This is a genomic window from Paenibacillus sp. J22TS3, from assembly GCF_018403205.1.
GTDB lineage: Bacteria > Bacillota > Bacilli > Paenibacillales > Paenibacillaceae > Fontibacillus > Fontibacillus tuaregi.
Map to the genome: position 1 here is coordinate 57,672 of NZ_BOSF01000010.1, position 56,822 is coordinate 114,493.

Consider the following 56,822-nt stretch of genomic DNA (forward strand, 5'->3'; position numbering starts at 1 on the left):
GGATTCATGATCCGGGAATAAATATTGCCGAACTCTTTGAGTCCGAACAGATTGGCTGCGTGCTCAGTATCGCGGAATCCGTAGGAAGTGGTCTGATAAATCGGTACCGCACGGGACTGTGTGGTCGGATCGATCTCCTGCCCGCCGTGAATGGCCAAAGTTTCAAAAGCGAGTTTGCGTTCTTCTGTCATGAATATAAATCCTCCTTTTCAAATACAACTGCGGCTTTATATGAATGCATTTTCCATATTCTCTCACACATCAGCTAATTTGAAAAGACTATTCCGATAAATTTGATGAGTTTTATTATAATTCAACTGCAGCCTGCTGATTCTGCCGACAGAACATAGGACATAACCATGTTACTGAACAATTTTGCAATCTTAACAAGCCGGATTCCTTCATCCCGAATCCGGCTCATAATCCCTCTTCCTTACGGGAATCCCATATTCCACTTTAAACGCCAATCTTCTGGCCAGCTCGCTTGACAGCTTTAAGTCCCTCCAGCCATCCTGCTCTCTGAGCGGACCGTTCCGTCCGTAATCACGGCCAAAGCCAGTTCTTGTCTGTTGGCGGCTGCTCTGCTTAGGAACAGACTCTGAAATTGACTCTGAAATTGACATCCCCTCCTCTAGCATACTGAATCAGCGGATCACGCCGGACCAGCCAGACTGCACAGCAGGATGAACGATACGCGGGTTCCTCTCGTCAATCAGCCCATCAGGTGAGCGGAGTTTCAATCGGCTTCAGTCTAGATCAAATTAGACCACCCTGAACCTGTTAGCTGCCCACTTCCTGCTTATGCTTGGCATACCGGTTCTCTGGAATCGGCACCTCCAGGTTGCCGCGCAGCGTATCCGCTTCATACTCCAGCCTGTATAGCCCGCGCTCCTGAAGGATCGGAACAACCAGATCCACAAAATCACTAAGACCGCTTGGCAGCTCGGAGTGGATGATGAACCCGTCTGCCCCCCCTTGTTCATACCAGGCCTGAATTTTGTCCGCGATCTGTTCCGGGGTTCCGATGAAGCCCGATCTTGGCGTCGCAGACTGCAGTGCGACCTCGCGGAGGGTCAAATTCTGTTCCTTCGCTTTCTGCTTAATCTTCTCCGTGCCGCTGCGGAAGCTGTTCGAGCCAAAGTCCCCGAGATCCGGGAAGGGCTCATCCAGCGGGTACTGGGAGAAGTCGTGATGCTCGAAGAAACGGCCCAGATAGTTAAGGGCATTCTCAATCGTCACCAGTCCCGCCAGCTCCTGATACTTGCGCTCTGCCTCCTCTTCCGTTCTGCCTACAATAGGACCGATGCCTGGAAGGATTACGATATCGTCCGGGGAACGGCCGAAAGCAGCAGCCCGTTCCTTCACATCTTTGTAGAAAGCCTGCGCCTCCTCCAAAGTGTCATGGCCGGTAAACACTGCATCCGCTTCCTTCGCGGCCAAGTTCTTCCCATCTTCAGAGGACCCCGCCTGGAAGATCACCGGCTGCCCCTGTCTGGAGCGGGCAATATTCAGAGGCCCCTTTACAGAGAAAAATTCCCCTTGGTGGTTCAGCGTATGGAGCTTCTGTGGATCGAAGAAGACGCCAGATGCTTTGTCCCGGACAAAAGCATCGTCCTCCCAGGAATCCCATAAGCCCTTAGCTACTTGCAGATACTCCTCGGCAATTTTATACCGAGTTGGGTGCGTGGGATGCTCCGCCCTCCCGTAATTCAGTGCAGAGCCCTCAAGCGGGGAAGTAACCACATTCCAGCCCGCACGGCCCCCGCTGATATGATCCAGGGAAGCGAACTGCCTGGACACCGTAAAGGGTTCGCTATATGAGGTGGATAGAGTGCCGACCAGACCGATCCGGGAGGTGGCCGCAGCCAGCGCGGACAGGATAGTTATAGGCTCAAACCGGTTTAGAAAATGCGGAATGGACTTCTCATTAATGTAGAGGCCATCGGCAATGAAGACCAGGTCAAACTTGCCCTCTTCCGCCTTCAGGGTCTGCCGCTTGTAGAATTCAAAGTTCACACTGGCGTCTGGGATCGCATCCGGGTGCCGCCAAGAGGATACCGAGCCTCCAACACCGTGAACGAGGGCTCCAAATTTAATTTTTTTACTGGGCGCCATAACTGCTCCTCCTCTCTGATCTTAAGAACTTACAACCTCACTCGCGGCCAGAAGAGCTTTCAGCTTCTCAATATCGGCCTCGAGCAGGGCTTCATACTTCCCATCGCCGCCCACTTCAACCACAGGGACGTGTCTTACACCGTACTTAACTTCCAGTACGTCGCGAAGAATATCGTTACCGGCCACTTCGATGTTGTCATAAGCATAATGGTTGGCCTCAAGGAATGCTTTTATCTCCCCGCAGTAATGGCAGCCTGTTTTGCTCCACAGGACGATTTTCCGGTTCACGGACATGATATTTTACCTCCACAGATTAAATTTTCGAAACAATAAAACTATAATTCCGATAGATTAAATCGTATTTATGGCGATAAATATACCACCCGGTTTTTCCCGGCGTCAATCGGTTACCTAATCAACAGTTTCTATTCATTAATAGAGAACTTTGATATTGGATTCCCTTCTAAGAAGTGCATCCCGGCCCGCTCTTAAGATCGCCTCACACAGTCCCACATTCTCTCCTTGAAGAGAGATAATATGCGTGTGCAGCGAATTGCCCGAGATCTCCGGCACCTCAACAGGTATCAGCCTTCCTTCCTGAACTTCCTTCCTGGCACACAGCTCCGGCAGAAAGCAAATTCCGGCCCGGTTCATCACAAGCTTCTTGGCCGTCTCCAGGTTGTCCACCTGATACTCGATACGGGGCGGATGGCGCAGACTTTCAAATGAACGCTGGATCTTCACCCAGTCCAGAGAGCCGCACTCAAAAAAGATAAACGGTTCAGCACCCAACTGCTCTGCGGAAACACTTGCAAATCTCGTAAAGGGATGGCCTTCATATACAAAGAGCCGGATCGGGTCATCGAGCAGCTTCACAGAATGGATGTGTGGATGCACAACATGCCTGACAAGGCCCAGATCCGTTTCCCTGCGAAGAACTCTCTGTAGAATAAGATCACTTGTCGTGGTCGTCAGCTTGATCTGCAGCCCAGGGAAATCCTCTTTAATCCGCGGCAGAACCTCCGGGATAATGTAGTTGGAAACGGAAATCGTACAATCCATCCTCAGCTCGCCAGGCAGCTCTTCCCTGTGATGGAGCTGAAGTTTAGATCTCTGATAAATACGAAGTATCTCCTGGGCGTCCATCAGAAACCGCTGCCCCTTCTCCGTGAGGTTAATCCGCTTGCCATTTCTGTCAAAAAGCAGGCAGTCCAAATCCCGCTCCAGCGACTGGATTCGGGCTGTCACTGAGGGTTGTGACAGAAACAGCGCATCGGCGGCTTTATTGAAACTCCCGAAGTGGACTACATAGACAAAAGCTTCGATGTTGTCGATATTCATTGGCCATTTTTCCTCCCTTGATATTTATTCCGATTTATCTCATTAATTAACTTGGATTAATATTTGGGATGAGTATACGGCAAGGTATAGGCAGTCGTCAATTACAAATTTAACAAAAATAGCCAAAAGACGTATGATTTTCGTCTTTTGGCTATGAGCCAATTTACTTATTAGCGCTAATCAAGCTTGCTCACCTAGCTAACCTCTGCAGCGTATAGCTCTTACGAATGAAGTAAGCATCCTTCAAGGTCGGTTCACTGCTGTGCAGTGAATCGAACAGCCGGCTTTCCCCTGTAAGCCGAATCCATATCCCCCCATCCGGCAGCAGCCGGGAATGGATCAGCCGTTCCACAGGAATACGCTCGAGCTCCGTCCGGCTCACCTCTCCTTCCCAGACCTCCCATGGCAGGCTTGTCTTCCATGTCTGAGTATTCCCCTGATATCTGATTTTTCCCCCATCCAGCCAAATAATATAATCCGCAATGCCCTCCCACTCGTTCAACTCATGGGCAGAGGCTGCAATTAGATTGTCTCCAGCAAGCTTGGCCAAATAGGACAGCAGCCAGCGGCGTTCATCCACATCCAGACCGTTCAATGGTTCATCGAGGAACAGAAATCTCGGCCTGGCCAGCAGGGACTGCGCAATGGCAAGTCTTCGTTGTACGCCTTGAGACAGCTTCTTGATTCGGATATCCTGGCAATCCACCAGCCGGAAATCGCGCAGGATTTCATCTACTGCGCCCGTATGGGCCGTTCCTTTAAGCTCTGCCAGATAAAGCAGCACGGCCCGCGGAGTCATGTTCTCATGAAGTGTAATCTCAAACGGAACATAGCCAATTTGGCTTCGAATCAGCGGAAGACTCCGGGCGGGATCCCGGCCGAGATAATGAATGGCTCCACTTCCTGCCAGCTTCACAGTAGCGAGAAGCTCCATCAGAGTTGTCTTCCCTGCTCCATTCGCTCCCACTATTAACGTTATGCCTCCATACAGCTCTGTACGGCTAATTTCCAAAACGAACCGGCCCACGGTATGCTCCAGATTGTCGATACGGATCATGGTCAATCTCCACTCTGCAGATGCCCAAGACGCCTGCTCTTAGCATAGGACAGGCCGATCAGCAGGAGGCCAAGCCCCATCATCAACAGATTTGCCGGTTGAACCCACACAGGATCGGGAGTGCGTGCATTCAGCCCTTGGACATAGCCGGTCCAAAGAAGGTATACAGCGAACGAGGCGGCCATGGCGCTCTTTTGCCCTTTGTAGAACAGGAAGAACATAGCCGTCCCTCCGGTAAGAAGTGAAATCCCCAGCCACTCCAGTAGAAATGGACCTGCCGGGAATGTGCCATGTCCTGACAGGGCTGCTCTCCCCGCGATAATCAGCGTGCTGAGCAGCGCCCATCCTAGCACAAGCCCCGTGACGATCATCATCCGGCTGTAGATCAGCAGCGCCGGCGGATAAGGGGTTATCGTCTCAATCGCCCGCATTCCCCGGTCACGGCTTCTGAAACTGTATAGCATGGACACGAGCAGCAGAAGCGGGGTAAACAAGGGAAATACATCCAGCTTTAAGCCACTAAAGGCCCCGCCGAGAGGATGCTCCGGATCTACAACCAGGATCAGCATCAGGAATACAGCCGCCCCGGAAATCATCAGCCATTTCCGGTTTAACCTGAACTGGCCGATCAGCAGACGGTGGAGGGAAGGCGGCTCTACCGCGGGGTTGAAGTCAAGCCTTGCCTGCCGGGAACGCTCTTTGAGCTGGTCGAATTCGCCCTGCAGGGAGCCGATTAACCACGCTGTCTCCGAGGCGGAGGGTGGTGGCTGAACGGCCTCAAGCAGTGGCCCACGCAGCTTATTCTCCAGTATTTCAAGCTCTTTATCGGATGGATGACTCATGAATGCGCGCCTCACTTTCCTTCAGTTTAGATGAATTGGACGGGGTAGATGCTCTAAGCGTCTTAGGGCCGCCAGGATCTTCCTTGGAGCGGTTCAGCACATTCTCCAGCTTTTTTAGTCCCTTGTATAAATACGATTTGATCGTGCTAAGAGGAATCTCAAGCAGATCGGCTATCTCCTGCAGCTTCATATCCTGATAGAAACGAAGCCGGATTACCGTCTGCTGCGGATCAGGCAGCTGTTCCAGCGAAGCTGCCAACTCCCTTCCGGTCTCCTTCATCTCCGCAATCCGCTCGGCGCTTGGCGAGATGTCCTCCAGCTCGGGAAGCTCTCCTATACCCGCTTGCTCCAATTTATAAGCGGCGGTCCGCCAATAATCCCTGCACAGATTCATAGCAACCCGGTACAGCCAGGCCTTCACATAATCAAGCTGGCCGGTCTGAAGCTGGCGGATCAACCGGATAAAGATTTCCTGCACAATATCCTGGGCCTTCTCCCGGTCACGCAGCCAATGCGTTGTATAGCTCAGCAGGGGACCGTGATATCTGGTGACCAGCATTTCAAAGGCTTCCTGATCCCCTTCAGCCATGCGCCTGCATAATTCCTCATCCGGGATCATCCGCTTCACTCCCTCCACTCTGTCTTTAGCTAAGGTGATCTAGATTGCTCCGCTACTTAGAGCCCCCTACTCCTCTTCCCTGGAAATCCACCGGTGTCTGCGCGAAGCCAGCCAGGCTGAACCAGCTAGAAGAATCAGCGAGGCTGTAACGTAAACTGTACGGTTCCAAGAAAATGAAGCCTGTTCAGGCAAATACGCCGTGTACAAGGTGTAGTCTTTTAACAAATCTCCCGAGCTTATCGAATCCAGCATCCAATAACCGAATCCCGCCGCCATTCCCCCGTACAGGGTACGGGTCACTATGATGCCTGCAATGGTTAAAGCAGAAATAAGCATATACGACGGCAGGGCTTGTATAAATAATGCTGCCGCATGGGTGCCGACAAGCGACGAGGTGTCCTTCCAAGTGTACATTAAGGTTGTAACCGTACCATACTTCAGACCATATACCGTGGTCCATCCGACCTCTGCCAGCCCGAGAGCAACTAGGCACAGCAGCCATTTGCGCATCGTCAGCCTTGCCAGGGAGATCGGGTATGAGGCAATTACCTCCATACCATTGCCGCCAATTTCGTTGTGAAACAGGAGAACCGTTGTCATAACTGCAAATACAAACATTGCCATCTCATTATAATAGTACACTGGGCGGGGAGCATCAGGACTCCCCGTAACCATGGTGAACAGGAGAAGCAGGTACAGCAGTGTTATCATCCAAGCCAGCGGCTGCCGCACAAGCCTAAGCTCAATCTGGAGCCTGGCTATTTGCGTCTTACTCACCTTCCATCACCCGCTTCCATTCTTTCTCCCAATCCGCATAGGAGATGGGTTTGCTGAAATCGGAATGTTTGGCTTCAATACTTAAGGGAATTTCCAGACCTTGATTATAGAAGTGAATCAGCACTTTCTTAACTTTGGTAGACTGATCATTATCAATTGCCTTGGCCACCTGTTTTCGCATTTTGAGGAAGGCGGGATTCCGGCTAGTCCCCTCGAGATTCACCAATGGCGAAATTTGATAAAGATTGACCTTCTCCCGAATTTGCCGATCCGTCCATTTCTGCTGGTCACGGTAATACAAGTACCAGAACATCGACCTGATTTGAGGACGGACATCCTCGTGCTCCTCCTCGGCGAAATCATATCTTCCTTTGTCGGTCCCAAATATTGCATAATTCAGCCATTTTTCTGCAGCAAAACCATACTGTTGATAAGAATACATGGATCCGAGTAGATAGTCATAATTGCTCTCCGAATTAAAATCACTGTTAAATTTATACATATCGTTACCGAGGATAATGAGACTGTTGTGGCTCAACTTTAAGTCGGGAAGCCAACAGGAGAAATACCGGTAGATTGTATCGGCTGAGTTCAATATGGCTTGAGCCGATTGATGCTCGTAAGGGGCTGATACCACCTGAAGCGCCTTATCCTTGTTGGACATCTCCGCCAACTCACCGCTAAACAGGCTGACACCCCGGCTTTTGCGCATCTCAAATATCTGGACTCCTCCATCCTGCTTGACTGCATTTAGCCCCGTATACAAAGGCTGGGTGAATCCTTCTGCTGTTAGCTGGAAGTTTGTAAGGGGAAGCTCCAGCGATAAACCTGTTAGTGACACCAATGATAAGCTCGGGTTTGATTCATATATTGTTTGACTTCCCGGCAGCGGGTACCAAGCCATATATTGTGGAAGGAGTACGTTAGAACCTTGAACGAACGCCTCATAGAGATTGCTGGTGCCCGGATTAAACTCCAATACCTTCCCCTTGTACACGATATTTATATGGATTTCCTTGCCGGCGTGCTGCACTGGATGTATCCGGAGAGAATCCCCCTGTCTAGTAAAAGAAACCGTCTTTCCATCAACCTTAACTCCTTCAACTGTGAATGTCCGGTTGAGGGTTAAAGGTATTTCTTTGGCAGGATTCAGCACGCTGCCGTTTATAGTCAGATTTGCTGCAGCAGTCAAGGAGTCATCCTTGTGGCGGGTCAACCTTATCCGGGTATCCTGAATAGGGTAGATGTCCCCGGCACCCCTGTGTCCGTTCAATGAACTTGAATGAGTTTTGAAAACATCCTCCATCCGTTCTTGATGTGTGTCGTATTGTTTAGTCCAGTACCCCCCATAAGGAACTGCTGCGGTTAAACCCGCCACGATGCAGATACCTATAGCCCAGCCGGATTGGTTCCGTCGGAAGCCCGGCCTTCCTCTGTTGAGCAGAAAGATTGAAATGCCAAGCATACCAAGCGCAAGCGGGAATAACAAGGTCAATGACATCATCCATTCCCTGGTTCCAAGAGATGAACCCCATAGATCATTTACGGCCTCGCTGTATTGAAAGAACGGATTAAGGCTGAATATTTTTAAATAGATGAGATGGGTCTCCCGGATTACAAACTGCTCTATGAAAAATGTGCCAAATATCCAGACTATAAATCCGCCCATAAACACCACCCGATTCGGAATGCAGACGGCTAACAGCATGGCTAGCGCCAAACTGATCATATGGGAGATTTCATAACCACAGACAAAATACAGCGCACGGTCAGCAATCACTCCGTCACTGGCCCCAAGCTTTAACGAGAACAAGATGAATATGAATAGAGCGGCTGCCGTAAATAGGGTCATGTACACTATACCTGCTATAAATTTGGCTCCCATTCTTGCAGCCATCGTTAGTGGCAAGCTCTGGCTCCATTCGTAGCCTGTCCGCATAAGATCTCTTCTTACCAGTACGATCCCAAGCGTAACAGCGATTCCTGCGGTCATCATATTGCCGTATGAGAAAGCTTCGTAGATCGTGAGATACGGAGGATTGTTTGATGGCCTGAAGAGATACCATGCCATATATATCATGAATAGAATGGGTAAGACCTTAAGCAGCAGACTGTGATTTAGCAGCTTAAACTCCAAACAAAGCTGCCTACGCAGAAATGCAAGCGTTCTTGATGCCGCTTGGCGGCTCTGTAAATCAGAGGATGATCTACTCATGTTCTAGTTCACCCTCCTTGCTCTCCAACCGGAGAAGGGATAAGTACCCTTCTTCAAGGGACGGGCTTACCGTAACCGCTGATGAGACCGGCTGCTTCTCCCCGATAATCCGGCACAGGACTCCTTCCTCCTCACGGTGGGTGGTCACAATGCTTGCGGGGTCCAGTCTGGCGAATTCCATCTCGCTCAAGCGGGCTTCCCATACCCGGTTCTCACCGCACCGCTGAAGATCGGCCAGATCTCCAGCCAGCTTTACCGCTCCGCGGTCAAGCACGGCGATCTGGCGGCAGTTGCTCTCAATGTCCGCCACAATGTGCGTAGACAGCAGCACAATTCTTCCCATGCTGAACCTCGTCAGCAGATTGCGGAAGCGCACCCGCTCCTGTGGATCGAGCCCTACGGTTGGTTCATCCACAATAAGAACCCGAGGGGAACCAAGCAGGGCCTGGGCGATCCCCAAACGTCTTCGCATCCCGCCCGAGTACGTTTTTACCCGCTTGGCAGCCTTGTCTTGTAAGTTGACTTCTTCAATAACCCGGTCAATCTCGGCACGACGGATCTTCGCATCAGTCAGGCCTTTCATCACACCAACATAATCCAGGAACTCAAGTCCTGTCAGCTGCGGATACACCTGGAACTGCTGAGGCAGGTAGCCGATGATCCTGCGGAGCTCATCTGGCTGATTGAGCGGGATTCCGGCTATAACGGCTTCCCCGGATGTTGGCGGGACCAGTGTGGCTAGAATACGCATCAGTGTCGTCTTGCCTGCCCCGTTAGGGCCAAGCAGGCCGACCATTCCTTCGTTAAGATTTAAATCAATGTCCCGGAGGACCCAAGTATCCTTACGGTATCTTTTGGACAAGTTCTCAATATGAATCATATAGACCTCTCTTTGGAACAAAATAGTTGGAGCCGCGCGACTTGTTCCTATAACGGACCACCCTGCCAAATAGTTGAGCATATCCTAATCTTGTTCTATAAATCTTGCTGGGAATTCTCTCTCATACTATGATATAATTAGGTCTTAAGTCCAAATCCAAAAGAGGTGTCTGCTGTGGGATTCAAAGGAAGGATTGCCGCAGTTATAATTTCATTCGGCTTGTATACGTTAATTGTTCTTTACAATACGTGGAAGTATGGGCGCCTCGATGCAGTGGAAATGGCAGGTTATGCAGTTACTCTCTCCGCCGCGTATTGGGGCGGGCTGCAGTTTGACCGGATCAAATCTGAATCGGAGAAAGATCCCCTTACCCGTCTGTTTAATCGGAGGTATGTGCTGGAGTCGTATCCTAAGCTTACCCTGCGTGCAAGCAGGCAGCTTGGCAAGCTGTTTGTGTTAATGATTGACTGCGATAATTTTAAAATAATAAATGATAAGCTAACCCATGAAAAGGGTGACCTCGTCCTTCAGAAAATCGCGGAGCTTCTTAAGGCTCATACCCGCTCTACCGATATCGTCTCCCGGTGGGGCGGCGATGAATTCCTCGTGATCGGTGAATACAACGGTTCAGAAGCGCTGACCGCCATGCTGAAGAGGATAGCCCGTGAACTGGAGGGCCTCTCTCTCGAAATGGGAATTCCAATTTCCGCAACTATCGGTTCAGCTGTGTATCCGGATGATCATCACCAAATCAATGAACTGATCAAGATTGCCGATAGGGAAATGTATTCCTACAAGCCCCGTACCAAAGAAGAAGAAGCTTTGCTTGGAGCGCGCAGTCTCAGCGAGCAAATCTAATAGAGTTACATGATATGATAAGAAAAAGACGCTCCGTGTAAGAGCGTCTTCTTTGTTATATAAAATGAACTTATGAAGGTTACCCTTTAGGAGCGCTGCGATGCCGAGTGTTCTTTAAGGCCACGGTTGTCTCCGAAATGCTTGAACTAGATATCCAATTTATATAGGCTATAAACATTTAACACTGTAAACGAGCTTGCCTTCTGCATCGGTGGAGGTGAACACCGCCTGACCGTCCTCTTCGGTCAGTAGGGTAGAGTCCGGAAACACCGGAACGGCAACGAACTGCCAATCACTGATGTAAAATCGGATATAGTTCCCCTCCTGTTCCATCTCCGTCCGGACCAGCTGATAGCTTTGGGGCGGAGCCACCGGATCAAGCCCGAGCCGGTCGCTAATTCTAACCTCAATCGGGCGTCCGTTCCATTCAAGCAGTCTGGAGGATAAATTCGGATTCATCTCATCTACACCCCCTTAAGTTTACAGCTTCCCGCATCCACTTGGGGAATCACCTGCAGCTGATAACCGCTGAGCCAATCCCAGCACGGAGCGGTCAACCAGGGGTCAATCGACGATAGGAATTCGTCTTCCGAAGTACAGCAGGTCAGTCCCTTGCCCTCCGCTATAACGATACATAAACCATCCTGCTCCTTAGCCTCGGTGAACCAGCTGATCCTCTCATCCAGTCCGGCAAGCTCAGTATCCACTTCACATTTCAAATCTGAAGCTGTGTCCTTCGGGGCAATAAAACATAAATCCCAATTCAACTGGCTGATCCTCACAGCTGATTCCCCCTCTCCTATACATCCTTAAGCAGGCTTTGCCCTGCTGCTTGTAATATCGCTGAACATTCCGGAATAATGAACAACTTCACCTGCATCATTCTTCACGGCACTAATAGTTAACCACTCCAGGTAAACCTCACCGTTCTTCTTACGGTTCCAGATTTCACCCTGCCAATGGCCTTTCGTGCGGATGCTTTCCCACATATTATTATAGAATTCTTTGGACTGCTTGCCGGATTTAAGCAAACTTGGATTCTTACCAATAACCTCTGCGGCGGTATAACCGGTTAATTTGGTGAAGGAGGCATTAACGGAAGTAATGGTGCCTTTCTCATCAGTGACCATAATTCCCTCAACCGTATTCTCAATAATGGAAGCCGATAGTCCCAGCTTCTCTTGATAGAACATCCAAATAACCAGAATTAAGCTTGCGAGTGCGAACTCGGACAGAGCCATAAAGCCAATGGCATAATGCCCCGTAGCTTTGAATAACAGTGTCAGCAGCAGCGGTGGGAAGAACCCGCCTAGGCCACCCATGGCCGATATGATACCGTTGGCAATCCCGGCCTGCTTGGTGAAATACAGCGGTACAAGCTTAAAGATCGCTCCGTTACCAGTACCCGCACAGAATGCAACCGTCAGACAGCCCACTGAATACCAGCCAATGTTTGGTGCAAAAGACAGCAATACTGACGAAGCGGTAAGTCCTGCAAACACCATAATCAGAACCTTGAATGGGTTCATGATATCACCAAGCTTACCTCCGATTGGACGCATGACCGTAGCCAGCGCGATGAAGCCAGCTGTTCGCAGACCCGCATCCACTTTCGAGAGATGGAAATAACTTACCAAGAAGTTAGGCAGATACACGGTGAAGGCCACGAACGAACCGAAGGTGATGAAATAAAACAGACATAACAGCCACAGCTTCTGGCTCTTGGATACTTCTTTAACCTGCTTGGTCAGAGAGCTTTTTACCGCAGGCTGCGGTTCCTTGCGATCCCCAAGCGAAAAGTTCAGGACAGCCATGGCGATCAACAGAATACCGTACGCCAGCACGGTCTTCGACCAGCCAATCTGGTTGGCCAGGAGCGGAGCTCCGAATGTCGAGAATGCGGTACCGATATTTCCTACGCCGTAAATCCCGTTAACAAAACCATGCTTCTCTTTGCCATAGTATTTAGGCAGTGAGGTTACCCCTACCGAGAACACGGCTCCCGATGTTCCAAGGAAGAAGCCGCCGATAATCAGATCCCAGAAGGAGTCGGCCTGGCTGGTCCAATACAGCGGGATGAGCAGCAGCACGAAGCTGTAAGCGAACATGCGGCGCGCTCCAATAACATTGGTCCAGTAGCCAAATGGGATTCTCATGATCGAACCCATCAGAACCGGCACTGCGGTGACCCAGGTCAGCTGGGTCGCGGTAAGATGAATGTCCTCTTTAATGAACGGCATTAAAGAGGAGAGGATAACCCAGGTCATAAACCCGGTAATCAGGCTGACTGTTTGCAGCGGCAGTTGAAATTTTTTAATGTTCATTCGACATCACGCTCCCGTCTATATATCCATAAAGCTATTGGAAATAGAATGATATTGGCTGCAGCGAACCAAAGTACCCGTTCATATTTCTCGTAAAAAAAGGCATTCACGACCTGCTGGGTGCAGATAATATTCAGCAGCAGCACGAAGCAGAGCAGAATCACTCCCCGGTAGCTACGTTTCATATCGTTTCACTCCCGTCGCAAAGATAGCTCCCTGTTCCTTGGACAGCATCACTTCCGGCAGCGGACGCTGTGGCGGCCCAGCCGTAGGCTTTCCTGTCTTCACATCAAAGAATCCGTGGTGGCAGGGACATACGAGTCTGCCCTCCTCCTTGCTCCAGAACACCGGGCACTTCAGATGCGTGCAGGCATTCTGATAGGCCTTGAACTCATTTTCCCCCAGCCGCACCAACAGTGCGGCGTCATGCTCGCCTGGATATGCGAACTCGGTGGCTTCCCCAACCTTGAGATCAGAGATATTCACAACCTTCCGCTTCGGGTGTGACTTGGCGCCAAGCCCGCTCAGCTCCTTCACCGCGATGGCCCCCCAAGGCAGGGTGGATACCGCGAACAAACCTGCGGCGCCCACCATCGTCTTCATAAATCCGCGGCGGTCGAGCTTCCGTTCACCGGCCTTGCGGATGTTGTGGGTATAGTTGTTTTCTGGGAATGGAATTTTATTATTGCTGTGCTTAGACGCCTTCGTGTCCTTGCTATCTGTGCTTCTCTGGTTCTTGTTGTCCCCACTCATGGAAATCCCTCCTTCTTCAGCGGTACATGTATCCTAGAATAATTTCACTGTCCCCTGCAAAATGCCCGGAAGGTTGATCTTCACATGAGTCTCCCCTTCGAGCGGGTTCTCCGGCACCCGGGAGGACATCCATTTGCCCAGCCGGTGCTTCTCCTGCTTCGCGGCGTACTCCTCCTGTGTGATCCACTGCAGGGTATTCGTCGGACAGACCGAAGCGCACATAGGTGGAATCCCGTCTTTCGTGCGGTCATAACACAGATCACACTTGTACATCAGGTTCTGTTCTTCATCAAACTTCGGAATACCGTACGGGCAGGCAATCGTGCAGTTCTGGCACCCGATACATTTCTCAACAAGTGCCGACAGCACGGCCCCTTCTTCGGTGACTTGAATCGCCTGGGCCGGACAGCTGCGGGCACATGCCGGATTCACACAGTGCAGGCACATCAGCGGAATCGTCTGCCGGTTCACCAGCGGATTGACATCGTATACGTAGTTCCGGTTGCGCTCGTCATGTCCGCCGCACTGGGTGCAGGCAGCCAGGCAACTCCGGCAGCCGATACAATTGTCCATTTCGATATACAGCAGCTGCTTCATCATTGGTGTACGGCCTCCTTCTCTGCCTGATTGTTCTGATTGCCTGCGTCCCGAACCTCCCGCTTGCTGCCTGCAGCCCCAAGCTTATCAATCTCTGCCGCGCAGGCCTTGAACTCAGGCATACGTGACATTGGATCAAGCGCCGGGATCGTCAGCAGATTGACGGAATCCTCATGTCCGAAATGGTACGGCACAAATACGGTATCCGGACGAATGGCTTCCGTAATCTTTACCTTATATATACACTCCCCGCGCCGGGTTCTTAGCCGGACACGCTCTTCATGCTCAATTTCGTATTTGGCTGCAGTCTGTGGATGAACCTCCACATAAGGCTCCGGACACATATCCTTCAGGAATGGAATCCGGCGGGTCTGGTTGCCTGACAGGTAGTGATACACAACCCGGCCTGTGGTCAATCTGAGCGGATATTCCTCATCCGGCTCCTCCGCCGGTGGGCGGTATGGCAGCGCACACAGCTTTGCTTTTCCGTCCGGATGATAGAATTTCTTATCCAGGAACATATGCGGGGTACCAGGATCACTCTCATCCTTGCACGGCCAGAATACGCCATTTTGCTTCTCAATCTTCTCCCAAGTCGCCCCGTAATAGTCAGCATACCCGCCTTTGGAGGCCAGACGGAATTCGTCCGCCACATCTCTTGCCGTCTTCAGATGGCTGAAGTATTGGCCCCGGCCCATCCGCTCCGCAAGCTCTACCTCAATCTGCCAGTCAGGCTTGCTCTCGCCAAGCGGCTCCTGGGCCTTGTTGATCTTGATGATACGGCCCTCCAGATTGGTTACGGTCCCCTCGTCTTCCGACCAGGTTACCGATGGAAGCACCACATCGGCGAATTCGGCCGATTCGGACAAATACATATCCGAGCAGACCATGAAATCCAGGCCTTTCATTGCTTCCCTGACGAAATTCAGGTTCGGCGCCGATACCGCCGGGTTCGAGCACAGTAGGTACAGTCCGCGGATCGTCTTCTGCTGCATCAGCTCGAACATCTCATAAGCCGACACCCCAGGCTGAGGCATCTCGTCCGGAGTGATGCCCCACACGCTGCACACTTCCTCCACGTGCTTCGGATTGGTGATCTTCCGGTAGCCCGGCAGCAGGTCCGACTTCTGTCCGTGCTCCCGGCCGCCCTGGCCGTTGCCCTGGCCTGTAAAGGTAGCCACGCCGGATTTCGGCCGGCCGATCTTGCCGGTGACGAGCGGCATATTCGTGTAGGCGGACACGTTGTCAGCCCCCTTGTGCTGCTGCTCGATTCCCCGGGCGAAGAGCACAACCGCTTCCGGTGCCTTGCCGTAGATTTCAGCGGCCCGGATCAGCTTCTCCGGTGCCACCCCAGTGATCTGGCTTGTATATTCAGGCGTGAATTGCTTCACAACTTCTCTCATTTCTTCAAAGCCGCCGGTGTGTTCGCGGATAAATTCCTCGTCCGCATAACCTCCTTCAATCAGCAGATTAACCATGCAGTTCGCCAAGGCAAGGTCTGTGCCCGGACGCAGGTCCAGATGCACATCCGCTCTTCTGGCGATCGGCGTCTCCCGCGGATCTGCGACGATCAGATAGCCCCCGCGGCTCTGCACTTCCCAAACCCGGAACATTGAGGTAGGGTGGCATTCCGCCGTATTGCTGCCAGCGATAAAGAGACAGTCTGTCTGATGAAGATCCGTCCACGGCAGTGTTGAGCCCCGGTCTACACCGAAGGAGCGCAAGAAGCCCGCCGCGGCACTCGACATACAGAATCGTCCATTGTAATCGATGTATCTCGTCTGCAGCGCCACCCGGGCAAATTTCCCGGTCAGGTAACATTTCTCGTTCGTCATGGATACTCCGCTGAAGACGGATAGGCTGTCTTTGCCATACTCAGTCTGCAACTCCTTGAACCGGCGGGCGATCAGGTCATAAGCTTCATCCCAGCTTGCTTCCCGGAAGCCTTCCTTTGTTCCCTTCAGAGCGGCGTTGTCCCTGATCAGCGGCTTCAACAGCCGGTCCGGATGGTTGGTCTGCTGATAGGCGGTTACGCCTTTCGGGCACATTTTGCCAAGCGTCACCGGCCATTCATAGCGGGGCTCCACCCCGATAATCTTATTGGTGGATGTATCCACACGCAGGTTCATCCCGCACTGCATTCCGCAGTAGGAGCAGTGAGTCGGGATCAGTTTTTCACCTGGATGCACCTTGTTCTCTATGACTTTGAAAAACTTATCCTCTGGCATTCTGATTAGCCTCCTTCACCGGGATATGATGGGTCTGGATGCCTGTAAACCGGGACATCCGGTATTTGCGCCGGCACGGCAGACACAGCTCGGCAAGATGGAACCCTTCTTCTGTCTTAAAGTTAATGTCGTTCTGTCCCAGTACCTGAATCACGTCGTTCGACTGCTCGGCCGAGACAAATCCGGTGCCGCAGACCGCACATTTCTTGGTCTCCTTCTCGGCATAATGCTCACGGTAATTTCTCGCAAATACGCTGAGCGGCCGGAACGGAATGTGCGCGAGCTTGCCAAACGGCACATAGATCATCGTAATAATTACAGACCATTGATGAATCATGGTGATTACCGGATGGCCATAGCCGTGAAAGAACATATTCGAGCAGGTCAGCGCCAGACCGGTAATGCAGACGAACAGCAGCAGATAGAGCGGCAGGAAGTCATAGACGAAGGACTGCTCGGCTCTTGCCTGCATGTTCTTCACCCGGCGGTACAAGGCCATGCATACCCCGCCGATGACCATGAAGGCGGAAATGTTCAGCGCGTTGTAGAACAGGTAGCCAAGAATGCCATCAGCCTTGATGTGCATAACATCGATTCCGAAGAATACAACCCAGTAGTATCCGTTCTCCGCCATCGTGAAGTACATCCACCCGAATACAAGCGGGAAAGTGACCAGGCAGGAGATGATGCATCCCCAGCCGAGCAGCACGTGCTGGGTCCACCGGTACCAGCCGCGGTTCCAGATAAATTTGTAAGCAACCAGATGATTGACGGTAGTCTTCGGTGTGCTTTTCCGGAATAAAAGCTTAATCCCCTTCTTGATAATAATTTTGGTAGGAGGCCGTTCCCCCCAGGCGATAAAGCGGTAGAAGAAGCCGCCGATAAATACCAGCGTCCCTACCATATAGCCGTACAAGGCCAGATCCACATGAGTGAAAAATCTTGAGCCGATATAGATCAGCACCAGCAGACCCAACACCGTTAAAAATACAGATTTTGCAAATTTGGAAGCAAATGCCCGATCCATCTTCCATATCCCCTTTCGCGATCCATAGCCGAGAGCACTAAGCTCTCTTAAAGGCCGTCTCCATCACGTACCATGGTTCTTTCCTATTCATCATAGCTCGAATCCTGTCGTCCGGTTATCAGGGGAACACCTGATATTTGAGGGGGAAATTCCCTGTCATTTCAGCCAGGGTGATCCCCCATGCCCGTAACCTCACCCTGCTCCGGGCCTTGTAAAATAAGGAAGTCTCCGCGGAAATACACCTTCCTGGCCTGTTATGCTTGAGGAATTTCAAAGAATCGCCGCAACGGAGCCATATCAAGCGGAGCCCTCCGCAGGGGAAGAGTCTGATAAATAGGGGTATTCCCTGACTTACAGACGGGTATGGAGGGAGTACAATAATAGCAGACTTACAAATAGCAGGATTACATCTTCAACATCACCTGTTTAACAGGTTTGGATCTTAATCATGTTCCTTATATAATCCTAAGGAGGCACCAGCCCATGGCCACAATGAAGGATCATATCGAGCAGGGCCTGGACACCCTGCGCATACGGACAGCCAGTGATTTCTCGGGTCTGCTTCTGATGGAGAACCCAGAAGCGGGACTTCGCTGGAACTTTGTCTCCGGCAACCGGAACAACCGCTGCAAACAAATCGTCCTGCGCCCCGGACAAGGTTTACCCGGACTCGTCATGCGGCTTGGACGGCGTGTCATTCTTGATCAGTCCGTCCCGGACATAAACAAGCTCCGCTTCGACAATCCGATTATGCTGGCAGAGCATCTGCAGGCCGTGGCAGTCATTCCGATCCTCCACGAGCGGGATATTCTGGGACTGCTTATGATCGGCAGCCGGACTCCCCATCTGTATACACCTCAGATAATCGAGCTTGTTGAACAGGAGGCCCAGTCCTTAACCCCGCTTCTATATGAATGGAAAACCGGAACCGCCAAAGTGAGATGAACCCTTTTAGCTTATTGCTGGGGTTCATTTTTTTTTGCTATGATACAGATACAAGGGGGTTGGCTCATACTGATGATTCGAATTATGGTGGTAGACGACCATATTGTAGTCCGTTCTGGACTTATGGCGCTTTTGAACGGTAAGAACGGCATGGAAGTGATCGGAGATGCGGCAGACGGACGCGAGGCTATTCAGAAAGCGGCGGAGCTTGAGCCCGATGTGGTGCTGATGGACCTCAGCATGCCGCAGGGAATGGACGGTCTTAGCGCTACGGCTGAGCTTAAGAAGCAGATGCCGGGGGTTTCCGTGCTTATCCTAACCATGCATGATGACGAAGAGTACCTGTTCCGCGCCATTCAATCGGGCGCATCGGGTTATATTTTGAAGAGTGCTCCCCATGATGAGCTGGTAACGGCTATTCTCTCGGTTGCCGGGGGCAGTGCCTACTTATATCCAACCGCTACCAAACGCCTGATGAATGAATATCTGGATGCCATGAAGAACGGCGAATCCCAAGGGACCTTTGATACCTTGTCTGAGCGTGAGCGGGAAATTCTGTCCTGGGTCGCCAAGGGGTATTCCAACAAAGAGATTGCCGAGCACCTGATTATCAGCGTCAAGACGGTGGAGACCCATAAGAGCAATCTGATGGAGAAGCTGGGCCTCAAAACAAGGCCGGATCTGGTGAAGTACGCCATGAAGAAGGGAATGCTGAATTTTGAATAAAGACCGCACCTATCGTGATACCGGGGATATGCTGGGCAAAAGTGTCTCCAAGCTGCTTGAGGAGCTTGGAGACCATCACATGGAGCAAAACTTTGAAGCTGAGCTGAGGGAATCGCTGAAGATGCTTTCCGATCTGAAATTCGCACTGGATGAGTCCTCCATCGTTGCCATGACGGACAGCTTGGGTAAGATTACTTATGTAAATGACAAGTTCTGCGACATCTCCAAGTACTCCCGAAGCGAACTGATCGGCCAGGATCACCGCATCATCAACGGGGGTTATCATGACAAGACTTTCATGCGGGATCTCTGGCGAACCATCAACCGGGGACAGGTCTGGCGCGGAGAAATCAAGAACCGGGCCAAGGACGGGAGCTATTACTGGGTCGATACCACGATTGTGCCGTTTCTCGGGGATGATGGACGTCCCTACCAGTTCCTCGCAATCCGCAACGAAATTACCAAGCAGAAGGATACGGAGGAGGCGCTGCAGTTTATGGTTACCCAGGTCATGGAGATTCAGGAGAATGAACGCAAAAGATTCTCCCGCGAGCTTCACGACGGAATCGGGCAGAGCCTCTTCTCCCTGGTCATTCAGCTTGATCAGCTCATTGCCCAGGATCAGTCCCCCGCAGAGCTGGAATCGCTCCGCAAAACCGTGACCGGAATTATGGAAGAGGTACGCGGCCTGGCCTGGGAAATGCGGCCTTCGGTGCTTGATGACCTGGGCGTGGTTCCCGCCCTGCGGACTTATATTGAGAACTACTCGAAGCACTATGGAATGGACATCCGCTTCGAGTGTACATTACAGCAGCGCCTCGATGTGAACAAGGAGACAACGATCTACCGCGTCATTCAAGAGGCGCTAACGAATATTGCCAAATACGCTGATGTCTCCGAAGCAGCTGTAACGGTGATGGATGAGGGCAGCGAGGTGCTGGTCACGATCCGTGACGAAGGAACCGGCCTGGCCAACCGCCATGCCGGCAGCGGCGTAGGCCTGCTCAGCATGGAGGAACGGGCGCGCAGTGCAGGAGGTACTTTAACTATAGAATCCAAGCCCGATCAAGGCACAGTAATCCAGCTGCAGATTCCTAAGCAGTCCAGCAAGGCGGACACACCTTAGAATGGACTGTTCCAACAACCCCGTGAATCCTGCGGAACCAGAACTCATTCTTCTATTCCCGGAGGCCCAAGACCTCCGGTTTTTTTCATTTCCCTTCCATACTCTACTCTCACTTTCTCTCTGTTGATCTCCCTCTCCACCATGCTCCCCCTTTCTCCCATGATCTCCCTCTCCACCCTGCTCTCCCTTTCTCCCTTGATCTCCCTCTCCACTCTGCTCTCCCTTGCTCCCTTGATCTCCCCTCTCCACCCTGCCCCCCCTATTCCTCTCACCTGCTCTCCACAATCATGACAATTGTCATGTAAAGGTCCTGACATTCATGAATATGGAAGGACGAGAATCCCCGGTATGATAAGACTATCCAAGAAATACCCGGGAGGTAAAAAACTAATGCAAACTGTCATTACTATGGATCATGTAGATAAAGAATATAAAGGCACCTCTGCCGTCAAGGACTTGTCGCTGACCATTCAGGAAGGCACAGTAACAGCTCTTCTGGGACCGAACGGTGCAGGCAAAACGACGACCGTCTCCATGCTGCTCGGACTGCAGAAGCCGACACGCGGGCAAATCCGCATTCTTGGGGGAGCGCCTGACGAACCCCAGGCACGCCAGTCCGTCGGCGCCATGCTTCAGGACATCAGCGTGATCGACCGCCTGACCGTACGTGAGACGATCGAGCTGTTCCGCAGCTATTACGCAAAGCCGCTTGCGCTAAGCAGCCTGCTGGCCATGGCCGGCCTTGATAAGGAGCAGAACAAATTTGCCACTTCACTGTCGGGTGGACAGAAGCGCCGGCTGGACTTCGCGCTTGCGATGGCTGGCGACCCCAAAATTCTATACCTGGATGAGCCCACCGTGGGCATGGATGTCGGCTCCAGACAGCTCTTCTGGGAGAGCGTTCGGGCGATGGCCGGCAAGGGACGCACCATCATCCTCACGACTCATTATCTGGATGAGGCGGACAGCATCGCCGACCGGATTGTCGTCATTAATCAAGGGAAGCTGATCGCGGACGGAACACCTGCCCAGATCAAATCGGCACAGGGACGCCGGGTCATTACCTTCACGGCCGGAGAGCGGCTCAAGCCGGATGCGTTAAGCGGAATTCCCGGCATACTTGAGACGGTCTGGAGCGGGCGTAAAGTCAAGCTGAGCAGCCCGGACACGGATCAGCTGATCCGCACCCTTCTCAGCCGTGACCTGGATATCCGGGATATCGAAATTTCCGCCGGCGGACTCGAAGACGCCTTCCAAACCCTAATCCAAGGAGATGCATCCCTATGATGAAATCGATGATCGCCCAATGTAAAGCCGAAATCCTTCGTACCCTCCGTAATCGCAGATTCGTTGTGTTCTCTGTGGTCATGCCCGTGATGTTCTACTTTATCTTCACAGGCACCATGGGAGATATCAAAGTCGGCGGAATTGACTGGAAAGCCTACTACCTTATGTCGATGACCGCATTCGGGGTAATCGGCGCGAGCATCAATACGCTCAGTGTAAGATTCGCCCAAGAGAGAACCCAGGGTTGGGTAAGGCTCATCCGGATCACTCCGCTGCCAAACAGCGCTTATGTGCTGTCCAAGATGTTATCCCAATCCATTGTCAATCTCGGCACCATCCTCCTGATGTTCCTGATTGGGCATTTTGCCAAAGGAATCGATTTAAGCCTGGGCCAATGGGTGGCCTGCGGGCTGTGGATCTGGATCGGTGTCCTGCCGTTTATGGCACTGGGTCTTCTGCTGGGAACGCTGAAGAGCGTGGAGGTTGTTCAAGTAGCCGCAAATATTCTATACATGTCCCTCTCGGTTCTCGGGGGCTTGTGGATGCCGATATCCACCATGCCTAAGCTGATGCAGACGATTGCAGAGTACCTGCCTTCCTATCGGTTTGGCCAAGGCGCATGGAACGTTCTAGGAGGGGTCGGTCCCGATTGGACGGGAATCCTCATTCTGGCTGCTTACGCCCTGGTCTTTGTGATATTATCAACCTATATTCTAAAAAGACAGGAAGCGGTATAAATGCCGAATTGGTGGGGAAACCCGGTCCCCAAGCGTTATAGTCTATTCCCTTTTCTCTGGCTGGTCTATCTGATCTATCCGGTCATCACCCTGGCCCAGAGGCCGGTCAGCATGATGTTGACCGGCTATATTCTGATAGGCGTGTTCGCTATCAGTTATCTAAGAAGCTTCTGGTCCTCACAATGGAGGCTGCTGCTGGCCATCATCAATATGCTCATTGCCGGATATTTCTGCATCACCTTTGATGATCCCGGCTTCCTGACCATGAATTTCTTCACCACGGCGATGCTCAGCATGATCCCTTCAACCCGGCAGTTCTGGACCGGCATCGGGACGCTGCTGACCATCTCCATCCTTACGCTGTGGATCAGCGGAAGCCATACCAGCATGTCGGCCTGGGTTAACATTGCTCCTCCTCTAATTGTGCTGTTTGTCTTCCCTTTCATTCTCCGGATGATGCAGAATGCCCGGAGTCTGAAAACCGAGCTGAACCTTGCCCAGGATGAGATCGCCCGTCTGAGCAAAATTGAAGAACGCCAGCGCATTGCCCGGGATCTTCATGATACGCTGGGGCATACGCTCTCCCTGATCACCCTGAAGAGCGAGCTGGCCGAGAAGCTGATTCCGAAGAAGCCGGAGCTGGCCGTACAGGAAGTTAAAGACATACAGGCTACCTCACGCGCAGCCCTTAAACAGGTGCGGGAACTGGTCTCCGGTATGAATGCCCTTTCCGTTCAAGATGAGCTTACCAATACCTCTTCGATTCTTGAAGCCGCGGGAATCCGGCTGGAGCTATCTGCCCTGCCCCAACCGCTTAGCGCTTCCCCCCTTGTCCAAAACATTCTTGGCCTGATCCTAAGGGAGGCCGTAAACAACGTGGTAAAGCACAGCGGAGCGGATAAGTGTACGATTTCTCTAAACGAAAATAACCTGGAGTTTGTCTTGAGCATCCGGGATAACGGCGCGGGGATCTCCCCGGGAGTACAAGCTTCGCCGGGTCCCTCATCCGGCAGAGGCCTGCTGGGTATGAAGGAGAGGCTGGAGCTGATTCAAGGCACCTTATCGTACAGCTCAGTCCCTGGAGACGGAACGACACTTTGTGTACGAATTCCGAAGGTCGTCAAAAATCAACAATCAAGAGGTGTGTCATGAAAATCATCATTGCGGAGGATCAAAGCATGCTGCGGGGCGCCTTAAGCGCACTGCTCGATCTGGAGGAGGATATCGAGGTGATCGGACAGGCGGAGAATGGAGCGAGAGCCCTTGAGTTAATTCTGCAGCTCTCCCCCGATATCTGTCTGCTCGATATCGAGATGCCGGACATGACCGGTCTGGACGTGGCCGAGAAGCTCCAAGAGCTCCGCCATCCCTGTCGGGTTATGATCCTTACCACTTTCTCAAGAGCCGGATACTTTCAGAGAGCGATTCGCGCCGGAGCCAGCGGTTACCTGCTGAAGGATGCTCCCGTCGATGAGCTCGCGGCGGCCCTCCGCCGCATTCACGCTGGCGGCAAGGTGATCAGCCCAGAGCTGTCCATGACCTTCTGGCAGACGGAGAATCCCCTGACAGACAGGGAACAGGAGGTGCTTGGCCGCCTTGCCCAAGGCCATTCCGTTAAAGAGATTGCCTCCGAGCTGTTCCTTTCGTATGGAACTGTACGGAACTATGTATCGGAGATTATACAGAAGCTCGAAGCGAAGAACCGCATCGATGCCATAAGCATTGCCGAGAAAATGGGCTGGCTGGATTAATCCGGCCGGCTCTTTTTCTTGATGAACCGCCCTCTTTGGCGAACGTGAAGAACGAACATTCCATGAACCCAGTCATCTTTTTCCATAAGCTTACATAAAGATAGGAACCTAATGGGAAACGATGAAGTGGAGGTGAATTCATGCTGCTGGATTGCATCATTATTGGAGGCGGACCTGCCGGTCTGAACGCAGCCCTTGTCCTGGGAAGGGCCCGCCGAAAGGTCATCTTGTTCGACGAGGGCAAACCGAGAAATGCCGTAACCCGGGAATCTCACGGCTTTATCACCCGGGACGGCACGGCTCCTTCGGAGTTCAGGCGGCTTGCCCATCAGGATATCCGCAAATATCCTTCGGTGGAATTCCGTACCGAAAAGATCACAGAAGCCGCAAGACACACAGGCTTCCTGGAGGTTACCACGCTTCAAGGCGCCGTCTATCATACGAAAAAGCTGATTCTGGCAACAGGCCTCAAAGAGGTTCTTCCCGATATTCCCGGAATTCATGACTATTACGGCCAAAGCCTGTTCAGCTGTCCTTATTGTGACGGCTGGGAGCTCAGGGACCAGCCGCTCGTTGTGATCTCGGAAGACGTGCCGCGCCTGCTGCATCTGACCCAAATTCTGTGGAACTGGAGCCGTGATCTGATCATCTGCACCAACGGGGCCGGTGTCCTTACGAGAGAACACAAGGAAATTCTCCACCGCAAACATATCCGCTGCCATGAGCAAAGGATCGTGTCCTTAGCCGGACAGAATGGGAGGCTCTCACGGGTTCTATTCAGCGGCGGTGAGGAGACCGCTGTATCGGGCGGATTTATTAGTCCCGAAACATTCCAGGCCTCTGATCTGGCCAAAAGCTTGGGCTGCATGATGAACCCATCCGGCGGTTTGATGACGGACGAATTCGGCAGAACGAGCATACCTGGAATTTATGCAGCCGGGGACACTGCTGTGATTGCCCCTTCCCAGGTCATTATTGCCGCCGGCGAGGGCAGCCGCGCAGCGATCGGAGTGAATACGGACTTGGCCCATGAGGAATTTTGAATCCAGGGAACCGCATAGGAGCATGTTATTGTGACAAGTAGGCATGCCTGCCATTATTAATGAAAAGGGTTACCCTGACAAGCCAACGCCTGCCCGGATAACCCTTTTTATTATAAATAAATCAATTTGCACCACTAGAGATTGCCTTTGACTCAGTACAAGCTTGAGATCTGCACATTGTCCGGCAGCTTGAACGGGTTGTCAGGATTGATCCGGTCATAGAACATAATGCCGTCGAGATGATCCAGCTCATGCTGCATAACGATAGCGGCAAAGCCCTTGAAGCGAAGCTTAAGCTCATTGCCATCCTCATCATAAGCCTTGATCTGAACCTTCTCATATCTAGGAACAAAACCCTGTACCGGACGATCTACTGACAGGCACCCTTCGCTCTCCGGCAGATAAGTCATGGCCGCCGAGTGGCTGATCACCTTGGGATTGAACAGGGCAATCTCCCTGGACTGACCCTTCTCATCCGTGATATATGCTGCAAACATCCGCTTGTTCAGGCCGATCTGATTGGCGGAAAGCCCGACCCCCGCACGAAGCTTATATTTCCGGGCCAGTTCCTCGTCCTGGCTGTTCTTCAAAAATTGCATCATAGCGGCCATCTCAGCCTTGTCTTCCTCTGTAGGCGGGATGCTTACCGGTTCAGTCTTCACACGGAGAATCGGATCTCCTTCACGTACAATATCATCCATCATAATTACATAATCGCGGGTAAATTTACTCATAAAGTCGACCTTCATCCACCTTTTCCTACTATTTGTGTGCATCCCTCGCGCTATCTCCGCACGAAGCCGCACCAATAACCAGATTACCTCAGCATTCTTAACCTATCACTTCATGCTGTTCCTGTCAAAATATGCGGATTCCCCGCGCACGTTGGCTTATTGCCCTGGCTTGCGTTACTATGAAGAGTAGAGGAATTGCCGCGGCACATCCGGCCCATACATATCAATTAAGGTGGTGGAACTGCCATGCTTATCAGTGTGCTGGACCAGCTTCAGCTTAATCGGCACATGCTCTCCGCCAAGGAAAAGGAAATTGCGGAGTATATTATCCAGAATAAGAATACGATTCTTAACATCAATATCCGTGAACTCGCCCTCAAGACGGGTTCATCCACCTCAACCATCACCCGGTTCTGCAAAAAAATCAACTGTGACAGCTTCGTAGACTTTAAGATCAAGCTCAGCCGAGAAGCCGAACCTCCTGAAGAAGAAGCAAGCGTATTTACCAAAGTACAGAAGCTGTACACCCATGTTGTGCAGTCAACGGCCGAGATGGTCAAGCAAGAGCAGGTTGAAGAGGTGGTCCAGCTGATCAAGACAAGCCGCCGGCTGCTCGTCTTCGGACTAGGAAGCTCCGGCCTCTCCGCCCTGGAATTCAAATACCGGCTGATGCGGATGAACATTATCATTGACGCGATTACCGACTCACACATGATGCTGATGAATGCGTCACTTCTGGGGAAGAACGATCTGATCATCGGGCTGTCCAATTCAGGAACTACCCAGGAAGTCATTGATGCGCTTAAAGTTGGCCGCGAACAAGGGGCATCCGTAGTCGGCATTACGAACTTTGATCATACCGGGCTTACTGACGTCTCGGATATTGTTCTGTTCACTCCAAGCATCCACCGGAACAATGATGAACACTTCATCAACAGCCAGCTGTCTATAATTTATGTGCTCGATATTATCTCTATGCTGCTTCTGGAGGATCAATCGATGCTCCAGGCCCGCCGGAATACACTGAAGGCTTTGTATAAGAACAGGGAATAACAGTACCATCGAACTCCACATAAGCAGATTAAATAGGCTTATGCATCGGATATGATTTAGACTGAACTAAACTAATGAAACGGACGAACGAGCAAGTGCGTAACTTGTTCACGGGGTCAAAAATCAGGGGCCGTCCCGAAAGACGGCCCCTGATTATGTTTAAGAGTTCAGTTTGTGTTCGAAAGGCTCCGAGAACGAATGCCCGCTCTCATCGCTGCTGGTTTTGGATTTCTTGAATTATTTTCAGTGGATGAAATCCAAACCCAAAGGTGCCCGCCAGCGCTTGTCCGCGGGTTCCTCGCCTCTTAAGCAGGATTCAGAGAATTTAGATATATGATCAGTTCTTTATGCTATGAGAAACCTGCATTGAGGGAGGTCTCTCTAGCTCGCCTGGTATTTAGACAGATGTGCTGACCTTCCCGATTTCGTTCACGAACCGCTGTGTGATCAGCTGGGGACGGGTAATCGCCCCGCCTACCACCACGGCGTGAACGCCAATCTCAAGACATCTGCGGGCCGCTTCAGGAGTCAGAATATTCCCTTCCGCAATCACGGGCACCGTAAGCTTGCTGACAAACTCCTTCACCAGCGCAAAGTCATCTGCATAAACTTGATGTCCCTGTGTATAGTCTGTGTATCCGATCAAAGTGGTGGAGACCATATCAAACCCGAGCCGCTCCGCATTCAGGCCTTCTTCAAGATTCGATACATCCGCCATAAGCAGCTGATCTGGATACTTGCTCCGGATTTCAGCTACAACCTCACCCAGATGCTTGCCATCCGGGCGCTCGCGCAGCGTGGCATCCAGAGCAATAATCTCTGATCCGACCTTAACAAGCTCATCGATTTCTTTCATAGTCGGTGTAATAAACACCGGGCATTCGCCATAGTTCCTTTTTACGATACCAATCACTGGAAGATCGACTTGGCTTTTGATCTCCTTTATATCCTCAGCAGTATTGGCGCGTATTCCGACCGCGCCGCCTAATTCCGCGGCGACTGCCATCCTCCCCATAATGAAAGAGCTGTGCAGCGGCTCATCCTGCAGAGCCTGACAGGACACAATCAGACCCTGCTTCAATGATGTCAGTAGTTCGTTCATGTTAAGACACTCCCAAATATTCTTCGATTTCATTCTTGATGACGGTCACTTGAGGGCCGTAAATGACTTGTACTCCGCTGCCTTTGACAATCACTGCCCGTGCCCCGGTATTCTTAAGCTCCGGCTGCTTCACAAGCTCCGGATCATTAACCGAGACACGAAGCCGGGTGGCACAGCAATCCAAATCCTTGATGTTCTCCTTACCGCCAAGCGCTGCCAAGATATCTTCGGCACGGCTGCCGCTTCCAGCCCCACCTTCTGCGGGAGCATCCGCCGCAGTACTCTCATCCTCCCGACCCGGCGTCTTCAAATCAAATTTCACAATCAGGAAGCGGAACGTGAAGTAGTAGAGACAGAACCAGACCGCACCGATGACCGGAACAAGAACCCAGTTCGTCTTGGCATTGCCCTGCAGCACGCCGAATAGAATGAAGTCAATCAATCCGCCCGAGAAGGTCTGGCCGATAGTGATTTGGAATATATGCGCCATCATGAAAGCCAGGCCGTCAAACACTGCGTGAATTACATACAGAAACGGTGCTATGAACAGGAACGAGAATTCAAGCGGTTCTGTAATCCCTGTCAGGAATGAAGTCAGTGCAGCGGACAGCATAAGTCCAAACACAACTTTCTTATGCTTTGGCTTGGCTGTATGATAAATCGCCAGCGCTGCCCCCAGCAGACCGAACATCATCGTAATGAAACGGCCAGACATAAACCGTGAGGTTCCAATGAAGAATTGTGTCGTTGTTGGATCGGCCAGCTGGGCGAAGAAGATCTTCTGCGTTCCCTCCACAAGCTTGCCGTCTACCACAAGCGAGCCGCCAATTCCTGTTGTCCAGAAAGGCATGTAGAAAATATGGTGAAGTCCAAGCGGTCCTAACATCCGCAAAATAAATCCGTACAGCAGTGTTCCAATGTATCCGGTCTGATCCACCAACCCGCCAAGCTTGAAAATGCCGGATTGAATCGTCGGCCAGATGACAAACATTAAAGCCCCGATCAGAATAGCAACCATAGAAGAGATAATCGGCACAAATCTGGAACCGCCGAAGAATCCCAGGAACTGTGGAAGCTCAATCTTGTTGAACCGGTTATGCAGCATCGACGTGATCAGGCCAATGACGACACCTCCGAAGACCCCAGTCTCTAAAGATTGAATCCCTAGAATGGTCCCCTGTCCGGCTGCAGCCAGATTATCTGTGACCAGCTTTCCGGAGATGGCCAGCATCGCGTTAATCGTTGCGTTCATAACAAGATAAGCAAGCGCTGCGGCCAGACCGGCTGTGCCTTTATCAGAACGGGCCAACCCTACAGCCACCCCGATGGCAAAGATCAGCGCGAGGTTGGCAAAAATGATGGAGCCCGCACTGCTCATTACGGTAAAGATCGCCTGAAGCCAGGCTACCTTAAGAAAAGGATACGTATTTACCGTATTCGGATTCGATAAGGCGCCCCCTACGCCAAGGAGCAAACCTGCAGCGGGAAGAACGGCAATCGGAAGCATGAAGGATTTACCGAACCGCTGTGCTTTCTCAAAGAAGTTGTTCATAAAGTGGCCCCCTAAAACGCTTAGAAAATTAATTTCAAGTTAAATATACAATATGAAATTCATTTTCGTCAATAATCTTTGTAAGCTTTTTCATTAGCAAAATATTACCTGCCTTGTCCTAATCGCCACCGAACCGGAATAAGCTGTACAAGCAAGTAAAAGTCATTGTTCACGGCAGGAGGAATATAGGTACATGGATATTTTCAGCTGTTTGATGTTAGGTCTCTCCCTCTCCGCACCGATCGGTCCTATTAATGCCGCCCAGCTTGACCGGGGAATCCGCGGAGGCTTCTGGCCTGCCTGGCTGCTTGGGCTTGGAGCGGTTATCGCTGATATCATCTACATCCTTCTGGTCTACTTCGGAGTGGTGCATTTCGTCAACACCCCGTTTATGAAGTCGTTTCTGTGGCTGTTCGGATTCTTCGTGCTGCTCTACATTGGGATTGAAAGTCTGATTACAGCACAAAAAATAACGCTTCAGGAGAACCGAAGCGCTGAGTCGTTATCCAAATCATTTGTGGCCGGGTTCTTCATGTCCCTGTCCAACCCGGTATCTATCTTGTTCTGGCTGGGCATTTATGGCTCCCTGCTCGCCGAAACCGCCGCCACATACGGTCCCAAGGATCTGCTGATCTTCAGTGCCGCCGTCTTGTCCGGCGTGCTTCTCTGGGATATCTCCATGGCGGGACTCGCCAGCGGCTTCCGGAAATGGCTGACTGTGCCGCTGCTCAAAGCGATATCCATCATTTCAGGCCTCAGCTTGATCGGGTTCGGTCTGTACTTCGGGTTTGAAGCCGCTAAGGTCCTGTTCCTGAATTAATTTTGTGAACCAGTTCTAAAAGCATTTCCCGAAAAGCGAGAGATTACCTGCCATTCGCCCAAACGGAAGATGATCCTAAGCCAACATAAACCTCTGCTATATAAAATGAACTTATGAAGGTTACCCTTATAGGGCGCTGCGATGCCGAGTGTTCTATAAAGCCGCTGTTGTTTCCAAAATGCTTGAACTTGATATCAAAGAGGGGCATTTCGGAGACAAAGTCGGACGCTCCGCTTCTTCAGAATCACTCGGGATCGAAGCTAAGAGAGGTTAATTTCTAAAGTTCGTTTTATATAGCCAGATGCTGCCCGGGATCAAACCGGGCTCCGTCTGCGCTTGAGACTTACACTGCGGGAATATCTCTTCTTCTTCCAGGCGGTCACCTTCATAACAAGCGTCACTACACCGATCAGCGCAATAAATGCCAGGCTGCCCCAGAAACCGGGACGGCTTGTTTCATGAAACAGGGTTCCGCACACGGCGAGCCCGATCAGGGCCATTCCCAAAAACCGTTTCACCTGCCCAAAGACCGTTAGTTTAAGCAGCTTGCCGGCAGTGATAAGAATAAACAGCCAATTGTACAGCAGCAGCAGCCCTGCTGCTGTTGTTACGTATTCATAAATTTTGCCAGGCATTACCAGAGCCAGTATAATTGAAGCAACAAGCCCCAGCGCGGTTAATGAAATTGCATATAGCGGGTGCTTGTTCTTCACCTTACGGGCGAACAATGGCGGCGCATCCTTGTCTTCAGCCAGGGTTACGAGCATGGTCGTAACGGCAAACAGCGAAGCAACCATCGTCGAGAATCCCGCAATAATCAGCACAGCATTGAACACATGCGGAATGAAGGGCAGCGGATAATTCGCAAGTGCGGTGATAAAGGGACTCTTCTTAGGTGTGAACGCATCCCAGGAGACTATGGTCACGGCTAATCCAAGCGAGATCACATACATGATAGTCAGCAGCAGGAGCATAACCCTGCCGGCTTTAGGAGCTTCATCCAGATTCTTCAGACGAATCGCCATAAGTCCAAGTACTTCAATCCCGCCATAGGCATAGAACGCAAAAATAAACGCCGACCACAGCCCCATGATGCCGTGCGGAAACAAGCTTTGCATCGTATGTGGGAATTCGGGCTTGCCGTCACTTCCTTTGATCCATCCCATCAAAGCAATAACCGCAATGACAATGAACATCAGAATGGCGGCGATTTTGATAACGGACAAGACATTCTCCACGGAATCAAATCCTTTGTTCCCCAGCATAATTACAATAAGACCAAGAACTGCGTATACTGAGGCAAATACCCACATCGGCACGGAGGGGAACCAGAACCTAGTGAATATGGAGAGCGCGGTTAGCTGGCTGCCCATAATCAGCAGTTCGGAGCCCCAATAGACCCAGCCGCTGCTGAAGCCGGCCCAACGTCCAAAGGCTCTTTTGGCATATGAACGAAACGATCCCTTCTCCGGGTGGTCCGCTGTCATCTTGGCCAGCACATCAAACACCGTGTACGTGCCGATTGCCGCCAGAATGAACACAATCAGGACGGACGGCCCACCCATATGCAGCGCCAGACTGGAGCCCAGGAAATAACCTGTACCGATCGTGCAGGCGACACCAAGCAGAGACAGCTGCCACCATTTTAGTTGGCCTTCTTCGGCCTTTCCCTCTTGTCTAGTCATAATTACCTCTCAGTTATGTGATTTAGCAACCCTTTCTTTGTGTAGTTTGTGAATCCTGATCTTTTTTATGTAAAATAATCATCTTGGGGTACCGGGCAGCAACCCGGACCAACCTGAGCCAAAAGCCCTTTGACCTGGTGTACTTTTATCCTATTTTGTTCCTTAAGCCGCCAGATTAAGATGAGAAAAGAAACAATTTACAGATTACTTGTTTAATAGCCCCATAAATAAGTGTAAAACATAAAGTAAAGCAAATGAAAAAAGACATAACTAGATCGTACCAGGAGAGGATTTAAATGAGCACAGAACGGGAGAAAAAGACGACCCACGTATTGTCCAAGTCTGCAGAGAACCGGATCCTGGCTGAAAAAGCGTTAAAAGAGCAGCAGATCATGGCCTGGATGCCTGTCAAAATCAAGATGGCCCACCATTGGATAGAAAACGAGAAGAAACAGCTAAACCGCAAAATGGTTCGGGGAGCTATACATTTCTGTCATTTCGGGGAAAATGTAGGATGTGAGCAGAATGAGGAACGTCCTGTAGTCATCATTTCCAATAACACGGTTAATTCGACTTCCGGCAATGTCATTGTCGTACCGTTGACCAAGAATCTGAAAGCCAAAACCAACTTTAAAACGAAGCAGCCGGTTCTTACCCGTGACGGCAAACCGGTCCCCCGTTTCCAAAGTCATTATTTCTTATTCGCCAGTAAATACGACTTTCTCGCCTTTGACTCGGCTGCCAAGACCGAAGAAACCACCTCGGTCAGCAAGGTCAGATTGAAGGAACATCTCGGAAATTTGGATGAAGAGGACATTAACCGGCTGGAAACCCGAATGAAATGGACACTCGGACTTTAAAAAAAAACGTGAAAATTGTATTGACAATAACTTACGCTATAGGTTACTATTATTTCAGAGAGTTAAGTCGTGACCGAAGTAAATTATGTCATCCACCGCGTCGTGGATAAATTCACACGTTTTACGTGTCTTGAGTCTGAAAGAGGAGCCTTACGTGCTCCTCTTTCCCTTTTGCATGATCTTAGACCTATAGGTTTCGGAGTTCTAAAGAGATAACTGGCATAAATTTCGATTCCAAAGATAGGATATTAATATGTCGCCCACCGCGTCGTGGGCAAATTCACCCCGTCCGGATGCCGGCCGGGGATTATTTTTGTTGTTATGGCTATGCTGCTAGGTATGCAGACATATTCGCTGTTGCAATTCTTTTACCCGCTGGGCGCAAAATTAATCAGTTTTTTGGCTCAGCCCTTCCAAATAAGTCCTAACAATGAACTCCAGGCTCTCTTCCAAGGAAACTGGAATCCCGAAGCCTCCCTTCTGCTCCAATGAGCAAAAGCCGTGAAGAATGCTTCGGATTCCCCGCACAGCATGAGTCTGCTGCTCCTGACTAAGTCCTCTCCCATCAAGCCGGTCCACAAGAAACTGAACCATCTCGCTGCCAACCAGCTGGAGCTCATAGTCCTGCGCATCCGGGGCCCGAAGAGTCCCCTCATAAAGTCCCGGATGCTCCCGGGCGAACCGGATGTAAGCCCGGCTGAGGTTGAGCAGCGCCTCATCTCCGGTTAAGCCCCGGTCAGCCGCCTCAAGCCGGGCGTGAAGCATGCGAAGGCCATGGGCCGCGAGCTTCGCCTTCAAGCCCGGCAGCCCGCTCACATGGTTGTACAGAGACGGGGAGCGGATGCCCAGCTTCTGGGCGACCGATGCCAGGGTCACGGCGTCAAGCCCCTGGGCATCGGCAATCTCCGCGGCCGCCTGAATCACGGCCGCTGTATCCAGGCCGGCCCTAGGCATGACGGCCGGCCCCCTCTCCCGCGCCGCCAGCCAGATTCCTGGCGGCGGCTTCGATCGCCCGGTCCATAGCCTGGACCGGGCTGCGGCGCATGGCGCCGTGGCCCGCGGCGAGCAGCGCGGGCTCAAGATCGCGCAGCTTCTGCGCGGAGCGAAGCGCCGTGGCGGGGCTCCAGGTGCCCCAGGCGGGGAAAGGGAACAGCGGGCGGAGCTGCCCGCTGACCGCCATCCCGCCCCGCACCTGGAACGCGTCGCCGACGATGAGCGCCCCGCTGCGCGTATCCAGCAGCGCGATCGATCCCGGCGTATGCCCGGGCGCGGCGATAACCCGGAGGGAGCCGACAAGGTCGCCCTCCTGCAGCAGCCGGTCCGGGCGGGCCTTCAGCGAAGCCGGTACACCGCCCCGGATCTTGGCGGTATCCTCGCCGGGATCCAGGCTGCGGTCGCCTGCCATAAGCCGCGCATCTCTGGCGGAGATGGAGATCTCCGCTTCCGGCAAGGCCATCTTCAGCTTATCCAAGGCCCCGACATGATCATCGTGAGCGTGGGTAAGCACAATCCGGGTGATCGGCTTGCCCATCCGCTGTGCCGCCTTTAGAATGCCTGCTGCACTATAAGGCAAAGCCGCATCAATAAGGGTAAGCCCGTTATCCTCTTCCACCAGGTAACAGTTCACCGGAAATAACCGGGGCAGGAACGTTAATTGAGTTAAATATTGATCTTGACGAATCCGCACTTGAATCACTCCATCCCAAAACTAATATCATTAGTTTTATTATAACTAAGATCATTAGTTTTGCAATAGCCGGTTATCTTTTTTTCTCACAAGATACTGTCTCTCTTCCCAGAACGTCAAAGAAACCCGCGTCCATCATGCTCTCGCGAGCTTCTTAGTGTTCTTCGATCTATACATCTCACGGTCCGCCTCCAGAAATAAATAATCCATCTGCTGCAGCGAGTGTTCACTGTAGGCATAGCCCAGCGAGATGTCCATATTCAGATCAGGTCGCTCCATCTTGAAGTGGGACACGCGGTGCTTTAGCTCAAGCACCAGATGATTCACCTCATAATGGGACATTCCTACCACCAGAATAGCAAATTCATCACCACCTACCCTGCATACCATCACGTTGTCCGATACCATGCCGCTGAGCAGAACGGCTGCTTCCTTAATATAAAGATCTCCCATAATATGGCCAAAGTTATCATTTACCTGCTTCAGATTATCCATATCACACACAATAATTGCCGCCGGAACATCCTCCTTGACATCATAATGTGAGACCAGAATCTCGAAATGCTCCCGGTTGTATAAACCCGTCATGGAATCATGCGCAATACGGTACTCCAAATATTGTTGGGCTTCGACACGCTCCTGTACCGGTCTTACAACCCCCTGGATCGCCATAAGTGTGCCTCTGCTGCTGTAGACAGGTGTCGCCAGATCCTCATACCAGACATACTGTCCGCGTGAATCCTTGATCCGGTATAGAATCGGCTGTTCGAAATCAAGCTCCCCGTTCATCATCTGATAAAGCCGCCCCGTGTCCTCGGGGTGTATCCTTACGAATACCAGCTCCGGGTTGTCCAGCCCGGAAATTTGGTGTTCCGGTTCCATAAGCCGGTCCAGAGGAGCATAGACATATCTATATCTGCGAACAGGCTCAAGCTCTAAGTAATACACGATATCTTTAGAGCCCTCAATCCATTCCAACGACCTCAACTTATCGGTTCGGGCACGGGCTCTGGTTGAACGTACTCTAATGCCAATAATGATCAGTAGAGCACTAGCGAACATACCTGATAAAAAGAATACCCACCACATTGACTTCACCTTCTGCATCGGTTTTCCAACTATAATTAAGCTGCTTAACCAGTTATGTTGTCTTACTTTAGAACTATGTCCTGTTTCTTTAGTACTATATTCGACCTATATCCCCAGAAATCCTCGTCCTTAAAATACAGTTAGTAAATTTTTTTAATTTATCTGGAATTTACCGCTGTTATGGTGCAAGGAATTACTCTTGTCCAGCTTATACAACGCAAAAAAAAGGTTATCCCAGCCCCCTAAAGATGCTGAAGATAACCTTCAATTTGAAAAGAGTCGTATGTTAACGTTCCGAAACTACAGTAAAACGTTCGCGAATATGGCGAGGCTGCTCGATTTCATCTACCACAGCGACCGCATAATCCTCGTAAGATACATAGCTGTCCCCGGCGGAATTGGTTAGAAGATGATCCTTACCGGTCTGGTAGGCACCGGTTCTTCTCCCGAGCGCGAATTCTGCGGACGGGCTGATGAACGTCCATTTTAGGCCTTCTGTCTGCTTCAGAATATCGAGGTTCTTCGCCTGGTTACTCGCCGTTGGCTTCACAAAATCCGGGAAGCCTGGGGTATCCACAACCCTCACCGTTTTCGCTTCATCCACAAACAAGCTGCCGGCGCCTCCGACGACAATTAGCCGGACCTCGGTGCCCTTTAGCGCCTCAATCAACACATTGCCCGCATCCACATGAAGGTGCTCCTGCCCCATAGGTGCCCCAAATGCGTTCACAACCACATCAAACGTTGCCAAATCAACTTTCTTCAGGTCGAAAACATCTTTCTCAAGAACGGACTTCGCTGCGTGCTCCCCCAGCTTGCCCTTATCTCTGACAATCGCGGTTACTTCATGCCCTCTGTCCGAGGCCTCTTTCAATATCCGGCTGCCTGCCTTGCCGCTTGCTCCTACAACTGCAATTTTAGCCATGATAAATCCTCCTTGTTATGTAGTAAGTTATTTATAAATCAATCCTGTAACTATAATAGTTACATTTGAAGATAAAGTCAAGACCCTTCTTTCCTTTCTTGCCCAGAGTCACACTTACTGTTGATAGGAGCCACACACTTGCTATTGATAGGAGCCTCACTTGCTGTTGTTAGGAGTTACAACTAACAGCTCAAATATGATTTATTGAAGGGCGTGAGAGAACAGTTTTTATTATGGGATCATTGCCCCTAAGCGGCGAGTTCTCCTGGCTCCCTCATTGTAAAAACAACCAAAAAAAGGCCAACCAGAGGATTCCGGCTAACCTGATCATACGAAAGGCTGTCCTTCGCAGTAGTTTGCGAAAGACAGCCATTTCTATAACTTTATTTAAATTTCTTCCAGTCCATGCTGGTGTTATTCAGCAGATGCTCGAAATCATTATCAAGGCGTTTCTGTTCCGCTTTGCGGGCCTCTTCCGCCTGCCGTCTGCTGTCCTCAAGCCGCTTCTGCTCATCGGCCTTGAGCTCTGCCGCTTGAGCCTGAAGCTTCCCGAGGACATCCTTGCTCAACAGATCCTTGAGTGTTGCCGGCTTGTCTTCCGTCCGCGCTGGCGGCGCCTGCCGGTTATTCTTTTTGGCCATGAATCATTCACCTCATTAAGCAATGTTACTTTACATTGTCCCATATCGGCATGTTTTTTACAAAGAGGTATTCCGATTTCACCTAAATAAAGTAAAATCATTACAAAGCCATCATCGCAACAGAAAGGAGCGCTCGCTTGCAGCATTATTTTAGTGTGGAAGAACCCGGCTTATTTCATGTCTTCTCAATCTCCCATCTCCTTGTTCTTGGTCTGTTCCTGATCCTCGTCCTGCTGCTCTATCTTGGACGCGGCCCTCTTAGGCAGCCTGCAAGAAGCCGGGCTGTGAGATACAGCTTGGCCGGCATCCTGATCTTATGCGAATTGTCGCTGAATGTTTGGTATGTATGGGGTAACCGGTTTGATGTAAGAGATACACTGCCGCTGGAGCTGTGCAGTATCTCCCTATACCTGTGCGTGTTCATGCTGCTGTTCCAAAGTCTGGCCATCTTCCGGATTGTCTATTTCACAGGTATAGGAGGAGCGCTGCAGGCCATCCTTACCCCGGCACTGTCCTATCCGTTTCCCCATTTCCGGTTCATCGAATTTTTTGCCGCTCATATGGCTATTATTCTGTCCGTCTTATATATGCTCTGGGTGCAGGGATTCCGGCCAAGACTTAGGGATGTGGGAATCACCATGATTTTTCTGAATATATTGCTGGTTCTTATTCTGTTCATTAACCGTCTGACCGGCGGCAACTATATGTTCTTATCGCACAAGCCCCAGACCGCATCGCTGATGGACTATCTTGGACCTTATCCTTGGTATATCGTCTCCCTGGAGACTGTCGCATGTGTCATATTCCTCCTGCTGTATCTTCCATTTGCATTGAAGAATCGCAAAAAAGGCAGCAAAAACCACAACAGCAGGAGTTATGAAATCTAATGCAAGTCAGAAGTGCTCGGTCCACTCCCCATCCGCCGGGATTCGTACACGGTCAGACAGGCTGGACCCGGCAAGATGCCGTCTCAAATCTTCACGGGTCACCAGACAGTGATTAATGGCTTCCATGTGAACCGTAATGACCAAAGCATCGGGAAGCTGGCGGCATACCTGGGCCACATCCTTCTCATCCATGATGATCGGGTCCCCCGACAGAAACCGGGCGCCTCCAGCATTAACCACAACCGCATCCGGATTATAACGAGCCAGAGCCTCCTGTACTTCCTTGCACCAAACTGTGTCTCCAGCCAAATAAAGCACCGGTTCCCCTTCCGCCTGAAGCACATAACCGGACACTTGGCCCATCATCCTGCCAATTTCACCGGTCCCATGCTGCCCTCCGGTGCGGTATATCTTCACCCCCTGATGGGTGTGTTCAGTATGGATTGCCTGAACGGAGACGAAACCGGCTGCTCTGAAGACCTCCTCATCTCCAGGCTGGCAGTATATAGGCGCTGACTTCATAATCGTATCTTCGGCCGCCTTATCCCAGTGATCGGGGTGGAGATGGGTTACCAGGACGGCATCCGGGTCAGCCAGCTGTCCGGCGGACAGGGGCAGCGGGACCAGTGGGTTATTCCTTGGGTTCGGTGAATTCATCACCGGAGGGTTAGCCCCCGCTTCACTGAACATGGGATCCACTAGAAAATGCTGGCCCCCATATTCAATCCATAACGTTGCATTTCGTATTAACTGAATCTTCATTTTATCCACTCCTATTCAGGTATATTGTGCTACAAGTTTTTAACTTACTGCCGTAGTTCAATTATAAAGGGGAGCTCTTTAGTCCGAATATAGAGGGCTGAAACGGGTTAACGTTGTATTTTTTCATAATGAAAGGAGTTTGTTATATGCCACTCGGCTCCATTGATGAGACGGATCGTCAAATCCTGGACCTCCTTCTTAAGGATTCCACCCTCTCCCACCGGGAGATAGGTATTGCTGTGCATCTGACAGGACAAGCGGTCGGGGCAAGAATCCGCAAGATGATGGACCACGGTATTATTGAAGGCTACACATTGCTCTGGAACCCGGCTAAGATCGGGCTCGCCGTGGAGGCCTTTGTGACCGTATTTATGAATTCAGGCCAAGCTCACCAGGGCTTTCAGGACTTTGTGAAAAACAAGAACGAGATTGTGGAAATGCACCGGGTCAGCGGAGAGGGCTGTTACTGGCTCAGGGTGCGAACCGTATCGGCCGTTGAGCTCAACACGCTGCTCGATGAACTGCTGAAGTTCGGGAATTACAAGCTGAGCCTGTCTATAGGACAAGTGAAATAGAAAAGCCCGGCAATCCCTTGGGGACTCCGGACTTTGATTTATTTAAGATGGGCGTTGGCAGGTTTAATGCCTCTTGAGCCCAGCGCACGAAATACGATAAAGACACATAGAAATAACAGCATTACAAATGAGGAGCATCTATACATTTCGGAATAGCTCGTTGCCGAAGCGAGAACACCCAGCAGCATGGAGCCGATGGCAACCCCAAAGTCAATTGTATTATAGTACAGGCTGTTTACCATGCCGTGCTGTTTCGGGGATGTCTCGCGCAGCATCCAAGCCTGTGTCGTGGGCTGAATAGCTCCAAAGCCAAGTCCATACAGCAAAGCGGATACGATCAGCAAAGGCAGCGAGTGTGTGAAAGATAGCAGCAGCAAGCTGGCGAATACAATCAGCGCCGCCGGGATCAGCACAGCCGCAGGTCCCTTGCTGTCGAACAGCCGGCCAGATATAGGACGAATGACAAGCACGGTAAACGCGTTAAATAAAAAGAACAACCCGATCTGGGCCAAATGAATTTCCTGCCCGTACAGCGCCAGAAATCCAAGAATGCCTCCATACGTAACCGACATCAGTATATTAAGTCCGGCGGGAAGCAGGATGGCCTTGGGGAACGGCTCTTTGGCAGCCCTGGAGCTGGTCTTATCCGCCGCCGACTGAGCCAACGGCTGTGGTGGGATGCTGCGGGTTACCAGCAGCAGAGGAATGATCAAGCCAACGGAAATTGTCCCCAGCAGGGTCAGGTTGGGGAACCCGTAACCAGCAAGAACAGACAGGCCGATCATAGGTCCAATCGACATGGCCAGGCTTGTGGAGAGTCCGAAATAACCAATGCCTTCCCCAATCCGGTGTTTAGGGATGATCTGGGATACCAACGTAGGCATGACGGTGCTCGCCATCCCGAATCCTACTCCGAATGCGATTCGCAGCAGGAGCAGCACAAGCATGGAGCCCGCAAACGAATAGAGGGCGGTAGCCACCCCGGCGATAACAACGCCGGTTATCAGAATCACATTCCGGTGCACTTTCCGCATGACCGGAATCATGATGAACCGGGTAACAATGGCCGCAAGGGCAAACAGACTCGTTACCAGGCTGACGGTGAAGTCACCCGGATGAAATTTCTCCTTCGCATAAGTCGGAAAAGGGGAAAGCAGCATTTGTAGACATAAGAACAGTAACAGGTAACTTAAAGTCAGCATAATGAACGATTTCGTCCACAGCTTATTTTGATGTAAATCCATATGAATAGCGGCTCACTCCTTCTTCTCTCTCTTCATCAACTCGTCCGCATTGGAGGTTAGCCGCCGGAGCAATCTTAACAGGGAAGCCTTCTCTTCTTCTGACAAGCCCTCCGTTACATCTGAGTGCAATTGGTGCTCTATGGGCTCCGTCTGTTCAATCACTCTCTTGCCCTCATCTGTAATGAAGATCGAGTAGGACCTGCGGTCTTTCTCTCCGCTCTCCCTGCGGATGAACCCCTTCTCTTCAAGTGCAGCTAAAATCCGTGTCGTTGTAGGTTTGTCCTTCCCCGAACGCTCTCCAATCTCCTTCTGGATTTGTCCCTCCTTCTCCCAAATACGGTACAGGACAGACCACTGCTCGGGTGTTATATGATAATCCCGCAAGCGGTGCTGCAGCAGCTGGGAGAGCTTTCTATAAGTAACCCCCATATGAAAACCGACAGATTCATCCAGCGGACTGTTCATTATTTTCTCTCCATCCTAAATAGTTGTCATAACAACTATATTAAAATATTCGGGTCATGTCAATCGTGCATGGCTACTTCCTGTTAACAAAGAAGACCACACCTTTATAAGGTGCGGCCTTAAGTATCTTTTATTTAAGGAAATACTTATCAATCATTTCGGAGATGATCTGGCTTTTTATCGGCTTGCTGACGTAATCGTCCATTCCTGCCGCCAGGCACATCTCGCGATCCCCCTTAAGCACGTTGGCCGTAACAGCAATAATTACAGGTATTCTCTCCGCCGGAAGCGTCTCATGCAGGATTCTCGAAGCCTCAAGGCCATTCATCCCAGGCATATGCATATCCATAAATATAAGATCAAAAGTCCCATAAGCAGCCGCTTGGACCACCTCATGACCGTTGTTAGCAATAAATACGGTATGCCCCATCTTCTCAAGCATCTTCCGCAGCACCAACTGGTTGATCTCATTATCTTCAGCAACCAGAATTTGCAGCTTCAGGCCTTGCGGATGGCTGGAATGATCCAACTGGCCGGATGCCTCATCCGGATATGCCTCCTGAACCCGGTTAAAGCGGATCGTGAACACAAACGTGGCCCCGGGTCCCTCGCTAGGCTCCACATATATTTCCCCTCCGAGCAGCTCCACCAGCTTCTTCGTTATAGCGAGTCCAAGGCCTGTACCCTCATATTCGCGGCTCATGAAATTATCAAGCTGATGGAAAGGCTCAAACAAAAAGTCAATCTTGTCTGAAGGAATCCCAATTCCGGTATCCTTTACTTTAAACTCAAGATAGGTATAACTTTCACAATGAGAGAGCAGATTCACATTCACATCTACACCGCCGGTGTATGTGAATTTAATGGCATTTCCCACGAGATTGATCAGAATCTGCTTCAGCCGGTCAGAGTCCCCGATCAGCAGATCCGGAACATCCGAAGCCACGGTATAGGCCAGCTGCAGGTGCTTCTTGTCGGCCCGGGCTTTCAGCATATCCAGAGTCTCTGCGATAGCCGTACGAAGTCCGAATTCTGATAGGTGGAGCACGGTTGTTCCGGATTCAATCTTGGCAAAATCAAGAATATCATTAATAATGGCCAGCAAGGAATCGCCACTCTTGCGGATAATCTCAACGAATTCACGCTGGGTTTCGTCCAGCTCGGTCGTCTCTAAGAGCAGATCTGTCATGCCAATGACCCCATTCATCGGGGTCCGGATTTCGTGGCTCATCATGGCCAGGAACTCGCTCTTGGCCTTATTCGTGTTCTCCGCAGCCTCCTTCGCGGCGATGAGCTTCTTTTGCTCGGTCATATCTTTGGCAATGATATAAAATCCGACATTCTTGTTATTAATAACAATAGGCGCAATGGTCGTCAGCACGTCGGTCAAATGCCCATCGCGATGCGAGATGGTGGTGATGTTCTTTTCCACGGACAAATCCTGAAGCGAATGCTCAAGAATATCCCGCATATGTTTATGGCCGATGAACCTGGAGAAATTAGTCCCGGCGATCTCGCTGATCCGGTAACCCGTCAGCTGTTCAGCTACTGCGTTGCAGTTGATAATGTTCCCCTCCAGATCAAGGGAAATGACCGCATCATGATTATACTTCTTCAGTGAATTATAGCGTTCCACGCTCTCCTGCAGCTTAAGTTGATCCAGCTTCTGCTCCGTAATATCCTGGACAGTCCCAATGATCTTAACCGGAGAGGTCCCGCTGTTGTCATAGGTTACAATTCCTCTAAGGTCCAAATATTGAATACCGCCATCCGGCCGCTTTAGACTGAATTCAAATTTAAATTCCCTGTTCTGGACGGCATGATGAAGAATCCCCTTAAACCGCTCTCTTTCATATTCAGGGAGCATGTCCAGCACTTCATACACTTTCAGCTGGTCTTTCGTCCGGGGGATGCCGCATATTAGATATACCTGGTCCGAACAGATAATCGTATTCCGCTCAATGTTCCACTCCCAGGTACCGATAGAGGAAATCCTCATAGCCTGGGCCAGCAGCTCCTCCTGCTGCAAAATATCTTTCCCCACCTGATTGTCCGGCGTTACATACACAATATAATAGGGAGAGCGATCCTCACCGCCTTCGTCCACCAAGGTGACTGAAATCTGAACCATCAGAATAATGCTATCCTTGCGGATCAGCTTCTGATTCAGCGTTAGAGATGCGCCATCCCGGGTCAGTGATCTGACAATCTGTTCATAACTGCTCGTTAGCTCATCCCTGTAAGTAATTTCATTCAAACTTAATCTCAACAGCTCTTCCTCTGTATAACCAAGAATTCTGCAAAGCGAAGCATTTACCTGGAGCCACTGCCCATCTTGTGAGATGAATGCAATACCTGTAGGCGACAAAGCATAGACTTGTTCGTAATTATAGGGCTGCATCTGATCATTATGCATAACGCGCCTCCAACCCCTGAAGATGATATGGGATGATAACAGTTCAGTTTGTACATCCCTATGCTAAGAAGAGAATGGCAACAGTAAGGAAACACTTTTTACTAAGTGATATCAAACATTCACTAAATTGTCAATTTTCTTTTCCTTAAAGGCACGGAATACGTTACCCATGGCGATCAACGGTTTCAGATTACATGCAATAGCTTGAATCCGGTGTTGAAGAGATGTACTATAGAAAGGAAAGTAACTTATGGCAGCTGGATATAGGAAATATAAAGGAGTGGATACGGATGAGCTGGACTGAAATTACTACTATAGAAGAATGGAATAATGTTCTGGAACAATCGGATAAACGCGGCAAACTGGTGTTGAAGCATAGTACGACATGCCCGGTTAGCGCCAATGCCCTGAAAGAATTCAACGGGTATGTGGATGCCCACCCGGATCAGGATGTGGACTACTACCTTGTAAAAGTTATTGAATCCCGCCCGGTCTCTAACCAAATTGCGGAAGACCTCGGGGTTAAGCATGAATCCCCGCAGGTTATTTATATCAAGGATAAAGCCAAATACTGGTCAGCTACACATTGGTCGGTAACGAACGCGCATATTTCCGCTGTACTCGACTAAAGACCTTAGGCGGAAGCTAAGCTTTAAATAAAGCGTTAATCTAATCTTACATCCTAGTAATTAAAATCCAAACACAAACAAGAACCAGAGACGGGCTGTATCTCATGCCGGTCCTTGGTTCTTTTCTTTTGTCAAACCGATGACTGATGATATTTATGCCTGCTGGCTTGCCCGTCCTGGACGTACCTTCTTCACATCATACATATTCACGGTTGTACTGATCACAAAAGCCGGTGGCTGCTGTCCCCGGCTGTTCCGGTGGCCCTGGATATGCTCAGGACTCTTCTCCCATGCCTTCCAGGCGTCTTCGGATTCCCAGCGGATAAGCACGACAACCTCGTCGTGCTCCTTCTTGCCCCGGTTGACCATAACGCTAATATCGATAAGGCCCTCACGCTCATCAACTACTCCTTCCTTGCTGAAGCGCTCCACCACTTGATCGGCATGCCCCTTCTCAACCAGTATTGTTCTTGTCTGTATTAACATGATTGCTGCCTCCTTAAGCGAAATGTTCTTATATCCACTTTAAATGAAAACGATTATCATTGTCAATTAAGGCAGACCTCAGCTCTTGTAACGCTAAATAGCCCAGCCTCCGCATCTGCGGCGCCGGGCCTTAGCTAGTATCACATTTATCTTTTGGGCAGCAATTTCACATACTCGTCGGACAAGCGCATGAGATTCAGGATATAATCGTAATCCGTCCGGTAAGGCGTAATGTCGCTGACGGGCTGCTTGGTCTCCAAGGAGATCGCGGTGCCGTCCTCAAATCCCTTCCCTGGAACAAACAGGATCTTGTTATTGAAGAAAGAGCCTGTAGGAAGGTAATACCGCATTCCCACCACATTATTGTCAATGTTCAGCAAGTCATGGCCAAATGCAGTGAACTTCTCCTTGGTTAAGGATACACCCAGCAGATTCGATACCGTAGGCATAATATCAAGCTGACCGCCTACCTGATTCACGACCCTGCCATGAGTTTGGCCTGGGACGTGGATAATCAGCGGAATATTGAACCGCGTGATCCGCGGATCATAGGTGATGCCAAGCTGCTGGGAGACTACAGCAGGATCATTATCTTGAGGCTGAAGGCCGAAATGATCTCCGTAGAAGACTAATACCGTGTTGTCCCACAGTCCCTTCGCTTTCAAATCCGCAATCAAAGTACCAATGGCGTAATCCGTATAATTAATAGCCTCCAAATAATTGCCAAGCTGAGTCCCCTTCATAGTCTCGGGAACTTGAATACGTATTTTGTCCTGTGGAATCTTGAACGGAAAATGGCTGGATGCGGTTACGAATTGACCATAGAATGGCTTGCCGGATTGGCTAACCTCACTCAGCTTGTCTACCCCTACCCTGTACAATTCCTCGTCAGAAGCTCCAAATTCATTGAAATGATCATTGTTATAGTAGGGCTTATCGTAATAATGATCAAAATTCAAAGCCGGATACAGCTTGATTCGATCCCAGAACTCCACTGCGTTCACATGGAAGGTATCGGACTCATAATTATGCTGCTCAAGCAGCCGCGGCAGGCTGGGCAGCGCCCGGTCACCGAAGCCTGTCGACATGGCTACGGTTCCTGTAGGATAGATCGACGTATTGGACATGAACTCAGCATCAGAGGTGTTCCCCTGACCGATTTCCTGAAAGACATTCGGGAAGTAGAGTCCCTGATCCGCCAGCTTGTTAAGATTTGGTGTTAATTCCTGTCCGCCAATCTTCAGATGAATCGGGAAATTCTGAAACGCCTCCATCTGCACGACGATCAAGTTCTTCCCTTTTGCCACTCCAAATAAATCCGGCTGTTTGCTTGAAAGCTTGCGGGCCGGAGATTGATAAGGATAGGAAGACTGCAGCTGATTAATTTTACCGATCGTATTATCGATATTCCCGCTTGCAATCGCCATATTCTCTTCCCGGGCCTTCAGCGCGGCGGCAACCTGATAATCGAAGAAGCCGAGACTTTCCGCCTGTACCAGTTCATTGGTAATCGATTGCCCCTGCTGGATAAATCTTGCCGACAACAGCAGACTTACAATGGCTGTGACGATCATTCCGATTCTCCATACCCGCTTTCTTCCGGCAACACGGACTCCCCTTACCCGGTTAATGACCCAAACCACCGCGATGACAAGCACGTCCACAAAATAAGCGAAATCCACAGTCCGGATGGTGGACTTAATGCTGGACTGGATCTGGGTCACTTGATGAAGCTCATTTAGAGCTGTATACGTAGGAACCGAATTAAAATGCTCGAAATATAACGTAGCCGAGAACAACAGCAACGAGAAAATCAGATTGAAGACCCAATACGCAGGCCCTTTAACTCTAGAAGGAGTAAGCAATTCCAAAATGGACAACAGCGCCAGAACCGCAAGCGCATCCGCCGCCAGCTGGGTCAGTTCAACACCGGCAAAGAAGAAATAACGCAAAAGTACCAGCTTAAGAAACAAAAGAATAAAAACGACAAAAAAAGGCGTTTTATGGTAAGCGCCCCGGTTGTTTTCCATGGTACTACCTAACCTCTCTCTTGTTGATAAAACCTAGTATACCACTAAACAGAATGGATAGGGTAATCCATTGCATGCCAAATAGCCCCTGCCCAATGACATGAAGTCATGGAAGGCAGGGGCCTTTTCAATATAGCTTCTATTAGTTTTTGCTAAGAACGTTGGTGAGAACCGGTACAATTTGCGATTTGCGGGATACTACACCTTTAAGAACCGCTTTGTTATCATCCAGCTTCACATTGTAGGCCTTCTCGACTGCAGCAGCCTGCTTTCCGAGCGCAATCCCGACGGAATCATTGTTCAGAATATCCGTAACGACGAAGAGGAACAGGTCAAGGCCTTTCTGCTCGATGATTCCATTCAGTGCCGCTTCCACTTCCGCCTGGCGGGACAGGACATCATTCGTGTCTACCGCGTTCACTTGAGCAATCTCAACTTTGGCGCTTCCCATCTGGAATTCCTTGGAGTCAATGGTGATCAGCTGATCCACGGTTTTGTCGCTGAGATCCGCTCCGGCTTTCAGCATGTCCAGACCATACTTGTCCGCATCCACGCCTGCGATTTCCGCAAGCTCACGTGCAGCTGCCACATCCTGCTCGGTGCAGGTCGGGGATTTGAACAAAAGTGAATCGGAAATGATGGCAGACAGCATCAATCCGGCAATTTCCTTCTTAATGGTGACTCCGTTCTCCTTGTACAGCTTGTTCAGAATCGTTGCTGTACAGCCAACCGGCTCCGCACGATAGTAGAGAGGCCCGCTTGTCTCAAAATTGGCGATACGGTGGTGGTCAATTACCTCAACCACACGCACCTGATCAATATCGCTTGCGCTTTGCTGGCGCTCGTTATGGTCAACGAGAATCACTTCAGCCGCTTCGTTTGCTACGGTCTCCACGAGACGAGGGGCTTCCACCTTGAAGTAATCGAGCGCGTACTGCGTTTCGGAGCTGACTGCACCCAGACGCACGGCTTCAACCTCCAGACCAAGCTGCTTCTTCAGGTCCGCGTAGGCGATTGCGGAACAAATTGTGTCCGTATCCGGATTTTTATGACCAAAGATTAACGTTTTTCCCATTTCTTAAATACCCCTTTTCAGTTATTAGGCAGCTATACGGCCTGTGTTCAAAATTATCTAACTAGATTATAGCGGTAATTCCGCCTTATTCCAATGCCTTTACCCACATTAGTCCTGAAGTCTGCTTTCCCCGTCAACCAGTTTGGACAAAATAAACTGGCGGCCTATCGGCCCAGTTCGGATTCTACCTTCATCCTCAAAACCGACGCCTGCGTACAGCGCCCGCGCGGGACCGTTCTGTTCGTTCACAGCCAGAACCACCTTGGCAATACCGGGGAAATGCTGCCGGATATAATCCTCCAGCTGAAGCAGTCCCTGCTTGGCATAACCCTTGCCTTGAAAAGCATAATTCACCGAGAAAGCCCGCAAAATCAGCGCGGCTGGATGATCGGTATATTCAGCGACCTCATGTCCATCATACAGGATGAAGAAGCCTACGGGGCCTTTCGGACTCATAATAATGACTGGATGACGATGGGAGTCCGTTTCGGCCAGGGCCAGCATTTCAATCGGCATTCCTGTGAACTGCAGCTGTTCCCTCGGCAGCTCATAGCGCTCTAGTCCCGGGAGATGACGCTTGTGATAAGGTTCAAGCCAGACCAGCCTATTGTCCATTTTGTAATCCTTCATAACAACCTGCTCCCTCCAGGGGGCCCCTGTTTTTGGTTATTATTATATCGGTTAAATCAGGATAGATCACCCCTTGACGACCTCGGGTAGATCTGATTATAATAACTAACCATATACAGGAAGAAGCGAGTATCAAAGACATGATTCCATTCAAGGACTGCCCAGAGAGAGAAGTGTGTGGTGTAAGCTTCTCCTGAGACCGGAATGTGGATTACCCCTTTGTAGCTGTGGCCGGGAACCTGCTGATGGGTATGCAGCGGAATTACTGGTTACCGAGTTATCCCCGTTACCGGATACCAATAAGGATCTGCTGCCTTTATGGACCACGGAATGTTATTTCTGGTGCCGGGAGCAGATTGAATTAGGGTGGAACCACGAGCTGAACGCACTCGTCCCTTTGGGAAGAGATGCGTTTTTTTGCGTTCAAATTCTCGTAAAATTCAAAATCAAACGGAGGTTACCCCCATGCAGCAACAAGAAATTCAAATCTCCCTGCCGGACGGATCTATCAGAACATACCCCATTGGAACATCGATCTTGAACATCGCCGCCTCCATCAGTCCCGGCCTTAAGAAAGCGGCCATTGCCGGAAAAGTAGACAGTGCTGCCGTCGATCTGTCCCGCGAGCTTCAAGACGACTGTGCGGTAGAAATTCTGACACTTGACCAGCCGGAGGGGCTTGAGGTCTACCGTCACAGCACAGCTCATCTTATGGCCCAAGCGATCAAGCGTGTCTATGGCTCAGAGGCGGTGAAACTTGGTATTGGCCCAGTGATTGAAGACGGGTTCTACTATGATATCGATCTGGACCTACCCCTCTCCATTCATGATCTCGCACGCATTGAAGAGGAGATGGAATCGATTATCCGTGAAGACCTTCCCATCGTGCGGAAGGTGGTCAGCCGCGAGGAAGCAGTCCGGGTATTCACAGAGCTTAACGACCCGCTTAAGCTGGAACTGATCCGGGATCTGCCCCAGGATGCAGAGATTACCTTATATGAGCAGGGTGAGTTCGTGGACTTATGCCGTGGACCTCATCTTCCTTCCACAGGCCGGATTAAAGCCTTCAAGCTGTTAAGTGTGGCTGGAGCTTACTGGCGCGGGAATTCAGACAACAAGATGCTTCAGCGGATCTACGGCACTTCTTTTCCAAAGGCAAGCCAACTCGAAGAGCATTTGAACTGGCTGGAGGAAGCCCGCAAGCGGGATCACCGCAAACTTGGCAAGGAGCTGGATCTGTTCATGTTCTCGGAGGAGGCTCCCGGCATGCCGTTCTACCTGCCCAAGGGCATGGTAATCCGCAACGAGCTGGAACAGTTCTCCCGCGAGATGCAGAACAAGATGGAGTACCAGGAGGTACGGACACCCTTCATGATGAACAAGCAGTTATGGGAGCAATCCGGCCACTGGGATCATTATAAAGACAACATGTATTTCAGCAAGGTGGATGAGGCCGAATTCGCCCTGAAGCCGATGAACTGTCCCGGCCACATGCTGATGTATAAGAACAGCCTGCATTCTTACCGCGAGCTCCCCATCCGCCTGTCGGAGTTCGGGCAGGTTCACCGCCACGAATTCTCGGGCGCCCTGAATGGAATGATGCGCGTGCGCACCTTCTGTCAGGATGATGCGCACATCTTCGCCCGGCCGGACCAGATCGAAGCCGAGATCAACCGGGCGATTGCCCTGATTGACCAGATTTATGAAGTGTTCGGCTTCGAGTACCACCTCGAGCTCTCCACCCGCCCGGAGGATTCCATGGGGTCCGAAGAGCTGTGGGATCAGGCCGAGCAGTCCCTGAAGAATGTGCTGGACCGGCGGGGTGCAACGTACCGTATTAATGAAGGGGATGGCGCTTTTTATGGGCCGAAAATCGACTTTCACATTCTCGACGCCCTGAAGCGGAGCTGGCAGTGCGGCACGATTCAACTGGATTTCCAGATGCCGGAGAAGTTTGACCTGACTTATATCGGGGAAGATAACCAGAAGCACCGGCCTGTAGTCATTCACCGGGCCATCTTCGGTTCCATTGACCGCTTCATGGGAATTCTGACCGAACATTATGCCGGAGCCTTTCCCCTGTGGCTCGCTCCGGTTCAAGCCAAGCTCGTCCCTGTGTCCGATCATTTCATGGATTATGCCCTGCAAGTGAAAGAAGCCCTTACCGCGGCCGGCATTCGGGCCGACGTGGATATCCGGGGAGAGAAGCTGGGCTACAAAATCCGTGAAGCCGGCATGAAGAAGGTGCCTTACACTCTCGTGCTTGGCGAGAAGGAGCAATCCTCCGGCTCCGTATCCGTTAGACAGCGGGCTGCCTGTGCGATTGGCGAGACTCCGCTTGACGATTTCATCCAGCAGATGAAAGAGGAAATTGCTTCAAAGCGGTAAGTTCCGGAAGTATAGACAAGGGGGCCGTCCCAAAAGACGGCCCCCTGATTTTATATAGGCTTCAGCACTCATCTGCAGAAGATCATTTATCTAATTACGATTTACGAATCAGCTTGACCTGAATGCGGAACGGGTCTCTGGCGAACCAGGTGCCTTCCACCTGCCGAACCTCGGTTCCCGCTTCCTTAAGCCGCTGAACCACCCTATCCAGCTCCGCCTCATCCGGGAGCACCAGCTCATAGTAGTCAATTCCGGCCGCCTGTTCCGGCACCGGTGGAGCTCCCACACCGGCCCAGGTATTCAAACCGATATGATGATGATAGCCGCCGGCTGAGACGAACAAGGCCGAATCCCCGTAGTTGGCCACAATATCAAATCCAAGCACCCGGGTATAGAACTCTTCAGCCTTCTTCAGATCAGATACATGAAAATGGACATGACCGATCCGGGTTCCAGCCGGAAGACCCTCCCAGGCCATCCCTTCCGAAGCTGCCAACAAACCGTCAATATCAACCGGATCTGTAGTCATAACGTAGTGGCCCTGGGCATCCTTCTGCCAGGTCTCCCGCGGACGATCTGCGTAGATTTCAATTCCGTTGTTATCCGGATCATTGATGTACAAAGCTTCACTGACAAGGTGGTCCCCCTGGCCAACCGGAATCTGATGTTTGATCAGATTCCGCACAGCCAGTCCAAGCGAGGCCCGATCAGGGACAAGAATTGCAAAATGGTACAGACCCGCACCAGTTCTTCTTGGCAGGACATCCGCCTGCTCCAGCTGGCGCAATATTACAAGTGGATGCACACCATCCGCCGTCAGCTGGGCAGTGTCTCCCTGCTGGCTTAATATTTTCAAACCCACAATATCTTGGTAGAAAGCTATGGAGCGCTCCAGCCCGCTTACTTTCAATTGGACAATGCCAATCTCTGTACCTGGGTGTAATTGATGTGTCATCCTGATCTTCCTTTCATCTGGATCTTGATGATGTTTAATCCCGCGCTTTTCTCGTAAATAAGGAGTCCAGGGATAAAGGCGTGGTTTCAGTGAAAATTAAATGCAAAGCAATCAAAGCATACGCTATATCCAGCTCATACCCTGCCATCTGCCCGTTCCCCAGAAGTCCTACCGATAGCTTGGCCGTAAGAATAGCCCCTACCATAATCACAATAACAACCGCGGACACATAACGGGTGAACAAGCCGATAATCAGGGCTATACCGATAATCAATTCTGTATAAGCCACAACGTACCCAAGGAAACCGGGAAGCCCCAACGTTTGAAACCAGCCTGATATATTAGAGAGTCCAGTCTGAAATTTGTCAATGGCGTGGGCTGCAAATAGTATACCTAACACGATACGAATGAATGTGGAAATTCCTCTGCTCATGGCAAACATTTCGCTCCTTTATAATTTAATTTATAAAAATAATAAGTTTGTATTACTAATATACAATCCAAAATTGATATTACTAATACAAATAATTATTTTGTACGAACAATTTAGCATGCAGTCGTGTTGCTGTCAATCATTTATTTGATATAATAAATATATGTTTGGTATGAGTAATATAAGGAGATGTTATTATGGACAGCATGGATATCGGCTCCAACATTCGGACAATTAGAAAAAGCAAGAACTTGTCGATAGGGCAAATCTGTGAGAAAACAGGACTTTCCCAAGGTTTTATGAGCCAAGTCGAGAACAATAAAACTTCTCCTTCCATCGCTACGCTTGACAGTATCGCTGATGCTCTTCAAGTTCCGCTGGCCTTCCTTCTATTGAAGAAAGACGAACGTATGCATATTATCCGCAAGGACGAACGCCGCAAAACTATTTATGGTAAAGAAAATTTCCAGGTGGAGCACTTAAGCGACCGGGGCAACGTCAAGATGATGCTGGTCGAGATGCCTCCCGGGGCCTCAACCGAAGAGGCTCATGCCCATGCTGGAGAAGAAATTCATTATGTCATTCAAGGAACCGTTTATGTGGAACAAGGGGACGTCTCGGCAACCCTGCATGCGGGAGATGCGTTCAGCTGGAAAGCATGCTTTCCCCATTTTGCGAAGAATGTTGGGGACGAACCCGCCATTGTCCTGATCTCAATGCACCGCGAAGCGAGCATCTAATTTAAGGATTGCTTCGATAGACAAGGCCAAGGCCGGGAAAAAGCCCCATATCCGTCTCTCAAAGGATTTCTTCGGGCTTAAGCCCTCAAAGGTCATGACGGACCTCGAATGGAAATCAAAGAGGATGTCTCAAAAGTCACCCTAAATGACTGAGGGAGGGACATCCTCTTCTTTGTGACAATAAAATTAAGGACTGACCCAAACGGGCCAGCCCTTTTGCTGCTTACACCTCCGGCTTGGTGTTCAGTGGCTTCAGCTTCGCCTCAATCTCGGCCCTGCGGGACTCAAGGAACGGCGGAAGCGCCAGAGACTCGCCTAAATGCTCCATCTCCTCATCCGTTGCAAAGCCTGGACCATCGGTAGCAAACTCAAAGAGGATGCCATTCGGCTCGCGGAAATAAAGCGAATGGAAATAGAAACGGTCCACATAACCCGAGTTCGGAAACTGGACCTCGCCAATTTTGCTGATCCACGCATGGAGCTCCTCATCGTTGTCGACCCGGAAGGCCACATGGTGCACCCCGCCACGGCCAAGCCGTTCACGGGACAGGTCATTCCGCTCCTCTACATGGACTTCGGTTCCACTTCCCCCTTCACCTGTCTCGAAGACAAGAATGTCCGGCTGCCCGCTCACCAGAGAAGGATACTGGCCTTTTCTCCGGAAGCCCAGCAGTTCCTCAAGCACAGCCGTTGTCGGCTTCGGATCCTGTACCGTCAGCCGTACAGGGCCAAGGCCAACAATACCGAATTCCTGCGGAACCGGGCTCTTCGGCCAAGGACGGCCGCCCGCCACACCGGTATTATTCTCATCGGAGACGAGGATGAAACGCCCTCCCTCCCGATCTCTGAACGGTAGTGCGGCCCTTCCTGCAATTTGGGTCACCTCATCCTGGTCGACACCATGCTTGGCAAGCCGCTCTTTCCAATAGGACAATGCCTGGTCACTGGGTACCCGCAGGGACAGGGCAGAAATGCTGCTCACTCCCTCACGGTTCTGCCCAGCCATCGGGATTTCAAAGAAAGTAAGCTCGGTACCCGGATTGCCCTCTTCATCGCCATAGAACAAGTGGTAGACACCGGTATCATCCTGATTGACCGTCTTCTTGATCAACCGGAGGCCCAGCACCTTGGTATAGAACTCATAGTTCTGTGATGCATTCGCAGTAATCGCCGACACGTGGTGAATCCCTTTTAATTCCATACCTGCTTCCTCCTGTTCACTTGCTGTATAAGTTGAGACGGAGATCGCACAGTTCCCTTCTCACTTTTACAGTTTATTTAATTAAGTACATTATATAATAAAATTCACTAATTTACAAAAAGTAAGTCACTTTCCATCTCAGATAAGATATTTACCCCCGCTTGCCCAGACCTGCAATTCTAATTCTTGCTTTATACCCATTTCCATTCTTGCTCTTAATTGCATATATTTATCCATCAACGGATGATTATATCCAAAGAAAGTGCTGATTCTGCCTGTCAGCGCATCATCCTTATGCTCGTTACTCCACTGAAACAGCTCCTGGAAAAGATCGATTACTGACTCTTGATTGAGCGGGGAAAACCTTACCGGGTGCGGAATATCAGACAGCTTCAATTCCAATAGGTCGTGCAAAACATGAAGCCAATGTTCCATCGTTCGTTTATCAGGGACCTGGTCTGCATGCTTCTGTTCAACAGGCATCCGGGCTTTGATATCCGAGATGAGTTCCTTGAACGTCAGCTGGGCCATTTGCATGGACATATACCCCCACCAATAGCTCCCCGTTCCACTGCTGTACATTTCCCAAAACGGTTCCATTAATATAGATTTAACTTGATTCTTCTGGGTACTGCCAAACATGGAAATGCCGAGGACGAGCCCCGCATTACAATCCGTTGAAGCCTGTTCCCCCCATGCAAGCAGCCTGGGAACGATTTGTTCATTAGCGAATTTAAAGCTCAAAGCGGGCAAAAGCTCAGGGAAAAGCGGCTGCCCGTATACCTTGTCCAACGCATTCGCCAACCGCTCTCCATGCGATTCACAAGGAAGGTGCAGCAGCCCTAGACAAGCACTTGTACACAAATGCCATTCGTCAGCAACGATGCAATCCACCATGTAATCGATATATTTCTCATACCCCATATATCCCATTACATGAAGAACCTCGTCAGGCATTCCTTCCTTAAGCTGTCCCTGCTCAAAGCAAAAACGATCGATCTCCTCCGCTAGGGCGAGGTCTCCGCATCTCATAACAGGGTCAAGCAGCAGCGTGTACTTGTAATCGGAAGCATGCTCCGTGAACATTTGAAATAAAGCCGCTGCATCCTCCCGGTCTCCATACTTGGAGGTTATGCGGCAATAGGATGCAAGAACGCTTGCATCTGTCTTTTGACCGGATTTCAACAGTTGGATAAGCTTTTCTGTGTTTGGTATCATCGTTACACTCCTGTTTATATGTCAGTTACCCTATTCGGGCGCTGCGATGCCGAGTGTTCTTTAAGGCCGCTGTTGTCTCCGAAATCCTTGAACTAGATATCCAAGTAGGGGCATTTCGGTGACCAAGGCGGACGCTCTGCTTCTTCAGAATCACTCGGGATCGAAGCTGAGACCGGTTAATTTTAAAGTGGTGGCTCGTAAATTTTATATCCAACTTATGAAGCATCACTTTCCCTCTCCGCTTCACCCGAACCACCGGATATGCTTAAGCTGTGTAGTGATCCGATCCATCGTCTTCTTCAGCCCGCCCCTCGAATCCGGCTCAAGCTCTATATGAAGATGTGCTGCAATAAGCTCAGCAGCCTCCGCAATTGTAAGATTATCCGTATTTAGATGACAGGCAAAAGTCTCATCTGCCAGGCTTTTCACACATCTGTCAATCTGCTGCGCAGCCCAGGAACCCTGGCCCTCGAACCGGCTTCGCAATCTCTTCAGCAGCACCTCTCTGGACACGGTTAAAGTAAAGTGATGAACATCCAGCCCGCTTCTCTTCAGCCTGCCGACAAGTTCATCCCAGTATCCGGGATCAGTCACGGTCATGGGTACGATCAGAGTTCCGTCGTAACCCGAAGCGATATAGGTTAACATCTCATAGTTAATCCCTCTCCACACCGGGTGCTCCTGAAAATCCGGTTGTGCCATCTCCTGCGGGATATTGGTCCGGATATAGTAACCCGCATTCTCGGGATCGAATACAAAGGACCGCGGGATTCTCCGGTGCAGCTCATAAGCAGTCTGTGTCTTGCCTGCCCCAAAAGCGCCGTTCAGCCATATGATCATATCTGTCACTCCTAAAGTTCAGCTCTATATTCTAGACGCATTCCCCCGGCAAATGTTCTGCCCGGCCATCCTCCGTCCTGCTGCGCCATGCACAGCAAAGCCCGAAGCAGTGTTCTGCTTCGGGCTTGAGTTGTTGGTTTACTTGTTAAGATACCTTTACTACAAAAGGAACCACGAACACTTTACCTTGATGCTGGAACTGTCCCCATATTTTATATACTCCTGCCTTCGGGAAGGTAGTCATGAACTGGGCAGCTGGTCCGGTCGACGATTCGTTCATCGGATGCACATGAAGATACTGCTCCGTATCCTCACTCATGATGACCACATGTCCTACTGCTCCCAAGTACGGTTCCAGATCATCCACCGGTTTGGCCGAGGCAGCGTCTGAGATCCGGAAAGTCAGCATCGACTCCGAGCCCGCTTTCAGGGAATCAGCCGAGAGAACTGCG

General features: G+C 50.7%; 60 protein-coding genes (2 of these 60 cut by a window edge). 17 read left to right on the forward strand and 43 right to left on the reverse strand.

From position 1 onward, the window contains the following. The 11 genes from KJS63_RS23515 to KJS63_RS23565 all read right to left on the reverse strand — a co-directional run. A protein-coding gene (locus tag KJS63_RS23515; protein WP_213621333.1) for a homocysteine synthase crosses the window boundary here: on the reverse strand, positions 1-191 show its beginning. Its footprint begins 1,102 nt before the window's first position; 191 of the gene's 1,293 nt are visible here — the first part of the coding sequence; the start codon lies at positions 189-191; its stop codon lies off the left edge, out of view. Between the two features lie 210 nt (positions 192-401). Next, on the reverse strand, positions 402-623 hold the full coding sequence (locus tag KJS63_RS23520) for a hypothetical protein (protein WP_213621334.1): 222 nt from the start codon (positions 621-623) through the stop codon (positions 402-404). A gap of 157 nt (positions 624-780) precedes the next feature. Next, complete coding sequence (locus KJS63_RS23525) at positions 781-2,115, reverse strand: LLM class flavin-dependent oxidoreductase (RefSeq protein WP_213621335.1); 1,335 nt, start codon at positions 2,113-2,115, stop codon at positions 781-783. Between the two features lie 21 nt (positions 2,116-2,136). Next, positions 2,137-2,409 carry a glutaredoxin family protein gene (locus tag KJS63_RS23530; protein ID WP_213621336.1) on the reverse strand — a complete coding sequence of 91 codons (273 nt, stop codon included), beginning with the start codon at positions 2,407-2,409 and terminating at the stop codon, positions 2,137-2,139. A 138-nt stretch (positions 2,410-2,547) separates the two neighbouring features. Continuing rightward, complete coding sequence (locus tag KJS63_RS23535) at positions 2,548-3,456, reverse strand: LysR family transcriptional regulator (RefSeq protein WP_213621337.1); 909 nt, start codon at positions 3,454-3,456, stop codon at positions 2,548-2,550. Between the two features lie 190 nt (positions 3,457-3,646). Next, positions 3,647-4,513 (reverse strand): ATP-binding cassette domain-containing protein, encoded by an 867-nt coding sequence (locus KJS63_RS23540; protein WP_213621338.1) that lies wholly within the window; start codon positions 4,511-4,513, stop codon positions 3,647-3,649. 2 nt (positions 4,514-4,515) lie between these two features. Further along, positions 4,516-5,355 (reverse strand): hypothetical protein, encoded by an 840-nt coding sequence (locus tag KJS63_RS23545; protein WP_213621339.1) that lies wholly within the window; start codon positions 5,353-5,355, stop codon positions 4,516-4,518. After that, a complete protein-coding gene (locus KJS63_RS23550) occupies positions 5,336-5,974 on the reverse strand; it encodes an RNA polymerase sigma factor (protein ID WP_213621340.1) in 639 nt (212 codons plus the stop codon). Before KJS63_RS23550 ends, KJS63_RS23545 begins: the two co-directional genes overlap by 20 nt. A 66-nt stretch (positions 5,975-6,040) precedes the next feature. Further along, the gene (locus KJS63_RS23555) at positions 6,041-6,751 is read right to left on the reverse strand and encodes a hypothetical protein (RefSeq protein WP_213621341.1); all 711 of its coding nucleotides are present in this window, start codon (positions 6,749-6,751) and stop codon (positions 6,041-6,043) included. Then, complete coding sequence (locus KJS63_RS23560; RefSeq protein ID WP_213621342.1) at positions 6,744-8,966, reverse strand: ABC transporter permease; 2,223 nt, start codon at positions 8,964-8,966, stop codon at positions 6,744-6,746. Before KJS63_RS23560 ends, KJS63_RS23555 begins: the two co-directional genes overlap by 8 nt. Then, on the reverse strand, positions 8,959-9,846 hold the full coding sequence (locus KJS63_RS23565; RefSeq protein WP_213621343.1) for an ABC transporter ATP-binding protein: 888 nt from the start codon (positions 9,844-9,846) through the stop codon (positions 8,959-8,961). The genes KJS63_RS23560 and KJS63_RS23565 overlap by 8 nt, the downstream gene beginning before the upstream one ends. A 174-nt stretch (positions 9,847-10,020) precedes the next feature. On the opposite strand from KJS63_RS23565, the gene KJS63_RS23570 reads away from it, so the two are divergent. After that, positions 10,021-10,704 (forward strand): GGDEF domain-containing protein, encoded by a 684-nt coding sequence (locus KJS63_RS23570; protein ID WP_068620237.1) that lies wholly within the window; start codon positions 10,021-10,023, stop codon positions 10,702-10,704. 168 nt (positions 10,705-10,872) lie between these two features. Here the strand turns inward: KJS63_RS23570 and KJS63_RS23575 are convergent, their stop codons facing one another. The 8 genes from KJS63_RS23575 to KJS63_RS23610 are packed head-to-tail and all read right to left on the reverse strand — an operon-like array spanning position 10,873 to position 17,633. Further along, the gene (locus KJS63_RS23575; RefSeq protein WP_068620238.1) at positions 10,873-11,163 is read right to left on the reverse strand and encodes a hypothetical protein; all 291 of its coding nucleotides are present in this window, start codon (positions 11,161-11,163) and stop codon (positions 10,873-10,875) included. Between the two features lie 5 nt (positions 11,164-11,168). Further along, positions 11,169-11,486, reverse strand: coding sequence for a hypothetical protein (locus KJS63_RS23580; protein WP_213621344.1), 318 nt, complete (start codon positions 11,484-11,486; stop codon positions 11,169-11,171). 27 nt (positions 11,487-11,513) lie between these two features. Further along, complete coding sequence (locus KJS63_RS23585; protein WP_068620240.1) at positions 11,514-13,028, reverse strand: nitrate/nitrite transporter; 1,515 nt, start codon at positions 13,026-13,028, stop codon at positions 11,514-11,516. Then, on the reverse strand, positions 13,025-13,213 hold the full coding sequence (locus KJS63_RS23590) for a hypothetical protein (protein WP_068620241.1): 189 nt from the start codon (positions 13,211-13,213) through the stop codon (positions 13,025-13,027). Before KJS63_RS23590 ends, KJS63_RS23585 begins: the two co-directional genes overlap by 4 nt. Further along, positions 13,203-13,781, reverse strand: coding sequence for a Rieske 2Fe-2S domain-containing protein (locus tag KJS63_RS23595; protein ID WP_213621345.1), 579 nt, complete (start codon positions 13,779-13,781; stop codon positions 13,203-13,205). Before KJS63_RS23595 ends, KJS63_RS23590 begins: the two co-directional genes overlap by 11 nt. Positions 13,782-13,814: 33 nt before the next feature. Continuing rightward, positions 13,815-14,378, reverse strand: coding sequence for a 4Fe-4S dicluster domain-containing protein (locus KJS63_RS23600; protein ID WP_213621407.1), 564 nt, complete (start codon positions 14,376-14,378; stop codon positions 13,815-13,817). Beyond that, positions 14,378-16,606: a molybdopterin oxidoreductase family protein gene (locus KJS63_RS23605; protein ID WP_213621346.1), complete on the reverse strand. Its 2,229-nt coding sequence runs from the start codon at positions 16,604-16,606 to the stop codon at positions 14,378-14,380. Before KJS63_RS23605 ends, KJS63_RS23600 begins: the two co-directional genes overlap by 1 nt. Then, positions 16,593-17,633, reverse strand: a complete 1,041-nt coding sequence (locus tag KJS63_RS23610; protein ID WP_068620243.1) for a hypothetical protein — start codon at positions 17,631-17,633, stop codon at positions 16,593-16,595. The genes KJS63_RS23605 and KJS63_RS23610 overlap by 14 nt, the downstream gene beginning before the upstream one ends. A 483-nt stretch (positions 17,634-18,116) precedes the next feature. Between KJS63_RS23610 and KJS63_RS23615 the strand changes: the two genes are divergently transcribed. The 3 genes from KJS63_RS23615 (at position 18,117) to KJS63_RS23625 (ending at position 20,430) form a co-directional block, all read left to right on the forward strand. Beyond that, complete coding sequence (locus tag KJS63_RS23615; RefSeq protein WP_068620244.1) at positions 18,117-18,578, forward strand: GAF domain-containing protein; 462 nt, start codon at positions 18,117-18,119, stop codon at positions 18,576-18,578. Between the two features lie 72 nt (positions 18,579-18,650). After that, positions 18,651-19,304 carry a response regulator transcription factor gene (locus KJS63_RS23620; protein ID WP_213621347.1) on the forward strand — a complete coding sequence of 218 codons (654 nt, stop codon included), beginning with the start codon at positions 18,651-18,653 and terminating at the stop codon, positions 19,302-19,304. 28 nt (positions 19,305-19,332) lie between these two features. Next, entirely contained in the window at positions 19,333-20,430 is a 1,098-nt protein-coding gene (locus KJS63_RS23625) for a sensor histidine kinase (protein ID WP_213621408.1), read from the forward strand. 44 nt (positions 20,431-20,474) lie between these two features. Here KJS63_RS23625 and KJS63_RS23630 read toward each other — a convergent pair whose 3' ends face one another. Then, positions 20,475-20,702: a hypothetical protein gene (locus KJS63_RS23630; RefSeq protein WP_213621348.1), complete on the reverse strand. Its 228-nt coding sequence runs from the start codon at positions 20,700-20,702 to the stop codon at positions 20,475-20,477. Positions 20,703-20,820: 118 nt separating this feature from the next. Here KJS63_RS23630 and KJS63_RS23635 point away from each other — a divergent pair, with 118 nt between their 5' ends. The 5 genes from KJS63_RS23635 to KJS63_RS23655 all read left to right on the forward strand — a co-directional run bounded on the left by KJS63_RS23635 (position 20,821) and on the right by KJS63_RS23655 (position 25,248). Further along, positions 20,821-21,717 (forward strand): ABC transporter ATP-binding protein, encoded by an 897-nt coding sequence (locus tag KJS63_RS23635; RefSeq protein WP_213621349.1) that lies wholly within the window; start codon positions 20,821-20,823, stop codon positions 21,715-21,717. Next, positions 21,714-22,454, forward strand: a complete 741-nt coding sequence (locus tag KJS63_RS23640; RefSeq protein ID WP_244862752.1) for an ABC transporter permease — start codon at positions 21,714-21,716, stop codon at positions 22,452-22,454. The genes KJS63_RS23635 and KJS63_RS23640 overlap by 4 nt, the downstream gene beginning before the upstream one ends. After that, positions 22,455-23,606, forward strand: coding sequence for a sensor histidine kinase (locus KJS63_RS23645; RefSeq protein WP_213621350.1), 1,152 nt, complete (start codon positions 22,455-22,457; stop codon positions 23,604-23,606). Next, positions 23,603-24,205, forward strand: coding sequence for a response regulator transcription factor (locus KJS63_RS23650; RefSeq protein WP_213621351.1), 603 nt, complete (start codon positions 23,603-23,605; stop codon positions 24,203-24,205). Before KJS63_RS23645 ends, KJS63_RS23650 begins: the two co-directional genes overlap by 4 nt. 140 nt (positions 24,206-24,345) lie before the next feature. Then, positions 24,346-25,248 (forward strand): NAD(P)/FAD-dependent oxidoreductase, encoded by a 903-nt coding sequence (locus tag KJS63_RS23655; protein WP_213621352.1) that lies wholly within the window; start codon positions 24,346-24,348, stop codon positions 25,246-25,248. A 152-nt stretch (positions 25,249-25,400) separates the two neighbouring features. Here the strand turns inward: KJS63_RS23655 and def are convergent, their stop codons facing one another. Next, positions 25,401-25,982 carry a peptide deformylase gene (def, locus tag KJS63_RS23660; protein ID WP_068622520.1) on the reverse strand — a complete coding sequence of 194 codons (582 nt, stop codon included), beginning with the start codon at positions 25,980-25,982 and terminating at the stop codon, positions 25,401-25,403. A gap of 246 nt (positions 25,983-26,228) precedes the next feature. On the opposite strand from def, the gene KJS63_RS23665 reads away from it, so the two are divergent. After that, a complete protein-coding gene (locus KJS63_RS23665) occupies positions 26,229-27,035 on the forward strand; it encodes a MurR/RpiR family transcriptional regulator (RefSeq protein ID WP_213621353.1) in 807 nt (268 codons plus the stop codon). 397 nt (positions 27,036-27,432) lie between these two features. Here the strand turns inward: KJS63_RS23665 and KJS63_RS23670 are convergent, their stop codons facing one another. After that, positions 27,433-28,137, reverse strand: coding sequence for an N-acetylmannosamine-6-phosphate 2-epimerase (locus tag KJS63_RS23670; RefSeq protein WP_213621354.1), 705 nt, complete (start codon positions 28,135-28,137; stop codon positions 27,433-27,435). 1 nt (position 28,138) lies between these two features. Further along, the gene (gene ptsG, locus KJS63_RS23675) at positions 28,139-29,689 is read right to left on the reverse strand and encodes a glucose-specific PTS transporter subunit IIBC (RefSeq protein WP_213621355.1); all 1,551 of its coding nucleotides are present in this window, start codon (positions 29,687-29,689) and stop codon (positions 28,139-28,141) included. 193 nt (positions 29,690-29,882) lie between these two features. Between ptsG and KJS63_RS23680 the strand changes: the two genes are divergently transcribed. After that, on the forward strand, positions 29,883-30,509 hold the full coding sequence (locus KJS63_RS23680; RefSeq protein WP_213621356.1) for a LysE family transporter: 627 nt from the start codon (positions 29,883-29,885) through the stop codon (positions 30,507-30,509). A 314-nt stretch (positions 30,510-30,823) separates the two neighbouring features. On the opposite strand, the gene KJS63_RS23685 is transcribed toward KJS63_RS23680, so the two are convergent. Further along, positions 30,824-32,194: an amino acid permease gene (locus KJS63_RS23685; RefSeq protein ID WP_213621357.1), complete on the reverse strand. Its 1,371-nt coding sequence runs from the start codon at positions 32,192-32,194 to the stop codon at positions 30,824-30,826. A 296-nt stretch (positions 32,195-32,490) separates the two neighbouring features. Between KJS63_RS23685 and KJS63_RS23690 the strand changes: the two genes are divergently transcribed. Further along, on the forward strand, positions 32,491-33,054 hold the full coding sequence (locus KJS63_RS23690; RefSeq protein ID WP_068620256.1) for a type II toxin-antitoxin system PemK/MazF family toxin: 564 nt from the start codon (positions 32,491-32,493) through the stop codon (positions 33,052-33,054). 387 nt (positions 33,055-33,441) lie between these two features. Here the strand turns inward: KJS63_RS23690 and KJS63_RS23695 are convergent, their stop codons facing one another. From KJS63_RS23695 to KJS63_RS23715, 5 genes are all read right to left on the reverse strand, one after another. Then, positions 33,442-34,008, reverse strand: coding sequence for a TetR/AcrR family transcriptional regulator (locus KJS63_RS23695; protein ID WP_213621358.1), 567 nt, complete (start codon positions 34,006-34,008; stop codon positions 33,442-33,444). Continuing rightward, complete coding sequence (locus tag KJS63_RS23700) at positions 34,001-34,741, reverse strand: MBL fold metallo-hydrolase (protein ID WP_213621359.1); 741 nt, start codon at positions 34,739-34,741, stop codon at positions 34,001-34,003. The genes KJS63_RS23695 and KJS63_RS23700 overlap by 8 nt, the downstream gene beginning before the upstream one ends. A gap of 135 nt (positions 34,742-34,876) precedes the next feature. Continuing rightward, the gene (locus KJS63_RS23705; RefSeq protein ID WP_213621360.1) at positions 34,877-35,830 is read right to left on the reverse strand and encodes a GGDEF domain-containing protein; all 954 of its coding nucleotides are present in this window, start codon (positions 35,828-35,830) and stop codon (positions 34,877-34,879) included. A 286-nt stretch (positions 35,831-36,116) separates the two neighbouring features. Further along, the gene (locus tag KJS63_RS23710) at positions 36,117-36,755 is read right to left on the reverse strand and encodes an NAD(P)-dependent oxidoreductase (RefSeq protein ID WP_213621361.1); all 639 of its coding nucleotides are present in this window, start codon (positions 36,753-36,755) and stop codon (positions 36,117-36,119) included. Between the two features lie 383 nt (positions 36,756-37,138). Continuing rightward, a complete protein-coding gene (locus tag KJS63_RS23715) occupies positions 37,139-37,396 on the reverse strand; it encodes a YqkE family protein (protein ID WP_068620260.1) in 258 nt (85 codons plus the stop codon). A gap of 137 nt (positions 37,397-37,533) precedes the next feature. Here KJS63_RS23715 and KJS63_RS23720 point away from each other — a divergent pair, with 137 nt between their 5' ends. Continuing rightward, complete coding sequence (locus KJS63_RS23720) at positions 37,534-38,283, forward strand: YwaF family protein (RefSeq protein ID WP_213621362.1); 750 nt, start codon at positions 37,534-37,536, stop codon at positions 38,281-38,283. 6 nt (positions 38,284-38,289) lie between these two features. Here the strand turns inward: KJS63_RS23720 and KJS63_RS23725 are convergent, their stop codons facing one another. Continuing rightward, positions 38,290-39,045 carry an MBL fold metallo-hydrolase gene (locus tag KJS63_RS23725; protein ID WP_213621363.1) on the reverse strand — a complete coding sequence of 252 codons (756 nt, stop codon included), beginning with the start codon at positions 39,043-39,045 and terminating at the stop codon, positions 38,290-38,292. 146 nt (positions 39,046-39,191) lie between these two features. Here KJS63_RS23725 and KJS63_RS23730 point away from each other — a divergent pair, with 146 nt between their 5' ends. Continuing rightward, a complete protein-coding gene (locus tag KJS63_RS23730; RefSeq protein WP_213621364.1) occupies positions 39,192-39,620 on the forward strand; it encodes an Lrp/AsnC family transcriptional regulator in 429 nt (142 codons plus the stop codon). A 38-nt stretch (positions 39,621-39,658) separates the two neighbouring features. Here KJS63_RS23730 and KJS63_RS23735 read toward each other — a convergent pair whose 3' ends face one another. From KJS63_RS23735 to KJS63_RS23745, 3 genes are all read right to left on the reverse strand, one after another. After that, positions 39,659-40,864, reverse strand: a complete 1,206-nt coding sequence (locus tag KJS63_RS23735; protein WP_213621365.1) for an MFS transporter — start codon at positions 40,862-40,864, stop codon at positions 39,659-39,661. Between the two features lie 12 nt (positions 40,865-40,876). Beyond that, positions 40,877-41,329, reverse strand: coding sequence for a MarR family winged helix-turn-helix transcriptional regulator (locus KJS63_RS23740; RefSeq protein ID WP_213621366.1), 453 nt, complete (start codon positions 41,327-41,329; stop codon positions 40,877-40,879). Between the two features lie 130 nt (positions 41,330-41,459). Then, complete coding sequence (locus KJS63_RS23745) at positions 41,460-43,745, reverse strand: PAS domain S-box protein (protein ID WP_213621367.1); 2,286 nt, start codon at positions 43,743-43,745, stop codon at positions 41,460-41,462. 290 nt (positions 43,746-44,035) lie between these two features. On the opposite strand from KJS63_RS23745, the gene ytxJ reads away from it, so the two are divergent. Further along, positions 44,036-44,374 (forward strand): bacillithiol system redox-active protein YtxJ, encoded by a 339-nt coding sequence (ytxJ, locus tag KJS63_RS23750; protein ID WP_213621368.1) that lies wholly within the window; start codon positions 44,036-44,038, stop codon positions 44,372-44,374. A gap of 153 nt (positions 44,375-44,527) precedes the next feature. Here the strand turns inward: ytxJ and KJS63_RS23755 are convergent, their stop codons facing one another. The 4 genes from KJS63_RS23755 to KJS63_RS23770 all read right to left on the reverse strand — a co-directional run bounded on the left by KJS63_RS23755 (position 44,528) and on the right by KJS63_RS23770 (position 48,595). Then, complete coding sequence (locus tag KJS63_RS23755; protein ID WP_213621369.1) at positions 44,528-44,860, reverse strand: antibiotic biosynthesis monooxygenase; 333 nt, start codon at positions 44,858-44,860, stop codon at positions 44,528-44,530. A 146-nt stretch (positions 44,861-45,006) separates the two neighbouring features. Next, a complete protein-coding gene (locus tag KJS63_RS23760) occupies positions 45,007-46,890 on the reverse strand; it encodes an LTA synthase family protein (protein ID WP_213621370.1) in 1,884 nt (627 codons plus the stop codon). A 142-nt stretch (positions 46,891-47,032) separates the two neighbouring features. Beyond that, entirely contained in the window at positions 47,033-47,965 is a 933-nt protein-coding gene (locus KJS63_RS23765) for a manganese-dependent inorganic pyrophosphatase (protein WP_213621371.1), read from the reverse strand. Between the two features lie 108 nt (positions 47,966-48,073). Continuing rightward, entirely contained in the window at positions 48,074-48,595 is a 522-nt protein-coding gene (locus KJS63_RS23770) for a GNAT family N-acetyltransferase (RefSeq protein WP_244862753.1), read from the reverse strand. A 465-nt stretch (positions 48,596-49,060) separates the two neighbouring features. Between KJS63_RS23770 and thrS the strand changes: the two genes are divergently transcribed. Further along, on the forward strand, positions 49,061-50,983 hold the full coding sequence (gene thrS / locus KJS63_RS23775; protein WP_213621372.1) for a threonine--tRNA ligase: 1,923 nt from the start codon (positions 49,061-49,063) through the stop codon (positions 50,981-50,983). 94 nt (positions 50,984-51,077) lie between these two features. Here the strand turns inward: thrS and KJS63_RS23780 are convergent, their stop codons facing one another. Beyond that, entirely contained in the window at positions 51,078-51,938 is an 861-nt protein-coding gene (locus tag KJS63_RS23780) for a VOC family protein (RefSeq protein ID WP_213621373.1), read from the reverse strand. Between the two features lie 34 nt (positions 51,939-51,972). After that, positions 51,973-52,380 carry a DoxX family protein gene (locus tag KJS63_RS23785; protein WP_068620273.1) on the reverse strand — a complete coding sequence of 136 codons (408 nt, stop codon included), beginning with the start codon at positions 52,378-52,380 and terminating at the stop codon, positions 51,973-51,975. Between the two features lie 197 nt (positions 52,381-52,577). Between KJS63_RS23785 and KJS63_RS23790 the strand changes: the two genes are divergently transcribed. After that, positions 52,578-53,111, forward strand: coding sequence for a helix-turn-helix domain-containing protein (locus tag KJS63_RS23790; protein WP_213621411.1), 534 nt, complete (start codon positions 52,578-52,580; stop codon positions 53,109-53,111). A 223-nt stretch (positions 53,112-53,334) separates the two neighbouring features. Here the strand turns inward: KJS63_RS23790 and KJS63_RS23795 are convergent, their stop codons facing one another. From KJS63_RS23795 to KJS63_RS23810, 4 genes are all read right to left on the reverse strand, one after another. Beyond that, complete coding sequence (locus KJS63_RS23795; RefSeq protein ID WP_213621374.1) at positions 53,335-54,312, reverse strand: ring-cleaving dioxygenase; 978 nt, start codon at positions 54,310-54,312, stop codon at positions 53,335-53,337. Positions 54,313-54,450: 138 nt separating this feature from the next. Then, complete coding sequence (locus KJS63_RS23800) at positions 54,451-55,530, reverse strand: hypothetical protein (protein ID WP_213621375.1); 1,080 nt, start codon at positions 55,528-55,530, stop codon at positions 54,451-54,453. Positions 55,531-55,773: 243 nt separating this feature from the next. After that, positions 55,774-56,370 (reverse strand): AAA family ATPase, encoded by a 597-nt coding sequence (locus tag KJS63_RS23805; RefSeq protein ID WP_213621376.1) that lies wholly within the window; start codon positions 56,368-56,370, stop codon positions 55,774-55,776. A 145-nt stretch (positions 56,371-56,515) separates the two neighbouring features. Further along, positions 56,516-56,822, reverse strand: the final stretch of a protein-coding gene (locus KJS63_RS23810; protein WP_244862754.1) for a hypothetical protein. Its footprint extends 581 nt past the window's final position; 307 of the gene's 888 nt are visible here — the last part of the coding sequence; its start codon lies off the right edge, out of view — the gene reads right to left on this strand; its stop codon occupies positions 56,516-56,518.

Excerpts from the sequence above, each read along its gene's own strand:
- KJS63_RS23730 (WP_213621364.1), top strand. The coding sequence starts at position 39,192 with ATGCCACTCGGCTCCATTGATGAGACGGATCGTCAAATCCTGGACCTC.
- KJS63_RS23785 (WP_068620273.1), bottom strand. The coding sequence starts at position 52,380 with ATGTTTGCCATGAGCAGAGGAATTTCCACATTCATTCGTATCGTGTTA.
- KJS63_RS23805 (WP_213621376.1), bottom strand. The coding sequence starts at position 56,370 with ATGATCATATGGCTGAACGGCGCTTTTGGGGCAGGCAAGACACAGACT.
- KJS63_RS23600 (WP_213621407.1), bottom strand. The coding sequence starts at position 14,378 with ATGAAGCAGCTGCTGTATATCGAAATGGACAATTGTATCGGCTGCCGG.
- KJS63_RS23695 (WP_213621358.1), bottom strand. The coding sequence starts at position 34,008 with ATGCCTAGGGCCGGCCTGGATACAGCGGCCGTGATTCAGGCGGCCGCG.
- KJS63_RS23620 (WP_213621347.1), top strand. The coding sequence starts at position 18,651 with ATGATTCGAATTATGGTGGTAGACGACCATATTGTAGTCCGTTCTGGA.
- KJS63_RS23800 (WP_213621375.1), bottom strand. The coding sequence starts at position 55,530 with ATGATACCAAACACAGAAAAGCTTATCCAACTGTTGAAATCCGGTCAA.
- KJS63_RS23550 (WP_213621340.1), bottom strand. The coding sequence starts at position 5,974 with ATGATCCCGGATGAGGAATTATGCAGGCGCATGGCTGAAGGGGATCAG.
- KJS63_RS23585 (WP_068620240.1), bottom strand. The coding sequence starts at position 13,028 with ATGAACATTAAAAAATTTCAACTGCCGCTGCAAACAGTCAGCCTGATT.
- KJS63_RS23520 (WP_213621334.1), bottom strand. The coding sequence starts at position 623 with ATGTCAATTTCAGAGTCAATTTCAGAGTCTGTTCCTAAGCAGAGCAGC.
- KJS63_RS23610 (WP_068620243.1), bottom strand. The coding sequence starts at position 17,633 with ATGGATCGGGCATTTGCTTCCAAATTTGCAAAATCTGTATTTTTAACG.
- KJS63_RS23645 (WP_213621350.1), top strand. The coding sequence starts at position 22,455 with ATGCCGAATTGGTGGGGAAACCCGGTCCCCAAGCGTTATAGTCTATTC.
- KJS63_RS23770 (WP_244862753.1), bottom strand. The coding sequence starts at position 48,595 with ATGAAGGATTACAAAATGGACAATAGGCTGGTCTGGCTTGAACCTTAT.
- KJS63_RS23625 (WP_213621408.1), top strand. The coding sequence starts at position 19,333 with ATGCTGGGCAAAAGTGTCTCCAAGCTGCTTGAGGAGCTTGGAGACCAT.
- KJS63_RS23525 (WP_213621335.1), bottom strand. The coding sequence starts at position 2,115 with ATGGCGCCCAGTAAAAAAATTAAATTTGGAGCCCTCGTTCACGGTGTT.
- KJS63_RS23665 (WP_213621353.1), top strand. The coding sequence starts at position 26,229 with ATGCTTATCAGTGTGCTGGACCAGCTTCAGCTTAATCGGCACATGCTC.
- KJS63_RS23685 (WP_213621357.1), bottom strand. The coding sequence starts at position 32,194 with ATGACTAGACAAGAGGGAAAGGCCGAAGAAGGCCAACTAAAATGGTGG.
- KJS63_RS23655 (WP_213621352.1), top strand. The coding sequence starts at position 24,346 with ATGCTGCTGGATTGCATCATTATTGGAGGCGGACCTGCCGGTCTGAAC.
- thrS (WP_213621372.1), top strand. The coding sequence starts at position 49,061 with ATGCAGCAACAAGAAATTCAAATCTCCCTGCCGGACGGATCTATCAGA.
- KJS63_RS23715 (WP_068620260.1), bottom strand. The coding sequence starts at position 37,396 with ATGGCCAAAAAGAATAACCGGCAGGCGCCGCCAGCGCGGACGGAAGAC.
- KJS63_RS23575 (WP_068620238.1), bottom strand. The coding sequence starts at position 11,163 with ATGAATCCGAATTTATCCTCCAGACTGCTTGAATGGAACGGACGCCCG.
- KJS63_RS23725 (WP_213621363.1), bottom strand. The coding sequence starts at position 39,045 with ATGAAGATTCAGTTAATACGAAATGCAACGTTATGGATTGAATATGGG.
- KJS63_RS23765 (WP_213621371.1), bottom strand. The coding sequence starts at position 47,965 with ATGGGAAAAACGTTAATCTTTGGTCATAAAAATCCGGATACGGACACA.
- KJS63_RS23545 (WP_213621339.1), bottom strand. The coding sequence starts at position 5,355 with ATGAGTCATCCATCCGATAAAGAGCTTGAAATACTGGAGAATAAGCTG.
- KJS63_RS23530 (WP_213621336.1), bottom strand. The coding sequence starts at position 2,409 with ATGTCCGTGAACCGGAAAATCGTCCTGTGGAGCAAAACAGGCTGCCAT.
- KJS63_RS23705 (WP_213621360.1), bottom strand. The coding sequence starts at position 35,830 with ATGTGGTGGGTATTCTTTTTATCAGGTATGTTCGCTAGTGCTCTACTG.
- KJS63_RS23755 (WP_213621369.1), bottom strand. The coding sequence starts at position 44,860 with ATGTTAATACAGACAAGAACAATACTGGTTGAGAAGGGGCATGCCGAT.
- ytxJ (WP_213621368.1), top strand. The coding sequence starts at position 44,036 with ATGAGCTGGACTGAAATTACTACTATAGAAGAATGGAATAATGTTCTG.
- KJS63_RS23650 (WP_213621351.1), top strand. The coding sequence starts at position 23,603 with ATGAAAATCATCATTGCGGAGGATCAAAGCATGCTGCGGGGCGCCTTA.
- KJS63_RS23670 (WP_213621354.1), bottom strand. The coding sequence starts at position 28,137 with ATGAACGAACTACTGACATCATTGAAGCAGGGTCTGATTGTGTCCTGT.
- KJS63_RS23780 (WP_213621373.1), bottom strand. The coding sequence starts at position 51,938 with ATGACACATCAATTACACCCAGGTACAGAGATTGGCATTGTCCAATTG.
- KJS63_RS23795 (WP_213621374.1), bottom strand. The coding sequence starts at position 54,312 with ATGGAATTAAAAGGGATTCACCACGTGTCGGCGATTACTGCGAATGCA.
- KJS63_RS23615 (WP_068620244.1), top strand. The coding sequence starts at position 18,117 with ATGGCCACAATGAAGGATCATATCGAGCAGGGCCTGGACACCCTGCGC.
- KJS63_RS23710 (WP_213621361.1), bottom strand. The coding sequence starts at position 36,755 with ATGGCTAAAATTGCAGTTGTAGGAGCAAGCGGCAAGGCAGGCAGCCGG.
- KJS63_RS23690 (WP_068620256.1), top strand. The coding sequence starts at position 32,491 with ATGAGCACAGAACGGGAGAAAAAGACGACCCACGTATTGTCCAAGTCT.
- KJS63_RS23635 (WP_213621349.1), top strand. The coding sequence starts at position 20,821 with ATGCAAACTGTCATTACTATGGATCATGTAGATAAAGAATATAAAGGC.
- ptsG (WP_213621355.1), bottom strand. The coding sequence starts at position 29,689 with ATGAACAACTTCTTTGAGAAAGCACAGCGGTTCGGTAAATCCTTCATG.
- KJS63_RS23565 (WP_213621343.1), bottom strand. The coding sequence starts at position 9,846 with ATGATTCATATTGAGAACTTGTCCAAAAGATACCGTAAGGATACTTGG.
- KJS63_RS23735 (WP_213621365.1), bottom strand. The coding sequence starts at position 40,864 with ATGGATTTACATCAAAATAAGCTGTGGACGAAATCGTTCATTATGCTG.
- KJS63_RS23680 (WP_213621356.1), top strand. The coding sequence starts at position 29,883 with ATGGATATTTTCAGCTGTTTGATGTTAGGTCTCTCCCTCTCCGCACCG.
- KJS63_RS23595 (WP_213621345.1), bottom strand. The coding sequence starts at position 13,781 with ATGAGTGGGGACAACAAGAACCAGAGAAGCACAGATAGCAAGGACACG.
- KJS63_RS23745 (WP_213621367.1), bottom strand. The coding sequence starts at position 43,745 with ATGCATAATGATCAGATGCAGCCCTATAATTACGAACAAGTCTATGCT.
- KJS63_RS23560 (WP_213621342.1), bottom strand. The coding sequence starts at position 8,966 with ATGAGTAGATCATCCTCTGATTTACAGAGCCGCCAAGCGGCATCAAGA.
- KJS63_RS23790 (WP_213621411.1), top strand. The coding sequence starts at position 52,578 with ATGGATATCGGCTCCAACATTCGGACAATTAGAAAAAGCAAGAACTTG.
- KJS63_RS23535 (WP_213621337.1), bottom strand. The coding sequence starts at position 3,456 with ATGAATATCGACAACATCGAAGCTTTTGTCTATGTAGTCCACTTCGGG.
- def (WP_068622520.1), bottom strand. The coding sequence starts at position 25,982 with ATGAGTAAATTTACCCGCGATTATGTAATTATGATGGATGATATTGTA.
- KJS63_RS23540 (WP_213621338.1), bottom strand. The coding sequence starts at position 4,513 with ATGATCCGTATCGACAATCTGGAGCATACCGTGGGCCGGTTCGTTTTG.
- KJS63_RS23605 (WP_213621346.1), bottom strand. The coding sequence starts at position 16,606 with ATGCCAGAGGATAAGTTTTTCAAAGTCATAGAGAACAAGGTGCATCCA.
- KJS63_RS23590 (WP_068620241.1), bottom strand. The coding sequence starts at position 13,213 with ATGAAACGTAGCTACCGGGGAGTGATTCTGCTCTGCTTCGTGCTGCTG.
- KJS63_RS23740 (WP_213621366.1), bottom strand. The coding sequence starts at position 41,329 with ATGAACAGTCCGCTGGATGAATCTGTCGGTTTTCATATGGGGGTTACT.
- KJS63_RS23760 (WP_213621370.1), bottom strand. The coding sequence starts at position 46,890 with ATGGAAAACAACCGGGGCGCTTACCATAAAACGCCTTTTTTTGTCGTT.
- KJS63_RS23640 (WP_244862752.1), top strand. The coding sequence starts at position 21,714 with ATGATGAAATCGATGATCGCCCAATGTAAAGCCGAAATCCTTCGTACC.